The following is a 55,415-nucleotide window of genomic DNA, read 5'->3' as shown; positions in this document are numbered from 1 at the left end:
GCGAGCAGGGCGGCGCCGTCGCGCAGCTGGTTGATCTGGGAGACGGTGTCGGGGCCGATGCCCTGCGCGTTCAGCGTGTCGATGAGCTCACGCAGCTGCCGTGCCGCGTCGGTGGTGATCGGGTTGTTCAGCACCTCGATGCGGTTCGCGACGTCCGCGATGGACGAGGTGACCTGAGCCTGCTTCTCGCCGAGCGCCAGCAGGGGTGTCGTCAGCTGGTTCACGCCGCCGCTGATCTGCACGGCGCCGTCACCGAGCTGGCCCACTCCGCCCTGCAGCTGCACGAGTCCGCCTGCCAGCTGGGAGTTGCCGTCCGCGAGCTGCTGCGACCCGGAGCGCGCCTGCCCGAGGCCGTCGGAGAGCTGGGTGACTCCGTCGGTGAGCTGCGGCGCCGCGTCGGTCAGCTGAGTGAGTCCACCGCTGAGCAGGCTCAGGGGCAACTGCGTCTGGGTGAGAGCCGAGCGCGTCTTCGCCAGCGGGTCTCCCGCAGCGGGGGTGCCGCCGTCCGTGGCCTCGGAACCGTCTGCCGAGGTGGTGGTCTCGGAACTGCTCTGCGAGGCCAGGGGAACGACGTCGTTCCCGCTGAACGACGCGTAGAGGCCGGCCAGGAGCAGGGGGAGGGCGATCACGAGAACGACGATCACGGGCCGCGACAACGTGGCGACGAGACCCGAACGCGGGGCACCGTGTGATGAGGGAGAAGTCATGATACTGCTCAGGCTAACCGGTGCCGACGCGCTCGACGGACCGTGCCGAGCACCGATCGTGCCCGTAATGCCCGGTGACCTGCGCGATTAAGAAGTCGGTGAGGATCGCGCCCGGTTCCGGGGGAGCAGATCCCACACGTGCTGCGTCTCGTTCACCGACGCTACCGTACGTCTGCCGCTGCGCGAGAACAGTATTCGCGTGACCGAGACGTAGTCGATCGGGAAGGTCAGAGGCATGGCGGTGCCGAGCAGATCCTGCAGGTGGACGTTGATCACCCCGCCGTGGGCGAAGATCGCGACCGTGTCCTCCGGCTCCGCGTCCCGCACCACCGAGGCGATGTCGTCGAACACCCGTCGGCGGAAGGCGTCGGCGTCCACCGCGCTCGGCAGATGCCCGGCCTTGATGCGCTCGAACTCGGCGGGGAACTTCTCGCGCGCCTCCTCGATGGGGAGGTAACCCGGGAAGTCCCGGTCGTACTCGGCCAGACCGTCGAGCACGTCCACCGGGAGTCCGGTGTCCGCGGCGAGCGGTTCCGCGGTCTGCCGGGCGCGCAGTTGTGGACTGCTGACGATGCGCGCGAGCCGATGGGCGCGCAGCCCGTCGGGCACGCGCGCGGCCTGCTCGAGTCCCAGCGGTGCGAGTGCGGGATCGGCATCCGCGTCGGAACGCAGTGGCAGAGCATGGCGGATCAGCAGCAGTTGCACAGCGGCCACTGTCTCACGGCCACTGTCTCGCGGTCATGAGAGCGTTCGGAGTTCCGCGACCAGCCGGGCGGGCGCCGTCCGCCGGAACGACATGTCGAGCAGTTCGTCGACCTCGGCCCAGTCGGGGGTGCCGATCGTCAGGTCGAGTCCTACCCAGCCGCTCGCCGCGGTGTACGCGGGTTCGAAGAATCGCTCGTCGTCCAGCAACGCCGCTCGCTCGTCGGTGTCGGGCAGAACCTGCAGCGACCGATCCCAGCGGGTGGAGTGATGGTCCCCCTTCACCGTGGCGCCGTAGATCGCGAAGACCTTCGTGGTGCGGAAGTTCGGGCGGCCGTGGGAGACCTTCTCGGTGGCGCCCGGCAGGCGTAGGGCTCGTTCTCGCACCGTTGCCAACAACGGATCGTCGTCGCGGAATCGCACGGGATGCTCCATGACCAAGGAGACTAGGCCCTCGTCACCGAGCCGGGCGGTCGATGTGCGGAAGCAGGTGGACCGTCGATGGGCACTGTTGTCCGCGCCTCGCGTCGGTACGCCAAGACGTGGGTTCAGCGGCACCGACAGAACCTGCGTGCGTGGGGACGGTCAAAGGCGGACGCTCGCATCAAGGATGTGCGTTGGACACCAAGAGGGTCACCACCCGCTTTCCAGAACGGCCTGATGAATGGTCCTGCAAGTCGCGATCGAGGGGACTGTTAATTCGAAGTAGTCCATTTGGCTGACTGTGTAGTCGCTCCTGGCCCGGGACACTTCCCACAGTCGTATCACTCCGTCGAAACGGGCCATTCGTGAAGTACCACCTCCGGCGGACCGTCATCGCCTCGGTTGCAGTTGTAGCAGCGCTGCTCGTGCCTGTAGCCACATCTGAGCTGCATCCCGCATCAGCTGAACCTGCTGCTGAGCCCACGGCCGTCGACTCCAGCTCGAACACACCAATTTTGTCCCAGCCGCTCATCAGGACCGAGGAGCCCGCGCCGTCGATTGTGGGGAACCACACGGACGCGGCCACGACCGAGGGGCCCGCACCGTCGATTGCGGGGAACCACACGGACGCGGCCACGACCGAGGGGCCCGCACCGTCGATTGCGGCAGATCCCGCGGAAAGCGCCGGAACCATGACGGCTCAGACCGAAGTGGTCCCCACCGCAACAGGTTCCACGCCTGCGACATCGACGGCGTCCACGGCTACCGGACCCGACACTGCCTCTGACGCAGCCGGCGGCGCCGAACGGCAGGCGACACCGGGTCGACAAATCACGCCGACGACCGATCCTGTCGCCAGTGCCGCCGTCACCGTTGCTCTCGCTCCCCCCGCACCTGTCAACGCGCCGATCTCCGCCACCGGCGGCTTCACTCGATTCGGAACAGGAGTGAGATACGTCAACGACACAGGCGCAGAGATCATCGTGTTCACGATGATGGACGGCGACGTCGTTGCATCGCAGACCGTGGGCCCGGGCGATTCGGCCGACCTCCCGTTCTGTGCGGGCGCGTCGTCTGAATGCTCGTTCGGTGCCTCAGTGTCCGGACGTCCCTATTCTGACGATCTGGAGGCCGGCATCTCGATCGATGTGACCGGTCAGCCTTGGACAGGACGCGTCGAGACGACCGTGGAAGGTGTGTCACCGGGCTTCGCCGATGGATTCACTGGAGACCGAACATCTCCGGCCTATACGAACAGCTCGACCAGTGCAGTTACCGTCCACGTCACCACCGGTATCGGATCCACGAGTCATGAAGTGCTGCCCGGATCGACGGTGGTATTGCCGGGCTGCGAGGGTGACTGCACCTACGACGTCCTCGAAGGTTTCGACGGCCCGCACGTCTCGTCGACGTTCGTGACTGCCGACGGAGTCGAGAACCAGTTCAGCACCGGATATGGCTCCGTCATCGTGAAGACCGCAGAGGGTTTGAGTTACACCAACACGTCGTCGGAGACGATGGTGGTCGGGTACAGCTTCGCGGGCGATATCTCCGCTCAGGTGACGGTTCGACCGGGCTCTACTGTGGTCGTTCCGGCATGCCCCACAACGGTGACAGAGTGCCAGTACCTCTTCGGACCTGTCATCGGCAGTGTGGACAACTCCACCGCTTTCGTCGTCACCAATCAGTTCCTCGAGGACATCGATCCGACTCAGCCGACGGACCCGGGAAGTGAACCGGTGCCGAACGTGCCGGGTCAGCCCGCCGCGGGGCCGGCCCGATCCGGCCGATCGTCGACTGGATCGAGTCGCCCGACCACGGATCGCACCCGCCCCGGCGCACCCTCCATCAGCGTCGAGAACCAGCGGCCGAACCGTCGCCCGGCTCTTCCCAGCGACAATTCCAACGGATGGGCGGTGCCCATCGATCAGCTCGACATCTGCGGCAACATCGGTGGCCTCGCCAATCTGACGCGCTCAGGATCGGTATCGAATGTTGCATTACTATGTCCTGCAACAAAATTCGGCTATCAACTCGGCAATGGCGACATCGGTGGAGCATTCTCGACGGCATGGGGTATGGGGTGGGGACAAGTTTCCTCGGTTCTGAAGACCCAGGGTCCAGTTGGGTATCTGTCGAGTGTCGCGATCGATACCTGGACGTACACCATCTCCGAGGCGACCAAAACCGATTTCAGCCGTCAAAGCGTGTCCAACACCGTTGCGTATGCAGTCGCTAATCCGCGCGTCGTGGCGCAGGAGACTGTGAAGGCAGTCGGGGTGGTTGCAGCAAACCTCTGGGCAGCGTTCCTCCCCTGGTGACAGGGTGAGACCGTGCCACGGTAGATGGCCCGCGTCGTCACCTTCCGGGGCGGTCGATCGCCATCACCACGTGGTCGGTGGGGTCGATCGGATTGTCCGGGGTGAGGTGGGCCTCGGCGACACGTCGGTACCCGGCCTTCTCGAGCGCCCGCCACGACGCCACGTTGCCCGTGGCCACCGGCACGACGACGCACGTCGCGCTCGGGTACCGCCGCCACGTGTCGGCCGTGAACTCGATCAGCACGCGGGTGCCGAGGCCGTGCCCGACGAGGTGCGCCTCGCCGATGAGGTAGTCGATGGTGACGGCCTCCGCGGGCACCGCCCAGAACGGCGCCAGCTCGTCGACGTACTCCGGGTAGTCGTGCCACCGGGCGCGCTGGAGCAGGCCGACGGGGGTTCCGTCGTCGAGAGCCAGCACGTCCTCGGACGGCTCCTCGCCGCGGGCGGACGCCCCGAAGTCGCGGGCGACGGCCTCGGCGGTGACCTCGTGGTTCCACCACCGCGCCACGTGGGGGTGCGACAACCAGCGCGCGAGCAGCGGAAAGTCGTTCTCGGTGACCCGCCGGAAGGTGATCATGCTCAGCGCATGGACACGAGTTCGTGCACGTCGTCGTACGGGAGCATCCCGTCCACCGTGGCCATGACCTGCATGCGGTCCAGAACGATGTAGCCGTCGTGGTTGTCGAGGAACGCGGTGTCGGACGCGTCCCGCCCGGTCGCGATCCGCACCAGGCTCTGCCTCGGGGCCAGCCGCGTCGCGTCGACCACACACCAGACACCGTCGACGTAGGCCTCCGCGACGGCGTGGAAGTCCATCGGGTCGCAGCCGGGTGCGTAGACCGCGACGAGTCGGGCCGGCACGGTCATGGCGCGCAGCAGTGCGACGACGAGATGCGTGTAGTCGCGGCAGACTCCGCTGCCCGCGAGGAGCGTGTCGGTGGCGCCGTCGATGGGGTCGCTGCTGCCGGGTACGTAATGGAGACGGCGGCCGACCCAGGCGGACACGCGCTCGAGCACGTCGGCATCCGAGGTGTAGCGCCCGAACTCGGTCGCGGCGAAGCCCAGGAACTTGTCCGATTCGCTGTACCGGCTCGGCCGCAGGTAGACGGACAGGTCTCGCTCGACCACCGGGGCGGGATCCGCCTCGCCTTCCACGCGGGCGCGGTAGTCGACGACGAGTTGTCCACGCCCACAATCGAAACGGTGGATGCGCCCGCCGGTCTCCGCGCGGATCTCCGTGGGTGTGATCTCCTCGCCGTCGAGCCGGAACGACAACGATTCGGTGACCGTCGTCCCCGGTAGCTGCGCGACCGCGATCTGGAACTCGAGGTTGGTGGGGTCGACGACGGTCACGTCGAGGTGGGCAGATACGTCACGCGTCACTACCGCATGATGCCACCGGTCACGGGCGGAAGATCGCCCGGACCGCGTGTGGTCCGGAAGCCCCGCGCTTCGATGACTTTCGATCCGCCGCCATGTCTGTCCAGTGGCAGGCCTGTCCAGTGGCAGGTCTCGAACACGACGGAGGATGTGGAGTCGCATGTCGAACGAGTTGGACAGAGAGCGCGTCGCGGCACTGACCGCGACGCAGAGGCAAGCAACGGTCGCGGTACTCGAAGGACTGTCGAACACCGAGTGGCAACAACCGACTCTGTGCGAGGGTTGGACCGTTGCCGACCTGGCGGCGCATCTGTCGATGTCTTTTCGGGTGAGCTTGCCCAAGTTGTTGGTGACGATGATTCGAGAACGCGGCAGCTTCGACCGCGCGGCCGACCGTCTTGCCCGCCGTGACGCCGCGACGATGGGCCGAGTCGAACTGATTGCCGCGCTCCGAGACAACATCACCACCGAGTGGAGTCCACCGGGAGGTGACCTCGTCGATTCGTTGTGCCACGACGTCGTTCACGGACTCGATCTGACGGAGGGACTGGGACTGCCCGCGACCGCCACGACGCCGCAACTGGAGGTGGTGCTTCGCACGATCGAGTCCAGGAATCGGATGGCCTATTTCGGCGCCGACCTCGACGGGTGTGCACTTCAGGCGTCCGACATCGACTTCCGCATCGGAGACGGCGACACCTTGATCTTGCCGGCGAAAGCGGTTGTCCTGATCCTCACCGGCCGGGCGACCGTGCACGATCATCGTGGAGCGTGACAGATCGGCCCCCGACTCCGGCACGGCCGCACCTGTGATCCGATGCCCGGGAGGCCCGCCGCCCTCCTCAGCCCGCTTCGCGCCCATCCTGCGCCGTCGGGCCCGCGCCCAGTGCCCACCGGATGGCGGTGGTGACGGCGATGCCGCTCGCGCGCACGGCGGTGGCCTCGGTGATCGGAAGGTAGGGCAACCGGAGGGGGAAGCGGGTCCAGCGCGGCATCATCGACACCGCCACCGACGACAGCAACCCGTAGGCGGGGCGTACTGCCAACGCAATCGGTGGGTTGAGCAGGATGAAGCGGGCGGTGCGACGTGCTGCGGGAGTGCCGCGCAGTTCGGGCCGGTACATCGCCAGCATCTCGTTCAGCTCGTCGACCGTCTCGGGCACGTCCTCGGCGCCGAGCCCGCGTGCGACCCAGGCCGACTCCCGGACGTAGGCGTCGCGGCCGCTGGCATCGAGAGGTCGGGCACCGTAACGATCGTGCGCGCGCAGGAAGCTGTCGATCTCCGCGACGTGGACCCACCGCAGCAGGTGCGGATCCGACGCGGCGTACGGCCGCCCGTCCGGCGCGACACCCGTGATGCGCTTGTGCACGGCGCGCACGATCCGCACGGCGCGCTCCGCGTCCTCGATGGTGCCGAACGTGGTCTCGGCGAGGAACGTGCTGGTGCGTTGCAGACGGCCCCACGGGTCGCCGCGGTAGCCGGAGTGCTCGTCCACGGCAGCCATCGCCAGCGGGTGCAACGACTGCAGGAGCAGGGCGCGCATTCCGCCGACGAACATCGACGCATCGGCGTGGACGCGCTGGATCGCCGAATCGGGGCCGTACCGACGCGGCCCCTCGGCCAGGTGGATCCGGTCGCGTCGAGCGGGGCCCTCGTCGCCCGCGACCCGCGCGAAGATGGTCTCGCCCACTCGGGTCTGGACCGTGCGCAGAGGATTCATCTCTCCAGTGTGTGCTCGCGCGGCGTTCAGCCGGTGGAGACAGTTCTCACCAGCGCCGCGACTCGCCGGGGCTGATCGATCATGGCGTGGTGGTGCGACGGGGACACCACGGCGAAGCGGCCGCCGAGGTAGCGGGCCAGACGCTGCTGGCGCCGCAACCACTGCGCTCCCCACAGGGTCCGTCGTCCCGTGTGCGCGGCGGCCACGATGACGGGGACGGACGGAACGGGCGTCGCGCGGCGCAGGCGGTTCAACTCGAGGGCCATGTCGGCGTACACCGCGTACTCGATCGCGGCGGCCTCCAGATAGGAGGGATCGCGGTAGATGCGGCGGAGATCGTCGATTCGGTCGGGCGCGTACCCGTCCGGGGGAATGGCCTGCGTCAGGACGTGGCGCACCGGATCGGCGAGCAACCGTTGCAGACCGGCGGCCGAGACGATGCGGGCGATCACGCGAGTCACCGGAATGCGGATGCGCGGCGGCACCAGGGCCGACGGCGACTTCTCGACGCTCGAGTCGAGCAGCACGAGACCCGCCGTGCGCGCGGGGTACGACCGCGCGAAGCCCTCGACGTAGAAGCCGGCCATCGAGTGCCCCACCAGGACCACGGGGTCCGTCATCGCGAGGGCGTCCAGGACGGCGAGGATGCGATCGGCCTCCTCGTGCACCGTCGGCACCCGGTCCGGAGGCAGAGGTTCGCTGTCGCCGAAGCCTGGTCGATCGATGGCCACCGTCGTGTGGCCGGCCGCCACCAGCAGCGCGGACACGTCGATCCAGTCGTGCCACGTCGAGGCGAGCCCCCCGCACAGCACGACGACCGGGGCGGGCGCCGCCGCCGCGTCAGGACGGGAGACCACCACGTGCACGGCGGTCCCCAGTACGTCGACGACCACCTCGCCGTTCGGTTTCATGTGAAACATTCAGCTCCGCGGCTTGGCCAACGGGAACGCGAGGGTCTCGCGGATCGACCCGCCCGTGATGAGCATGACCACCCGGTCGACACCCATTCCGAGGCCACCGGTCGGCGGCATGCCGTGCTCGAGCGCCTGGAGGAAGTCCTCGTCCAGTTCCATCGCCTCGGGATCGCCGCCCGCGGCGAGCATCGACTGCGTGGTGAGACGAGCGCGTTGGTCGACGGGGTCGGTCAACTCGCTGTACGCGGTGCCCAACTCGACCCCCCACGCCACCAGATCCCACTTCTCGGCGACGCCTGCGATGCTGCGGTGGGGCCGAGTCAGCGGGGACATCGACGTGGGGAAGTTGGTGTAGAACGTCGGGAACTCGGTGAAGTCCTCGACGAGGTGCTCGTACATCTCCTGCGCCACGGCGCCCTCGTCCCAGGTCGACTGATACGGGACGTCGTGCAGATCGCACAGACGCTGCAGCTCCGCGAGCGGTGTGTCGGGCCGGACGTCGGCACCGATCTTCTCCGCGACGGCGCCGTGCATGGTCTTCACCGGCCACTCGCCGGAGATGTCGATCTCCGTCATGGTGCCGTCCTCGGCCGGCCGGTAGATCACCTCGCGGCCGTGCGCGGCCACGGCGGCGCGCTGGATCAGCTCCCGGCACAACACCATCGCGCGCTCGTAGTCGCTGTGCGCCTCGTAGGCCTCGAGGATCGTGAACTCCGGATTGTGCTTGAAGTCGGCGCCCTCGTTGCGGAACACGCGACCGATCTCGAAGACCCGCTCCATGCCGCCGACGCACAGCCGCTTGAGGTACAGCTCCGGCGCGATACGGAGGTAGAGATCGAGGTTGTAGGCATTGATGTGCGTGAGGAAGGGTGCCGCGTTCGCGCCGCCGTGAATCTGTTGCAGGATCGGCGTTTCCACCTCCATGTATCCGCGGTCGCCCAACGTGTCGCGCAGCGACTTCACCACCGCGCTGCGGGCACGCATGAGGGCGCGCGCCTGCGGATTGATCTCCATGTCGACGTAGCGCTGACGCACCCGCGCCTCGGGATCGGTGAGCCCGCGGAACTTGTCGGGCAGCGGGTGCAGCGATTTCGCGTTCATGCGCCAGTCGCTCACCAGCAGCGCGAGCGCTCCGGTGCGACTGCGACCGACCACTCCCGTGCAGGAGATCAGGTCGCCCAGGTCGAAATCGGACGTGAAGCGTCGCAACCGATCTCGATCGATGCGCTCGCTGTCGAGGAGGATCTGCAGGTCCCCGCTCCAGTCGCGCACGAGGCCGAAGACGACGCCGCCGTAGTCGCGGATGCGCAACAGGCGACCGGACACGCGCACGGTGGTGCGCTCCGGGGCGTTCGCCGCGGCGTCCACGGTGTGGGTGGGCGGATGCGCGACGGGGTAGGCGTCGACGCCGTCCGCGGAGAGCCTGTCCAGCTTGGACATCCGCACCCGGACCTGTTCCGGCCGTCGCCGGCCGGGCAGCGTGTCGACGGGTGTGTCGTCGGGCTCGCTCCCGTCGGCGTGCAGCGTGCCGTCGGCCAGCAGCGCGGCGGGAACAGCCTGTCGGGTGCCGGTGTGAGTGCGTGCACCGAGGCCCGGCAGCGTGAGGAAGCCCTCCGCGATGGCCGATGCGGTACCCACCTTCGGCAGATCGCGGTTGTCCTCGAAGCACAGGTACCGCGGTACCCACTCGGGCTGGTACTTGAGGTTCGATCGGTACAGCGCCTCGAGCTGCCACCATCGCGAGAAGAACACGAGCGTCGAACGCCACAGGCGCAGAACAGGTCCCGCACCGATGCGGCCGCCCTCCTCGAACACGGAGCGGAAGACGGCGAAGTTCAGGGACACCTTGGTGATGCCCACGGTGTCCGAGCGGGACGCGAGCTCGGAGACCATGAGCTCGACGGTGCCGTTGGGTGAGGCGGGATCACGGCGCATGAGGTCGAGCGATGCTCCGCTCGCGCCCCAGGGCACGAGGGAGAGGGTGCCGACGACGCGGTCGTCCGCATCGAGCACGGCCTCGACGAGCAGGCAGTCGCCGTCGAGAGGGTCGCCGAGGCGCCCGAGTGCCATGGAGAACCCGCGTTCGGTCTCGGTGTCACGCCAGCGGTCGGCACGCTCGACGATGCCCGGCCACTCGTCCTCGGGGATGTCGCGATGCCGTCGGATGCGCACCGTCACGCCCTTGCCGCGCGCCCGATTGACCGCCTGGCGCACCGGGCGCATGTCGGGTCCGTTCAGGCTGAACGAGCGGGTCTGCAGGATCGCCTCGTCGCCGAGTTCGAGCACGGCAAGTCCCGCCCGCCGGAACGCGGCGGCACCGGTCTCGCTCGCTCCCATCACCGCCGGGGCCCACCCGTACCGAGACGACATCTCGAGCCACGCCTCGATCGCGTGAGGCCAGGACTCCTCGAGGCCGATGGGATCGCCGCTGGCGAGGCACACTCCGACCTCGACGCGATAGGTGATGGCGGCCTTGCCGTTCGGTGCGAAGACCACCGCCTTGTCGCGGCGGGTGGCGAAGTAGGCCAACGAGTCGTCGTGGCCGGAGCGGGCGATGAGTCCGCGTAGCGCCGACTCGTCCGTGCCGGTGAGGGCGTTGCTCGCACGCTGCGAGCGGAACAGTGTCACCACCGCCGCGGCGAGGGCGACGAAGGCGAGCAGTCCCAGAAGAAAGTTGAGGAATCCGTGTGGTCGGCCGCTGAACTGCTCGTTGTCCACCAGTGCCAGGCCGGCCACTCGGTTGAGTGACCACAGGAAGGTCTCGTTCCGCGGCAGCGAACCCGGGAAGGCCTCGAGCAGCGCCCAGCCGGCGAGGATGCCGACGATCAGACCGGTGACGAGAACACCGAGTGCCTTCCATCCGGCGCCGCGTCGGACCTTGGTGTCGAACTCGGTGCGGGAGGCGAGCAGCAGTGCGAGCACCGCGACCTGCAGGACGAGTCCGATCCAGGACCCGATGCTGCCGGGATCGTCCACCAGGGTCGATACGTTCACCACCGCGGATCCGGCCGTGTAGAGAAGAGCGATCCACCACGCGACGCGTTTGCGCGTCGACAGCGCCGCGGCGACCAGCGCGACCACGAAGCCGTAGGACAGGCTCGTGTCGGGAGCGTCGATGACGTACGAGTCGAGCCACTCGCGGGGTACGTGGACGAGGGCTCGGAGCGCGGGTGACAGGCTCCACAGGAGGACCAGCGTCGCGTAGACACCGAGCACGAGGCCGACGTGGTGCGGCACCTGCCGCAGGCGGCCCTTGTGGCGCGACCGGCGATCGGCGCGGGCGACGCGGGACGCGTCGGACAGGCCCGACCGGGACGGTGATGCAGTGCCCGCGGCGGATGCCGCCGGCGTCGCCTGTGTGGCCATGATCGAGCGCCTCCTGCCGGGACCGTGGATGACGGGACGAGCCCGTGCTCCGCAGGACACAGGCTGTGACAGACAACTATGCAGCGTTCGATGCCGCCGCGCGCCCTGTGCTGCGCGGCGGGTCGTCACGAAGGGCCGGGAACCGGAACGACGTCGGGTTCGTTGGCCGGGCAGCACCGATCCGAATACGGATGAATCGGGCGAAACGAGAAGGGATCTCTCACATGGGCGTCAGCCTGACCAAGGGTGGCAACGTGTCTCTCACGAAGGCCGCACCGAATCTGACCGCGGTGTCCGTCGGACTCGGATGGGATCTGCGCACGACGACCGGAACGGATTTCGATCTCGACGCCAGCGCCATCGCGCTCGGCCCGGACAAGAAGGCGCCCGGCAACGAGTACTTCGTCTTCTTCAACAATCTGAAGACTCCGGACGGCTCGATCCAGCACACGGGTGACAACAAGACCGGTGAGGGCGACGGTGACGACGAGGTCATCGACGTCGATCTCGCAGCGGTCCCGTCCACCGTCGACATCGTCACGTTCCCCGTCTCGATCTACGAGGCCGACGCGCGCTCGCAGTCGTTCGGCCAGGTCCGCGGCGCCTACATCCGCGTGATCGACAAGTCGAACGGCACCGAGCTCGCCCGTTACGACCTCACCGAGGACGCCTCGACGGAGACCGCCATGGTCTTCGGCGAGCTGTACCGCAACGGTGCGGAGTGGAAGTTCCGCGCCGTCGGCCAGGGCTACGCCTCCGGACTCGCCGGCATCGCCCGCGACTTCGGCATCAGCGTCTGATCAGTCTCGACGCCTGATCTCGGGGCGGTCGGCTCGTCGCCTCGCGCGCACGACGCCGACCGCCCCGATGATCATGCCCACGATGGACAGCACGTCCGACTCGGTGAATCCGTGCTGGAGTGAGAACACCACCAGCACACGGCCCTCGAGCGGCGCGTTGAAGAGCAGCCAGCCGATCGACGCGAGCACCACCGCGGAGATCGACCAGGCGTTCGGCCGCGCCAGGCACCACGCCGACGCGGCGAACAGCGAGTTCATGACCACGAGTGCGTGGAAGATGTCGATCACGGGGTGGGTTTCCTCGTCTGGGTCCGGTGCAGGGCGGGTGTCACAGGAAGGTCGAGAGCAGCCGATGCCCGCCGGCGGCCTTGGCTCGGTACATCATCGAGTCCGCACCCCGCGTCGCGCGGTCGATCGCCCCGGGTCCGGAACTCCACAGCGACGAGTCGGGAGTCAACACGGCGACGCCGACGCTGGCGGTCACGGGAATGGTGTCCTGTCGATCGTGGACCGTCTCGGTGACACGGGCGACCACCGACTCGACGTCACCGTCCACATCGGTGAGGACCGCCACGAACTCCTCGCCGCCGGTTCGCGCGAGCACCCCGTGGCCGTCGAAGAGCTCGGCGAGCCGGGTCGCGACCAGGACGATCACGGTGTCGCCCTGATCGTGTCCGAAGCGGTCGTTGACGCTCTTGAAACGATCGATGTCGATCATCACGACCACCACGGGCGATGTGGTCGCGAGTGCCGTCTCCCACAGATCCTCGACCGAGTTCTGCAGACCGCGGCGGTTCCTGACGCCGGTCAGCGAATCGAGGTCCGAGGCTTTCGCGTCCGTCGAGACGAGTGACCACGCGATGGACGCGAAGACCGGCACCCCACTGCTCGCGCCGCTGGCCACCAGCACCGCGGCGATCGCGTCCCACGGCCCCCACAGGTTCTGGACGTACGCCAGGGTGCCGATGAGGACGATGACGGCATTGGTGAACGCGAGATGGGCGAGCAGCACTCGTGGGCTGAGGAAGAACGTGCAGAGAGCGCCGTTGATCGCGAACAGGAAGGTGCCGATCAGTGCCGACGTCGGGGTGTCCAGCAGGATCACGGACGTGATGCCGACGTCGCCGAAGATCAGGAACCCGAGGAACTGCGCCTTCGTGTCCGGCGTCGGTCCCGTGAGCACCCAGATCATCGCGGCGATCTGCAGTGCCAGCACGAGGAAGACGTAGACGATCGCCGGCGTGCCGGAGGGGCCGTTGGGCGAGGCGAGCATCAACATGGACACGGTCGCGTTGAGCAGCACCGCGCCGGCGAAGACCAGCCGGATGATGCCGTGGATGGACCGGGTGGAGTGATGGACGAAGATCCAGTCGAAATCGTGCGGCGTGGTCAGCCACCGACGCACGACGTCGAGTGCGTTGTCCCGAGGCCGGTGGGTGAGGGGTCTGCGTTGCGCGTTGCGGATGCGCCGGGATCCGCTGTGTCGACCCGGGCGAGCGCGATCGCGGGACGCGCGGACGCGCTGCGTGACCGGCGGACGGGTCGGGTGCGACATGCGTGGAGAATCCCTTCGAACTCGATGCGACCCCCGACGCGGCGTGTGTCCCTGCTGGTGACCAGTGAAGTGTACGTGTAGTCGGTTTGGTCGGCCCGAAACCGGTGAAACATCGGGTATTCGTGGTAGGTAGCCGAGATCATCCCTCGACGTACGATCGGCCGCATGACCGCTGTGTTCCCTGCCAGGCTTCCCGTCGTGTGCGCGCCGATGGCCGGAGGCCCGTCCACCCCCGCCCTGACCGCCGCCGTGAGCGATGCCGGTGGCCTGGGGTTCCTGGCCGGAGCGCTGCTGAGCCCGGAGGCGCTCGACGGCCGGCTCTCCGAGATCGAGTCCCTTACGTCGGCGCCGTACGGCGTCAATCTCTTCCTCCCGTCAGCGCACATCGCGGTCGCCGACGAGATGGAGTCGTACCGCGCCGCGCTGGCCCCGATCGCCGCCGAGTTCGGGGTCGAACCCGGCCCGGCGACACCCGGCCCCGACGACATCGACGCGGTGATCGACGTGGTGCTCGCCCACCGCCCGGCGGCCGTGTCGGTCACGTTCGGTCGACCCGGCGCCGAGCTCACCGCCCGCGTGCACGAGATCGGCGCCCTGATGATCGGGACGGTCACCTCCGTCGACGAGGCCCGCGAGGCCGTCGAGGACGGGGCCGACATGCTCGTCGTCCAGGGCAGCGAGGCCGGCGGACACCGGGGCGTCTTCACGGACGATGCGTCGTCTCCTCGAGGCGGTGACGCGATGTCGCTGCCGTCCCTGCTGCTCGCCGTCGGACTGTCGGTCGACGTGCCCTTGATCGCGGCCGGCGGGATCATGGACGGGTCCGGCGTGGTGGCCGCTCTCGGACTCGGCGCCGTCGCTGCGCAGATGGGCACCGCGTTCCTGTGCTCCGACGAGGCCGGTACATCGGCGGTGCACCGCGCCGCACTGCTGGACCGTCGCTACCGGCGCACCGTGGTGACGCGTGCGTTCTCGGGACGACCGGCTCGGGGACTCGAGAACGAGTTCGCGGCGCAGTTCACGGCCTCCGCACCGGCCGGCTATCCCGATGTCAACGCGATCACGGGCCCGATCCGCACCGCGGCGACGGCTGCCGGCCGAGCGGACGTGCCCAACCTGTGGGCCGGTACCGGGTGGCGTTCGGTGACCGCCGCGCCGGCCGCGGACATCGTCGCGCGGATCGTCGCCGAGATGGAGACCGCCTAGAACCTCAGGACGGGTCTGCGGTCGGGGACCGGTCCTGACTTCCCGCGAGGAGGATCGACGCGATCAGCTCGGGGTTGTCCGTCATCGGCACGTGGCCGACCCCGGGGACCGAGATGACGCGGGCGTGCGGGAAGCGGCGACGGACGCCCCGCACCTGGTAGTGCGGCAGGATCAGGTCTCGCGTGCCCCACGCCACCGTCACCGGCACCAGCGGTTCGGTGAGTGGCGGGAACTCGAACGGCGCGTCGATGCCCGCGTCGATCATCGCGTTGGTGGTGAGTGACGAGGCGTCGACGACGGCGGCCTCGTACGACACCCTGCTCGGATGCGCGAAGAACGGCAGCAGCGTGGGGTACCGCACCGCCCGCATCTTGAGCGCCGTCGGTGTGGCCTTGCCGAACGTGCGCGCGACGGTCCGCATCGCGCGGAACGTCACCATGGTTCGAGCCTGGTCGGTGTGGTTGAGAAAGAAGCCGGCGGGGGACAGCGCGGTGGCCGACGCCACCTCACCCTGCGCGGCGAGACACAGCGCGACGTAGCCGCCGAGCGAGTTGCCGGCGATGTGCACCTGGTGGTCCGGCTCCTCGATCTCGCGGACGAACTCGGTGACCTCGTTCTGGAGCGTGAGCAGCACGTTCTCACCGGACTCGTGCAGCGGCTCCGACTCCCCGTGCCCGGGCAGGTCCACGGTCACGACCCGCCGATAGGGCGTGAGCAGGTCCAGCACCGCGTCCCACGCCTGGCGGCGGTGAACGACTCCGTGCACCAGTACGAGGGTGGGACCGTGACCGTCGACGTCGTAGCGCAGTGTCATGGGCGGATGGTAGCGGAGCCCGGCGCAGTGCCTGTCACTCGGCGTACACAGACAATCCGGTCATGAGCTGAGAACCCGGTCGATCGCCGCGACGGCGTCGGCCAACGCCTCCTCCGTCACGGTCAGCGCGGGACGGAACCGGACGCTGCGCGAGCCGCACCCCAGCATGATCACCCGCTCGTCGACGAGGAGCCGCGTGATCAGTCGATCGCGAGTCGCGGTGTCCGGCAGTGAGAACGCCCGGAACAGGCCGCGTCCCCGCACGTCGGAGATCGACGGGTGACGCACCGCGAGTGCGTCGAGAGCGGCGCCGAGGATCGCGCCCCTCTCCGCGGCGCGGGCGATGAGGCCGTCGCGTTCGATCACCTCGAGGATCCGCCGTGCTCGCACCATGTCGGCGAGGCCGCCGCCCCACGTCGAGTTGATCCGGGATCCGACCTCGAAGACGTTGTCGCGCACCATGTCCAGGCGGCGGCCCGCCATGATGCCGCACACCTGGGTCTTCTTGCCGAAGGCGAGGACATCGGGTTCGACGCCCAGCTGCTGGTGCGCCCACGCGGTGCCGGTGATGCCCGCCCCGGACTGGACCTCGTCGACGACGAACAACGCGTCGAACTCGTGGCACAGAGCCTGCAGCCCGAGGAGGAACGACGGTCGGAAGTGATGGTCGCCGCCCTCGCCCTGGATCGGCTCGACGATGGCGGCGGCGATGTCGTCGGGGAACGACTCGAACGCGGCCCGCGCAGCGGCCAGTGAGCGCGCCTCGAGAGCGTCCATGTCCGCGCCCTCGCGCAGGTACGGCGACGGGATGCGGGGCCAGTCGAACTTCGGGAAACGCGCGACCTTGATCGGATCCGTGTTGGTGAGCGACATGGTGTAGCCCGACCGGCCGTGGAAGGCGTGCTCGAGGTGCAGGATCCGTCCGCCCAGTGCCGGGTCGAGACCGCGGGACTCGTTCAGCCGGCTCTTCCAGTCGAAGGCCACTTTGAGGGCGTTCTCGACGGCGAGCGCACCGCCCTCGACGAAGAAGAGGTGGGGTAGTTCGGGGATGCCGAGCACGCGCGCGAAGGTCGCGACGAAGCGGGCCATCGGCTCGGAGTAGAGGTCGGAGTTGCTCGGCTTGTGCAGCGCGGCCGTCAGCAGATCCGCCCGGAACTCGTCGTCGCGGGCGAGAGACGGATGGTTCATCCCGAGCGCGTTCGAGGCGAAGAACGTGAACATGTCGAGATAGGACGCACCGGTCCGCGCATCGACGAGTGTGGAGCCGTGCGACCGCTCGAGGTCGAGAACCATGTCGAAGCCGTCGGCCAGGATGTGGCGCGACAGCACGTCGTGGACCGACTCCGGCGCACCGGCGGGAACGGGGGTGGTGGGCCGCGATGGCAGTACCTGCGTCATGAAGGCGAAAGTACGCGATAAAATACTGTCAAACAACATCTGAGCCGGAATAAATCCTGTCACGACCATCGGAGACAATGAATCCATGACATCGACCGTCGACCTGTCCGCCCGTACGTCCGAGCTGCTCGCCGCAGTCGGGGCCGCGCCGCTCGACCACGACTCCGGCCTGGCCGCGACCAGCCCGATCACCGGTGCGGTGCTGGGCCACGTGCCGCTCACGAGCGACGTGGACGCGGTGATCGCCGCAGCCGCGGACGCCTACCGGTCGTGGTCTCTCGTTCCCGCGCCGGTACGCGGCGGTCTGGTGCGTGAGCTGGGTGAACTGCTCCGCGAACACAAGGACGCACTCGGTGAGCTGGTGTCCATCGAGGCCGGCAAGATCGTCAGCGAGGGCCTCGGCGAGGTCCAGGAGATGATCGACATCTGCGACTTCGGCGTCGGACTGTCCCGCCAGCTCTACGGCAACACCATCGCCACCGAGCGGCCCGGCCACCGGATGATGGAGCAGTGGCACCCACTCGGAGTCGTCGCCGTGATCACGGCCTTCAACTTCCCGGTCGCGGTGTGGTCGTGGAACACCGTGCTCGCCCTCGTCGCCGGCGACACGGTGGTGTGGAAGCCGTCGGAGAAGACGCCCGTCACCGCGGTGGCCGTGCAGGCGCTGTTCGAGGAAGCCGCACGCCGTGCCGGGGTGTCGCCGGCGGTGGCGCAACTCGTCGTCGGTGACCGTGCCGTCGGTGAGACCCTCGTCGACGATCCGCGCATCGCCCTGGTCTCCGCCACCGGATCGACCCGCATGGGCCGCGAGGTGGGCCCCCGCGTCGCGGCACGGTTCGGCCGCGTGCTCCTCGAACTCGGCGGCAACAACGCCGCGATCGTCTGTCCGAGCGCCGATCTCGACCTCACCGTCCGCGGCCTGGTGTTCTCCGCGGCCGGCACGGCCGGTCAACGGTGCACGTCCCTGCGCCGCGTCATCGTGCACGAGTCCGTCGCCGACACCCTCGTCGACCGACTGGGTACCGCGTACTCGTCGTTGCCCGTCGGGTCGCCGCTCGACTCGTCGACGCTGGTCGGACCGCTGATCGACGAGGCCGCGCACGACGGGTACGCCGACGCGTTGGAGCTCGCGCGGAAGGACGGCGGCACCGTCGTCGCGGGTGGTGAGCGGGTGCGAGTGGCGGGCGCCGAGGACGGTGTCTACGTCCAGCCGGCCATCGTGCGGATGCCCGCGCAGACCGACGTGGTGCGCCGTGAGACGTTCGCGCCCATTCTGTACGTCATGACCTACAGCGACCTGGACGAGGCCATCGCCCTCCACAACGACGTACCGCAGGGGCTGTCGTCGTCGATCTTCACGACCGACCTGCGCGAGGCGGAACGCTTCCTGTCGGCGGCAGGGTCGGACTGCGGCATCGCGAACGTGAACATCGGCCCGTCGGGCGCGGAGATCGGCGGCGCGTTCGGCGGCGAGAAGGAGACCGGTGGCGGGCGCGAATCGGGCAGTGACGCCTGGAAGTCCTACATGCGACGCACCACCAACACGGTCAACTACAGCTCGGAGCTGCCGCTCGCCCAGGGGGTGACGTTCCTGTGACTGCGGGAAGGCCGGAGGCCGGCCGGGATCATGCGGGAAGGCCGGAGGCCGGCCGGGATCATGCGGGAAGGCCGGAGGACGGCCGGGATCACAGCAGCGATCGAACGGTCGAGATCCGCGACGAGGTGATCAGGCTGGGGCAGTTCCTCAAGCTGGCCGACCTCATCGAGTCGGGGTCCGAGGCGAAGGCCGTCATCGCGGACGGTCTCGTCGAAGTCAACGGTGAGACCGAACTGCGCCGAGGACGTCAGCTCCGTGCGGGCGACACCGTCACCGTCGGTGGGGTGTCCGCCCGCGTCGCTCAGGCCTGAGCTGCCGGTCAGCCCTGAGGCGGGAGGGGTTGCGCCGCGACGACGACACCGTCGTCGTCGCTGTAGACGAACTCGCCGGGGATGAAGGCGACTCCGCCGAACTCGACTGTGACGTTCTTCTCACCCGACCCGGTCTGCGTGCTCTTGCGCGGGTTGGTTCCCAGCGCCTTCACCCCGATGGCGAGAGTCGTCAGGATCGCCGAGTCGCGCACGGCACCGTTGACGATGACGCCCGCCCACCCGTTGTCCACACCGCGCCCGGCGATGATGTCGCCGACGAGGGCGGTGTGGACACTCGCGTCGCCGTCCACCACCAGGACTCCGCCGTTGCCGGGCTCCGACAATGTCTGCTTGACCAGCAAGTTGTCCTGAAAGCAGCGAATGGTGGTGATGGGTCCGCAGAACTCCCGCACGGCCCCGAGCTGACGGAACTGCGTGTCGCAGCTCCGGATGTCCGGCCCGATGGTGTCGGCGAGATCGGCGGTCGCGATGAAGGTGCTCATGGCGTCACAGGCTAGCGGCAGTCCTGCGGCACGTCGGGTCACGCTGTCGGGGACACCCGCCGGGGCGGCGGTAGGTGCGTCGGCGGTTCGGTCCCTCGAGGTCGATTGGACGGTGCAGGTCGGGGGAACCCGCACGTCATGAGTACAAGTCACGACGGCAACGACGGTCACACCGGTGACGAGACTGCGCGCGACGCCACCCGAGAGGACCACCCCATGTCCGGCCAGAACCCCGATCCCGCAGAGACTGCAGGACTCGAACCCGGTGGCAGCATCGTGCCGGGTGACACGCCGCCGGACTCCACGTCGGCCGCGGGTCCCAATCATGAACCGCCCCAGCGCACTCGGACACCCGCGATCGTGTTCCTGGTCGCGGTCGGCGTCGTCGTGGTGCTGATCGTCCTCGGTGTCGTGGGCAGGATCGCGGGCCTCGTCTAGAGCCCCCGACAGAACTGACGACGGAGCACGTGGCCTCTCGGCCTCGTGCTCCGTCCGTGTGTCAGGCCCCGTTCTCGCGGGCGTTCGCTCCGACGACGGCGACGATCCACTCCGCCAGCCCGGCGGCCCGCCCGTCGTAGTGCGCGCGGAACCGCTCGTCGGCGGTGTACATCCCGGCCACGCAGACATGCATCGCGTGATCGCAGTCGTAGAAACGGTCGATCGACGCTCGGTGGCGTTCCGCGAGGACGTCGGCCTCGTCCGAACCGGGCTCCACGCCGCGGAGCATCGCTGCAGCGAGATCAGCCTCGAGTTGTTCGGTGTCGGCCTTGATCGCACGCCAGTCGTCGGCCGACATCGCGGCGGTGCGCTCCGTGCTCTGGGCCCACGCATCGGTGGTTCCCCAGCGCTCGCGGGCCTCGTCCTCGTACTTCTCGCCGGCCCAGTCGTCGCCCCAGATCTCACGCTGCTCGGCCGGGGTCAGGTTCGTACCCATCGTCTTCCTCTCGATCACGGTGTCCACGGCGTTCGCCATGGCTGTCAGGTGAGCGATGCGCCGGTCGAGCAGGGTGCGCTGCCGTCGGAGATGCTCGAGCGCGTCCGCGGCGGGATCGTCGAGTATCTCCTTGATCTCGGTCAGCGGGAACCCGAGTTCGCGATAGGTCAGCACGGAGTACAGGCGCTCCACGTCCTGCGAGGAGTAGGTGCGGTATCCCGCAGGAGACCTGCCGCCGGGCACCACCAGCCCCACCGCGTCGTAGTGGTGCAGGGTGCGCACGCTGACGTCTGCCAGCGCGGCGACCTGTCCCACGGTCAGTGCATCGTTCACACCGGTCACTGTCCTGCCTCCCGTTGCGTGAGGGTCAAGCACAATCTTGGCCCGATCCGCCGAGGCGTCCGGTCGGGGGCTGTGTCCGAACGCACTCCTGGCGTACCGTGTCGATACCGACGGTGTATCCGTCAACCGTCGTCACACTCATCCGCCACTGGGAGATACGCATGTCAGCGCCGACCGCAGACACGTTCACACGACTCGTCGCCCTCGCCTCGGTCGCACCGGGCCGGGAGACCAAGCCCGTCATCGAGGTGTTCACCGGCCGCGAGATGGCGACCATCCCCGTCGGCACCCGCGACGACGTGCTGGCGGCGAACGACAAGGTCCGCGCAGCCCAGAAGCGGTGGGCGACGACGTCCATCGCAGATCGAGCGAAGATCCTCCACAAGTATCGCGACCTCGTGTTGAAGCACCGGGCGTCGCTCATCGACCTGGCGCAGGCAGAGACCGGGAAGTCCCGGTCCGCCGCCCAGGAGGAGGTCCTCGACATCGCGATGACGGCGCGGCACTACGCGCGGGTCTCCGGCGAACTGCTGAAGAGCAAGCGCGTCAAGGGCATGCTTCCCGTGCTGACCAAGACGCAGGTCAACTACCAGCCCAAAGGCATCGTCGGCATCATCTCGCCGTGGAACTACCCGATGACCCTCGCGGTGTCCGATGCCATCCCGGCTCTGATGGCCGGCAACGGCATCGTGCTGAAGCCGGACAGCCAGACGCCGTACTGCGCGCTCGCATGTGTCGAACTGCTCTACCAGGCCGGTCTGCCCCGTGACCTCTTCGCCGTGGTTCCCGGCCCCGGATCGGTGGTGGGCACCGCCATCGTCGACACCTCCGACTACCTGATGTTCACGGGTTCCACCGCCACCGGCCAGCTTCTCGCCGAGCAGACCGGTCGGCGACTCATCGGGTTCTCCGCCGAGCTCGGCGGCAAGAACGCCATGATCGTCGCCGCCGGCGCCAAGATCCCCGAGGTGGTCGACGCGGCCGTCCGTGCCTGCTTCTCCAACTCCGGTCAGCTCTGCATCTCCATCGAGCGCATCTACGTCGAGAAGTCGATCGCCGACAAGTTCACCGCCGCGTTCGGTGAGCGGGTGCGCCGCATGACGCTGGCCGCCACGTACGAGTTCGGGGTCGAGATGGGCAGCCTCATCTCGGAGGACCAGGTCAAGGCCATCTCGAACCACGTGGACGATGCGAGGGTGAAGGGTGCGACCGTGGTCGCCGGCGGCAAGGCACGCCCCGACATCGGCCCGCTGTTCTACGAGCCCACCGTGCTCACCGGCGTGACCGACGACATGGAGTGCTGGGGAGCCGAGACGTTCGGTCCCCTCGTCTCCATCTACCCCGTCGCCAGTGTCGACGAGGCTGTCGAGCGGGCCAACGCCACCGAGTACGGACTGAACGCCAGCGTGTGGGCGAAGACGAAGGCGCAGGGTGAGGCCATCGCCGCGCGACTGCACGCCGGCACCGTGAACGTGGACGAGGGGTACGCGCCGACCTGGGGAAGCACCGGTGCGCCGATGGGCGGCATGGGTGTCTCGGGCGTCGGTCGTCGACACGGACCGGACGGCGTCCTGAAGTACACCGAGTCGCAGACCGTCTCCACGACGCGCCTGATCAACCTCGGCGGACGACGGCTGCCTCCGAAGCTCTGGGCGAAGACGTTGCCGATCTTCATCCGGGCGCTGAAGTACGTGCCGGGACGGTAGCGGCGCGCATCCCGTAGAATCGGGCGAAACACCCGCAGCGACTAGAGGACGAATGGACAGCGACAAACCCGGGCCGGTCATGGCCCCCCTCGTATCGACCGATGCGACCAGGGCGGTGACCGGCACATGAGCGAGTTGTTGACGCTTCTCCTCGGTATCGTCGTCGTCGTCGGAATCACCGCCGGCACAGGCTATTTCGTGGCCCAGGAATTCGCCTACATGACCGTGGACCGGTCGAGGCTCGAAGCGCGCTCGAAAGCGGGTGACACCGTCGCCGCGCGCACCCTGGCCGTCACGAAGCGCACGTCCTTCATGCTCTCGGGCGCTCAGTTGGGCATCACCGTCACCGGCCTGCTCGTCGGTAACTTCGCCGAGCCGCTCATCGGACAGTCCCTCGGGACTCTGCTCGGCGGCGTCGGCATTCCGAGCGGTGTCGGACTCGCCGTCGGTGCGGTGACGGCGCTGGTGGTGTCGACGTTCGTGCAGATGCTCTTCGGCGAGCTGTTCCCCAAGAACTTCGCCATCGCCCGCCCCGAACCCGTCGCGCGATGGCTCTCGCTGTCGACGACGATCTACCTCAAGCTGTTCGGCTGGCTCATCCGTATTTTCGACGCCTCGTCCAACGCGCTGCTGAAGGCGCTGAAGATCGAGCCGGTCCACGACGTCGAGCACTCGGCGACCCCGCGCGACCTCGAACACATCGTGGCCGAGAGCCGGGGCACCGGTGACCTGCCCGAGGAGCTGTCCACACTGCTCGACCGCATCCTCGACTTCCCCACCCAGACCACGGGTCACGCGATGATCCCCCGCGCGAAGGTGGCGACGGTGCGCTCCGACTCCACCATCGCCGAGGTGCGCGCCCTCATGAGCGTCGAGCACTCGCGGTATCCGGTGCTCCATGCCGACGACTCGATCGAGGGCGTCGTGCACCTGCGCGACGTGCTCGCCACCGACCTGCCCGGCGACACACCGGTCGCCGTGCTGTCCCGCGACGCACTGGTGCTCCCCGAGACCCAGATGCTCCCCGACGCCATGGGGGAGCTTCGCGCGTCGAAGAACCAACTCGCCTGCGTCATCGACGAATACGGCTCCTTCACCGGTGTCGTCACCATCGAGGACCTGGCCGAGGAGCTCGTCGGCGAGATCACCGACGAGCACGACGACGCCGACGGCGCGGAACCCGTGCCCGGCGACGACGGTGTGTGGACGGTGGCCGGCGACGTCCACCTCGACGAGGTGGAACGTGCTCTGGACCGCGAACTTCCGGAGGGTGACATCGAGACCATCGCCGGACTGGCCATAAGCGTCCACGGATCGCTTCCCGAGGTCGGCGACGTCATCGAACTGGAGCTGCCCATCGACCCCGGTGACCTCGCGACCGACGCCGAACCGCCCCGACGGTTCCTCGTCATGAGGATTCAGGAGATCGACAACCACGTGCCGTCGTCGGTCACGCTCGAGGTCGTCGAGCGTGGCGGGAAGGCCGGAGGCCGGCCTGAATCAGACACGGCCTCGAATGATTCGACCGCGGTCGAGACGGAGAGCGCGCTGTGAGCAACCCCCTGGTGTTCCTCGTCGTCACCGTCGGCCTGATCGCGCTCAGCGCCTTCTTCGTCGCCGTCGAGTTCGCGCTCCTCGCCGCCAAGCGGCACCGGCTCGAGGACGCGGCGGCCGATTCGCGGTCGGCGCGCGCCGCGCTCCGCAGTTCCACCGAGCTCACGGTGCTGCTCGCCGGCTCGCAGCTGGGTATCACGTTGTGCACGTTGGCACTCGGTGCGTTCACCAAGCCCGCCGTGCACTACTGGCTCCGGCCGCTGTTCGAGTCACTCGGTCTGCCCTACTGGGCATCCGACGTGCTCGGCTTCGTCCTGGCCCTGATCATCGTGACCTTCCTGCACCTGGTCGTCGGCGAGATGGCGCCGAAGTCGTGGGCCATCGCGCATCCCGAGAAGTCGGCGACGATGCTCGCGATCCCGATGCGTGTCTTCATGTTCTTCACCCGCCCGATCCTGGTGTCGCTCAACGGGATGGCGAATGCACTGCTGCGCCGGGCCGGTGTGGAGCCGGCCGATCAGGTGATGTCGGGCCAGAACCCGGACGATCTCGAGCAGCTGGTCGCGCACTCGGTGAGTGTCGGATCGCTGGACAAGGGCTACTCGGATCAGCTCTCGAGTGCGCTGGAACTGCAGAAGCTCACGGTGGCGGACCTCGTGCGCATCGATTCCGAGCCCACCGCGGTGGCGACGACGGCGACGGTCGCCGACGTGCGGGCGGCGTCGCTGCGCACGGGCCATCTGCGCATCCTGGTGCGAGACGGCGCCGACGTGATCGGTCTGGTCCACGTGCGGGACACGTTGCAGGCGGAGGACTCCCGCTCGGTGGACGACTTCGTGCGACCGGCCTTCGAGCTCGACGCCGCCGCGCCCGTGTACGTCGCGCTCGCGGAGATGCGGGAGACCCGCAACCATCTCGCGGTGGTGCGCGACGGCGGTGCGGTGGTCGGTGTCATCACCATGTCGGACGTGCTCGTCCGGTTGCTGCCCAGCGCGGACCCGCTGCTCGCGTGATCAGGCCGTGGTCGCCAGTGCGGCGGCCACGCCGAACGCCGCGGCCATCGCCGCGGTCTCGACGACGGCACGCCGCGTCGAGACCGTGGCGTGCGTGGTGTGGGCACCGATGACGCTCACCCACGTGCGCCGTCGCCACCACCCGCCGATCACCAGGGCGACCAGCAGGACCGACTTGAGCAGGATCAGCCGCCCGTAGTCGGTGTCGACCAGGGCGGTCACCGAGGTGAGCCGCACGGCGGCGTTGACGACACCGGTGACGGCGACGGCGACCACACACCACAGCGCGGCCGCCGAGTAGCGCGGGAGCAGATCCGCCCAGGCGGTCCGTGACCGCAGGGTCACCGCCATCGCGACCAGCAGCCCGAGCCACACCGATGCCGCCACCACGTGCACGGCGACGAGCAGCGCGCCGACGGCGTGCTGCGCCATGTGGCCGGTCATGGGGCGAGCGATGAGGGCGACGGCGGTGGGTACGACGACGACGATGCCGGAGACTTCCAGATCGGTGCGGAGGGCAGTGGCCGCCAGCACGGCCATCGCGAGCGCGACGACCACGACCGCGGAGCCGATCCGGCCGTTCGCGATGTTCTGGACGTAGTCGGTGAACGTGCCGAGCGACACCGCGGTGGCGCTGACGGCATCGGACCGCGCAGCCCCCAACACCAGCAGCGTGACCTCGGAGACTGCCCAGCACGCGGCCGCGACGAGGGCGCCGCGCCACGCGAGGTGGTCGTCGACGTGCCGGGAATCGCGGGCCCACAGGATCAGCAGACCGAACCCGAGCACCACGGCACCGGCGACGTCGGCACCGGTCCGCACGAGGGAGTCGAGCGGAAGGTCGGAGGGCGCCAGTACGAGGGCGGCGATCACTCCGAGCAGTGCGGCCGGAACGACGGCGAGCGGTGACCACCGCGCCGTCGTCGTTCCGGCCACGACTCAGTTCTTCTTCCGCAGAGCGAACGCGAGACCGCCGAGGAACACCACCGCGGCGGCGACCAGGAACGGCCAGAGCGGCACACCGCCCCCCGACTCGGTCGAGGACGCGCCGGCGTCGGCCGCGGGACCGGGGGTCCCGGTGCCGGCCGTCGTCAGCTCGAATGTCCGCGTACCGCTCACGGGGTGGCCGTCGGCTGACGTGACGCGGAACGCGATGGTGTACGTGCCCGTCGGCCCGAGCTCTCGGAGGTCCACCGCGACGGTGGAACCCGACACCCGCGGGTCACCGTCGGACCAGAGGTTGCCGTCGGGACCGACGACGGTCAGCGAGGCGAACTGCGACTGCACGGCCTCGTTGAACGTCACCGTCGCCTCCGCCGGACCCTGATCGACGGAACTCTCGTTCTCGGGGGAGCTGGACACCACCACCGAGTGCGCGGACGCCGTCGAGGTGCCGAGCAGCAGCGCCGCGGCGAGGGCGAGCAGCAGAGCGAGGAACCGGCTCACGAGCGTCGACTCCGCACCGTGGCGCCGATCCCGAGTGCGGCACCGAGTGCTCCGAGAACCAGGCCGATCCCGCCGAGCCACCGGGCCGTGGTGTCGGACGACGACGCGGCGGCCTCGGTGGTCGAGGACGCTGACGACACCGTGGGGCTGCTGTGATGATCGCCGCTGCTCGCCGCGAGTTCCAGTGTGGGAGCCGGCAGTTCCGGCTCGGTACCGTCCTCCGGTGTCGGCTGGTCCCAGTTCACGACCTCGCCGTCACTGTAGGTCTGGCGGGCCGGGAAGGACACGCTCTCCTCCTCCGGCAGGGGGCCGGCCGAGAGCTGGAACTGCTCGAACTGTCCGGGCCCGACACCGGGGTTGCCGGGATCCGCCGTCCAGGTGACCGAGGTGGCCAGTTCGTCCGCCGAGCGTTCGACGACGGCCGTCCATCCGGGCATGGGCTGCGTGCGGGCCGAGGTGAGGCCGGGCAGCTGGACGGTGACGGAGGTGGTGGACGCCGCCTCCGACTCGGTCGGCACCCGGAAGGTGAGAACGCCGTATCCGCCCTGTGCCGCGTCCGGAGCGGACACGACGACGTGGGCGGACGCCAGTCCTGCGGAGGCGAGGAGGGCGGCGGCGGTGAGGACACTCGTGCCCAGGGCACGCGTGGAGAAGCTGGTCATGACAGATGTCTTCCGTTCAGGTGAGGGAGTACCGCGGTGTGAGTGGCTGCACGAGCACCTGCGGTGGTCCTCTCCTGGAGACGGCGGACAGAACGGGTACGGGAACCGGCCGATCGAGCGGCGCGGTGGCGGTGACGGATCGGGGGCGACGCGGCGGCGAGAACGTGAGCCGCGGTGCGCGCAGCACCGACGTGATCGCGGCGAACAGCCGCTCCGACGAGGCGACCAGGACTGCGCCGACACCGACGGCGACGGCGTGCGCCGCGAGCATCGACGCGTCGAGCGGGTGGGCGTGTTCCGCGACGGCGGCCAGTGCTTCGTGCGCGACGACCTGTCCTCCCACGAGCCACAGGAGGATCGGGAGGGGGCCGGTCCGGGCGGTCCCGACACCGGCGGCGAGCACGCCCGCACCGATCGCGACGGCGAGCAGCAGGGAGAGAGCGGACGAGGTGGGCACGCCACCACCGCCGACACCGTGCGCGGCGACGGCGAGCGTGGCCGTGAGTGCTCCCACGGCACCACCACGCCACACGCGCGTGCGCTCGGTCCCCATCGTCGACTCAGGCAGGGATCAGCGCACGCCGAGGCGCGCGAGGATGTCGGCCTCGATGCCGTCGAGCTCGTCGGAGATGGCGCCGTGAGCCAGCTTGCGGCGCGACGGCGGCATCTGCTCGGCGGCGTGCACCGCGGTGGTGAGCTCGGTCAGGCGCGACCGGATCGCGTCGGCGAAGGCGCCCGTCTCGGCGTCCTGGTGCGACGCGGCGACCTCGGCGACGGAACGCTCGGCACCGACGATGCGAGCGCTGAGCTTCGCACCGTGTCCGGTGTACTGGCCGAGCTCCTTCACGTCGACGCCGATGCGGCCGGCCCGGTACTGGTCGAGCTGACCCCGCAGGAGGGTCGCCGCGCGGTACGCGATCGGCACGAGGACGGGGGCCAGGACGCGACCGATGCCGACGTACTTGCGCACCTTCGCCGCGTTGATCTTGCCTTCGCGCGCGGCCTTCTCCCGTGCGGCCAGGGTCCTGATGTGCGCCTGATCCACCTTCTGTTGGCTGGTCAGCGCCTTGGCGTCGTTCTTCGCCAGCTTCTTCAGATGCTTGCGCTCGTTCCGGGCGGTGTACTTCGCCTCGAGGCCCGCCTTGTGGCGCAGGGCCTTGGCCTCGGCCTTCCGGGTCGCACGGCGAGAACGCTTCTTGCGCAGAGCCATGGTGTACGTGCCCCTATCGTGTCCGACTACGTCGCCAGAACGCTCCGACCGGATGACCGACGAGCGCCTGAATGCCTGCCGCCAGCCTATCGGTCCGCTCCGGGTGCGCTGCATCCGCGTGAGGTGTCGGCCCGTGGATCTACGCTGCGAGAATGTCCCACGTCGTGCCGCCCCCCGCTCCGGCGTCCGGCCCCTCCGTGCTGATCGACGCGTCGTCGCTCACCCGGTGCCGCCACCGCGTGTATCTCGACACCGCCTACCGCTCTCTGCTCGTCGACACCGCGGAGGACGCGGGGGTGCAGATGCGCCGGGAGGCGGCCGCCGCGTACCGAGCCGAGATCCGGGACACCCTGGTCGCCGCGGATCCGCAGTCGTGGGTGGTGGTCTCCCCGTCGATGTCCCGCTCGATGCAGGTCCGCGCCACCCGCGCGGCGTGCGAGTCCGGTGTCGAGCGCATCTGGAACGCGACCTTCGCCGACGACGAGGACGCCGGTCGGCGTGGCCGGTGCGACATGCTGGTGCGCGATCCGGACGGCGGGTACATCCCGGTACTGGTGGTCAACCACAAGGTCACCGATCCGGGAAGCGGCGCGGTGACCACGCCGTTCACGTCGTGGGCCCCCGCTCTCGATCCCACGCGCAAGGTGCGACCGCAGTTACGGGACCAGTTGGCGGCCGTGCACGTGCATCGGCTCCTGGGCCGCATCGGTCAGGCCGGTGTGTCGGCGCGAGCCGGTGTCATCGGCTTCGGTGCCGAGGTGATGCTCGTGCACGATCTGACGGCGGTCGAGGCGGAGTACGACACGCGCTTCGGTGACCGACTGGCCATCGCGTCGGGCTCGGTCGTCACGTCGCCGTCGAAGGTGTCGGAATGTCGGTCCTGTCCGTGGTGGTCCGAGTGCGGGGAGACCCTGCGCCGCACGCGGGACGTCTCGCTGGTGGCGGCGGGGTCGCGAGCGGACGCCCTGCGGTCCGCGGGCATCGTCACCATCGACGACCTGGCGGACTGGACGGGCGGCGTGCCCGACGAGTGGCCGCACGGCGACTTCGACGAGACGGTCGTCATCGCCCGTGCATGGATCGCCGACCTGCCTCTCGTCCGGCGCCGCGACACCGTGACGGTCCAGCGGGCGGACGTAGAGGTGGACGTCGACATGGAGAGCTACCAGGAGCACGGCGCCTACATGTGGGGAACGCTCCTCGACCGGCGGGACGGTGCCGAGCCGCAGTACCGCGCCTTCGTGACGTGGGAACCGGTTCCCACGATGGACGAGGCGCGCTCGTTCGGCGAGTTCTGGTCCTGGATGCAGGGCGTGCGTGCGGACGCGCATGCGGAGGGCCTGACGTTCGCGGCCTACTGCTACTCGCGCGCCGCCGAGGACAAGTGGCTGCTGGGATCCGCGCGCCGGTTCGCCGGCATGCCCGGTGTCCCCACCGAGGCCGAGGTGCGGGAGTTCATCGACGGGCCGGACTGGGTCGACATCTACATCGCGGTGTCCCAGAACTTCGTGTGTCCGTCGGGAAAGGGCCTCAAGAAGGTCGCACCGGTCGCGGGCTTCCACTGGCGGGACGACGAGGCGGGCGGCGAGGCGTCGATGGCTTGGTACCGCCGCGCGGTGGGATACGACGGAGACGTCGACGCGTCGCAACGCACGCGGTTGCTCGAGTACAACGAGGACGACGTGCAGGCCACCCGCGCGCTGCGGGTCTGGATGGACGGGGCGGCCGCGCGGGAGATTCCGACTGCGGACGAGCTCAGCGGGAGTTCCTCTGTGACGAAGTGACACGCTCGCCCCGTCGTGTAACGAAGTGAAACGCTCGCCATCGCTACCAGTCGGGGGTTGGCAGCGACGACGAGCGTCTCGAGATGTGATTCGTCCCAGTACCCGGTGTGGATGGGTGGTGACGAAGAACTTTTTTCGAGCAGTTACCGCGGTGCCATCCGGAGTGCGCCGTCCATGCGGATGGTCTCGCCGTTGAGGTAGTCGTGCTCGACGATCATCTGTGCGAGCTGCGCGTACTCGGTGGGCTGAGCGAGTCGGGACGGGAACGGGACGCCCGCCTCGAGGCCGGCGCGGTACTCCGGGGTGACGCCGGCGAGCATCGGGGTGTCGACGATGCCGGGGGCGATGGTGTTGACGCGGATGCCCACCTGGGCGAGGTCGCGCGCCGCGGGGACGGTCATGCCGTGCACGCCGCCCTTGGAGGCGGAGTAGGCGATCTGACCGATCTGGCCTTCGAACGCGGCCACCGACGCGGTGTTGATGATGACGCCGCGCTGTCCGGCCTCGTCGACGGTCGGCAGCGTCTGCATGTGATCGGCCGCCAGACGCATGACGTTGAAGGTGCCGAGCAGGTTGATGGTGATGACCGTGCGGAAGAGCTCGAGATCGTGCACGCCCTTCTTGGACAGGATGCGTCCCGCCCAGCCCACGCCGGCGCAGTTCACGACGATGCGCAGCGGGACGCCGGCCTCGCCGATCTGTGCGAGGGCGGCCCGTACCTCCTCGTCGCTGGTGACGTCGGCGGCGATGAGCGTCACGCCGTCCGGTACGGAGTCACCGGCCTTGTCGATGGACTGCTGCAGGTCGAGGCCGAAGACGGTGACGCCGTTGTCGGCGAACCGCTTCGCCGTGGCCGCGCCGAGCCCCGATGCGCCGCCGGTGACCAATGCCGCTGTTCCCGCGATCTCCACTGCCGTGTCCTCTCGTCGGACGGCCGACTCGGTTACCGGCCGCTCACTGAAACGAACCCTAGTCGGTGGGTGCAGACTCGGGACATGACGTTCCCCGGTTCGGCAGACGAGGTCCATGTCCGGCGTTGTGTCGCGCTCGCGCGCGAGGCACTCGACGCCGGTGACGAGCCGTTCGGGTCGGTGTTGGTCGACGCGGACGGTCAGGTGCTCTTCGAGGACCGCAATCGCGTGGGCGGCGGGGACTCGACGCGCCATCCCGAGTTCGCGATCGTGGAGTGGGCCGTGCGGAACCTGACGGCCGACGAGCGCGCCCGGACCACGGTGTACACATCGGGGGAGCACTGCCCGATGTGTTCGGCGGCGCACGCGTGGGTGGGGCTCGGCGACATCGTCGTCGCGGTGACGAGTGCTCAGCTCACCGCGTGGCGGTCGGAGTGGGGTCTGGAGCCGGGCCCTGTCGCCGCGCTGCCCATCGGCGACGTGGCGCCGCGGATCCGGGTGCGGGGGCCCGTACCGGAGGTCAGCGCGGAGATGCGGTCACTTCATCGTCGGAATGCCGGTCTGCCGTCGGACGAGTGAGAGTCCAGCTCGTCGCCGCGATACCGAGGGCGAGGACCACGGCTGCGGCGATCAGTCCGACGGGTGTGCCGGGAAGCAGCCCCTCGAGGATCAGCCACACGCCGAAGACGAAGAACAGGGTCGCGGCACCGAGGGTGATGAGCCGCTCGGGCAGGTGCTTGCCCAGGGTCGCGCCGATGACGATGGCCAGAGCGTCGGCGGCGACCATGCCCAGCGTCGAGCCGATCCACACGCCGACCCAGTCGTTGTCGGAGGCGAGCGTGACGGTGGCCAACATCGTCTTGTCGCCGAGCTCGGCGAGGAAGAAGGCGGACGCGACGGCGATGAAGGCGGACTTCGTCACCCGGTCGGCCTTCGTCTTCTCCTCGTCGTCGAGCGAATCGCCGCGCAGCGTCCACAGGCCGAAGACCAGGAACGCGACGCCGCCGACGATGCCGATCAGGTGCGTGGGCAGCGCGACACCGAGGTAGTGGCCCACGGCGACGGAGACGAGGTGGACGAGCGTCGTGGCGACCGTGATGCCGCCGATGACGACCCACCAGCGGTACTTCAGGGCGAACGTCATGGCCATCAGCTGGGATTTGTCACCGAGTTCGGCGACGAAGATGACTCCGAAGCTGAGCAGCAGGGCGGCGAGCACGTCGAACCTCCAGGACAGGGCGCGTCGGCCGACACGAGGGGAGAACCTGGCCGACGCTCGGTGCAGCGCACCGTGCGGTCATCGGGACCGGTGCGGGAAGGCCGGAGGCCGGCCGGTCGACGAAAGGTCTCGCCCACCCGCTGCCACGTGGGTGGCAGCTCGGTTCACCGAGCCGGGAGCGCTCCGGCGAACCGGTGCGCGCCAGTATGTCGACTGGATGATCGGGGGCTACTCCCCTTCGCTGATCTCCACGCTAAAGCCCTGGTCAGGCTTCTGCAACTTCGACAAACCTGTTCGGCTACCCGAAATTTGTCGTGTCATGCAGCGAGCAACATCGCGAGGACGGCCGTATCGGGATGGCTGATGGGATCGAGGCCCACACGGCTGATCATCGACGTCACGGTGCCGTCCGCCTCGGCCTCGACCCAGGCGGCACGATGGTCCAGCCCGAGGTGCGGCAGACCCGGCAACAGCACGCACCCCGACGCGGCCCCCGCGCACTCCGGCAGCGTCGGCATCGTCTCCGACGGCGGATGCAGCATCATCAGCGCGGCCGGCTGATGCAGCGCGAATCGCTCGGGGGTCACCGCGTGGTCCCCGATGACGGGGCCCTCGGACAACACGATGCCCACGGTCCCCTCGTGTGGGTCGTCGGGCAGTTCCTCGCGGACACAGAAGACGGTGCTGGTGTCCAGCAGGCCGGGGGTCGACGCGACCCGCACCGTGAAGGCGAGAAGCTGCGCCCATTCCTTCGTCGTGTCGGGCCACCGGCCGGAGATGACGAAGCCGCGGAGGGTTCCCGAGGCGTGGAACGGGGCCACACCGATGATGCGACGATCGGGACTGGTCATGACGTTCTCCTCGCACTGGCCGGCATCGAGCGGGACGGCCTGCGCGGAACGTGCGCGGACCATCGGCACACAACGTCGGGTAGAGGAAGAGAACACCACCATCGCGCTGGCACACAAGTGCTCACGAGTGCCAGATGTGGCGGGTGAGACGACGAATGCCGCGCCCTCGTGGGACGCGGCATTCGCGGTACGACTGTGCGGCGGGACTACGGGAAGATGAGACCCGAGGTCTGCGACGTGGCTGCGGCGAAGCGCTGCTGCACGTCGGCCCAGTTGACGACGTTCCAGAACGCCTTCACGTAGTCGGCCTTGACGTTCTTGTACTGCAGGTAGAAGGCGTGCTCCCACATGTCGACCTGCAGCAGGGGAATGATGCCGAGCGGCACGTTCGCCTGCTGGTCGTACAGCTGGAACGTGAGGAGCTTCTTGCCCAGCGTGTCGTAGCCGAGCACTGCCCAGCCGGAGCCCTGCAGACCGTTGGCCGCGGCGGTGAACTGCGCGCGGAACTTGTCGAACGAGCCGAAGTGGTCGTCCAGTGCGGCCGCGAGCTCGCCCTCGGGCTTGTCTCCACCGTTGGGGGAGAGGTTCTTCCACCAGATGGAGTGGTTCACGTGGCCACCGAGGTGGAACGCGAGGTTCTTCTCCTGCAGGAAGATCGAGCCGTGATCGTCCTTGTCACGGGCGTCGGCCAGCTTCTCCAGTGCGGTGTTCACGCCGGCGACGTAGGTGGCGTGGTGCTTGGAGTGATGCAGCTCGTTGATCTCCCCGGAGATGTGGGGCTCGAGAGCTGCATAGTCGTAGTCGAGGTCGGGCAGTGTGTACTCGGACACGTGTTTCCCTTCTCTTGCATCTGTTGTAGCTGACTGCTGGCGTTACCCAGCCAACGTCATTCGTACACCTCGCGCAAGAGTTCGACGCAGTCGGAGTGCAGCGCAGACGCACCGATGCGGACCGTGGTCCCCTTGCCCGCGCGCAGCGATGACGTGGGCGAACTCGACCGACAGGTGAACGGAACCTTAAGATCGAGGGTGATGACCTCCTCGACGCCCGACTCGGACGGTGGGGTGGTCTCCGTCCGTACGGCGGCCGATCCGCCGCGGATCCGGTTCGGCGGAGTCGACATCCTGCGTGCGCTGGCGGTCCTGACCGTCGTGTACTCGCACATCTCGTACTTCCTGGTCGATGATCTCGGAACACCGTGGTGGCTCATCGACGTCGTCACCCTCGTGTTCGTCGAGCACGGCGGTCTGAACCACCATCTCTCGTTCGTGGGCGTCGCGTTCTTCATGATCCTCACCGGACTGGTCGCGACCGCGTCCGTCGTCCGCAACTCGCCGCGCGCCTTCCTCGTGGGGCGGGCAGCGCGGTTGCTCCCGGTGTTCTGGCTGTCGGTCCTCGCCGCGATCGTGCTGGTTCGCCTCGGGGTGAACGGGATGTTCTCGCAGACCGTGGGCATCAGCAACGCCGAGGCCGCCATGAGCTTCGTGCTCGGCGGCTTCTTCGTGCGCCCGGAGGTCGTGGTCCTCGGGGTCACCTGGACGCTCGTGGTCCAGGGGGTCTTCTACGTGTACGCGGTGAGCATGCGCCGGGTGCTCGCGTCCCGCCCCGTGCTGGTTCCGATCGTCGGTGCGGCCGTGTGCTGGCTGATCCTGCTCTACACCGATCTGGTGCCGTACGAGTACACGATCCCCATGGTCGACAAGGTCGCGGCGACGTTGCCCACCGTCTTCCTGGGCCAGATCGTGTACCTCGCGTTCGCCCGGCTGGCGTCGTGGCGGGCCCTTCTTCTCGCGGGTCTCGCCCAGTTCGCCGTCATCCGGTACGCGACGACGGTGGACGCCTTCCACGTCGGTCAACAGGGTCACCTGTGGACGGTGCTGGTGCTCGTCGTCGCGGTGGTGCTGGTGGCTCCCACCGACACCGCGTTCGGCCGCTCGCGCGTGATCCACTGGCTCGCGACGCGCAGCTACACGATCTACCTGGTCCACACTCTGGTGCTCTACCGCATCTACTCGCTCGTCGAGCCGCATCTCGGTGCGACCGTCGCGGTGCTCGTCTTCGCGCTGATCACCGGTGTGCTCTCGGATCTGGTGTATCGCTACGTCGAGACGCCGGCGGCACGGTGGATCGCCCGCCACTGGTCGGGGCATCCGCGGACGCCTGCCCCGACCGCGAACGAGCCGACCTCGAGTGACCCGACCTCCGGCCCTCAGGCCAGCTGACGCATCACCTCGGCGGCGACCAGCTCGATGTGGTCGAGATCGGACAGGTCCAGCATCTGCAGGTAGAACCGGGTGGATCCGAGCTCGGCGTACGTTCCGAGCTTGTCGACGATCTCGGCAGGCGTCCCTGCCGCGCCGTTTGCCCGGAGCTCCTCCACGTCCCGTCCGATCGCGGCGGCGCGGCGGGCGATCTCGTCCTCGGTGGTGCCGCAGCACAGCACCAGCGCGTTGGAGAACGTCATCGACGACGGATCACGGCCGATGTCGGAGCACGCTGCGCGCACCCGGTCGAACTGTGTCGCCGTCGCGTCGGTGTCCGCGAACGGGAGATTGAACTCCGTCGCGTGACGCGCGGCGAGTTCCGGCGTCCGCTTCTTCCCCATGCCGCCGATGATGATGGGCGGCGGACTCTGCACCGGCTTCGGCAGAGCGGGTGAGTCGGTCACGGTGAAGTGGTCGCCCTGGTACGAGAACGTCTCACCCGCGGGAGTGCCCCACAGACCGGTGACGATCGCGAGGGTCTCCTCGAAGCGATCGAAGCGCGTGCCCACCGACGGGAACGGGATCGCGTACGCCGCGTGCTCCTCTGCGTACCAGCCTGCTCCGAGCCCCAGTTCGACGCGGCCGGCGCTCATCGCGTCGACCTGCGCGACCGAGATCGCCAGGGGACCCGGGTACCGGAAGGTGGCCGAGGTGACGAGGGTGCCGAGGCGGATCGTGGAGGTCTCCCGGGCGATGCCGGCCAGGGTGATCCAGGCGTCCGTGGGTCCGGGGAGACCGTCCGTGCTCATCGCCAGGTAGTGGTCGGAGCGGAAGAAGGCGTCGTACCCGAAGTCCTCGGCGGCGCGCGCCACGCGGACCAGGTCGTCGTAGGTCGCGCCCTGCTGCGGTTCGGTGAAGATTCTGAGGTCCATGGTTCGACAGTAGAAGGGCGTGCCGGAGTCGGGGAGCGACCGTGGGTGCGACACACGCGGAGAAAACGGGATCGAGTCCCGTTTCTGTGGATGTTTCTGTGGATGATGGGGATGGTGATTGTCGATCAGCAACCTCCGTAGGAAGTCGAAGATGCCGATCGACAATACTGCTCCCCATGGACTTCACCGCCGAGGCCGAACTGTCCGCCGCGCTCGACGACCTGCACGCAGCGGAGATCGACTCCCTGGCCTCGGCGGTCGCGCCGTTTCGCGGACGCCTCACCCGGAGCCATCTCGGCCGCGCGCGCCTGGTGGTCACACTCTCGGCAGACGGCCTGCCGCAGGCCGTCACCCTCGCCTCGGCTCTGCTGCGAGATCTCGCCGGTGGTCGCGACCTCGTGTCGCTGTCCGTCCGCTCGGCACGAGACCACGAGTCGGTGTCCGGACTGCCGCCCACCGACGGGTGGTCGTCGGTGTCCGAGGTGGCGGCGGAGCGGGCGATCTCCCGACAGGCCGTGCTCGCGCAGATCGCGGCGGGCACCCTGCCCGCGGCGAAGGTGGGGACCACGTGGGTGGTGGCCCGCGGCGCACGACGGTTCGAGAGCGGGCGGTTCGAGAGCGGCTGGTGATCGACGGTGGCACCGGGGCGAGGGGCGTGACAGGATCGAGTGCGTGAGCTTCGGATCCGTACCGTCCGTGTCCGTCTCCGACGTCCCGGAGCCCGGTCCCAGCGCCGCCCTGCTCGACGTCCGTGAGGACGACGAGTGGACCGCCGGGCACGCTCCCGGCGCGCTGCACGTCCCGATGGGCGACGTCCCGTCGCGGATGGCCGACATCAGCGTGGACGGCACCCTCTACGTGGTGTGCCGCCAGGGTGGGCGTTCGGCCCGCGTCGTCGAGTACCTGCAGCACGCGGGAGTCGACGCGGTGAACGTGGACGGCGGCATGGTGGCGTGGCAGCAGGCCGGCCTCCCGGTCGTCGACGACGCCGGTCGCCCGGCCACCGTGTACTGACGCCGTGACCGCTCCTCGGCCGGTGGCCTGGTTCCAGATCTGTGCGCGCTGCACACGGCGCATCGACGTGGGGCCGTCGCCGCGGCAGTGGTGTCCCGTCTGCCACGGGGTCCTGCTCTCCCCGGTGCCGGTCGGGCAGTCGACTGCCCCGGTCGGGCAGTGGCCCATGGCCGTCCGTCGTAACTTCCGCTGGGTGGCCTCCGCGCCCGGATCCGCGCCGCGGCGCCGTGCCCGCCGGGTGCCGACCCCCACCCCCCGTTACGACGTCATGCCCACCTGGGGTCTGCCGATCGCGCCGCGCCCGCACCCGAGTGCGCCGGAGAGCGCCACGGACCGGCTGGCCCGGCGCTCGACCTCCCTGCTCACGGCGACCGTCGCCCTGTTCGTCGCGGCGGCCGTCGCCGAGCTGGCCCGGTACGTCGTGCTGCTCGTCAGTCGCGACCGACTGATGCCCGCCGCGGTCCTCGCACTGTCGGACGCCGCCGTGTGGTGCCTGTCGTTCCTGTCCCTCGGAGTCGGTCTGGTCGCCGCGGTGGCGACGGTCGCCCGCGTGGTCCGGTTGCGCCGGAGCGCCTACGCCCGTCACGGACTCACCGATCCGCGGCGCACGCGGACCCTGTACCTCGGATCGCTGCTGCCGATCGTCACCCTGCTGTTGCCCGGGGTCTTCCTCACGGAGCTGGTCTGCACGAGCGAGCACCGGCTCCGACTCGAGCGTCTGGTGCCGTGGTGGTGGGCGGCCTGGGTCGGCAACTGGCTGCTGATCGCGGCAACTGTCGCGTGGCGCACCGTCGACGGCATCCAGGCGCAGGCGAACGGTGTGGTCCTCACCGCGATCACCGACCTGGTCGCCGCGGGGGTGGCCGCCCTCACGCTCACCGTGATCCGCCGAGCCGACGGCCGCACCGTGCGCGGCGACACCCGCACCCTCACGCGATGGACGGTCCTGCCGACCACCCCCGTGTCCGACACGACCCCGGCCCCGGAGGACACCGCACCCGACCAGCTCGCCGACGTCCGATGATCTACTCCGCACACGAGGCCACACCCCTCGTCGTCGCGCATCGTGGCTCGTCGGGAACGCGGCCGGAACACACACTGGTGGCGTACGAACAGGCACTGCGCGAGGGGGCCGACGGCGTCGAGTGCGACGTGCGGCTCACGCGCGACGGCCGGGTGGTGTGCGTCCACGACCGACGGATCGACCGGACGTCGTCGGGAACCGGGATCGTCAGTGCCCTCACCTACGAGGCACTGTCCGGCCACGACTACGGGACAGCCGACGATCCGGCGAACGTGCTGCTGCTGAGCGACCTCATCGACATGGTCTTGGCGTGGAAGGCGAAGCCCGCCAAGATCTTCATCGAGACCAAGCACCCGGTGCGCTACGGAGGCCTGATCGAGAACGCCGTGCTGGCGGAACTGCACCGCTTCGGCATCGGCCGACCCGGGTCGGCGTCCCTGTCCCGCGCCGTCGTGATGTCGTTCGCGCCCTCGGCGGTGTGGCGGGTGCGGCGATCGGCTCCGATGCTGCCGACCGTGCTGCTCGGCACCGCGTCGCGCTACATCGGCGGCGGCGCCGCGACCACGGTGGGCGCCACGGCGGTCGGGCCCTCGATCAAGACGTTGCGTGATCATCCGAACCTGGTCGATCACGCCGCGGCGGCCGGTCGAGCGACGTACTGCTGGACCGTGAACACCGAGGAGGACGTGCATCTGTGCCACGACCTCGGGGTGCGCTGGCTCGCCACCGATCATCCGGGTCGGGCGCTCGCGTGGTTGGACGACAGCATCACCCGGTAGGTTCGACGCTCGTGGGTAAGAAGAGCAAGAGAAACAGCGGACCGAAGCCCGACAGTCGACGCGCGGAGCTGCTGGAGCAGCGCAGAGCCGAGCGTGAGGCGCTGTCGTCCGCGCCGGTGCGGCCGTTCGAGGGCCTCGCCTTCGAGTGCGACATCGTGGCGATGCGCGAGTTCGTCGCCTCCGCGTCGGCATCCCTCCCGGTGACGGGAAGCGACCGTCCCTTCACCCTCGCGACCGTGCTCCCCGGTGCCGTCGCCGCACTCGTGCGTGACGACGAGCAGAAGAACGCGTTCGTCGCGATGCAGGTCCAGACCTTCTCGGAGGATCTGTCGGCCGACCTCGCCGCCTCCGTCGTGTGGGCCTCCTCGGCGACGCCCGGAACCTCGACGGCGGCGTCGAACCCGTCCGCCGAGACGCCCGCACTCAAGGAACTCGTGGACGCGACGTCGCCCCTGGACATCACCGTCCACAAGGACTTCTCGTGGTGGATCCCGGAGGGCGCGGGAGCGGACCCGGAGGTCGACGCCACCATCGAGCGCGCCAACGGTGCGATCCTCCCGTCCGCCCGCATCACGGCCGACGGTGTGTCCGCGGCCTGGTGGGTCGACGCCGGCGACAAGGCGCACATCCGCTGGGTCCGCCCCGAGGACGAGGATCAGTTGATGATCGCGCTGGCTCGCCTGCAGTCGGTGGGTGAACTGCATGTGGGGGAGGGATCGCGCTTCGCCGGCTCGTTCCGTACCCACGGCCTGCTCGTGCCCGTCTTCGACCTCGATCCCGAGGTTCATCCCGACGAATGGGCAACGGGCACAGCGGCTCTCGGCCGCAGGCTCGACGAGACCCTGGCCGACACCAGCGAGCTCACCTCCGAGCAGCGGCGCGCCCGTGACGGCCTGCGCAGCCGCCAGGTCACCCTGCGCTGACGATCAGGCGAGTCCCCCGGCGGCCCTCGGCGCGTTGCCGCCGCCGCGGGACTCGCTCGTCATCTCGCGGGCGATGAAGTCCTCGATGTGGAAGAGGTTCTCGCCGGCACGGTCGACGATGGTGAGCAGCGTCGTCATCGACGCCACCTCTTCGATCTGCTCGGCGAGGAACCACTGCATGAACTGCTCGCCCAGGTAGTCGCCGGTGTCGCGGGCGGTGCGTGCCAGCGTCGTGATCTGCTCGGTGACCTTCTTCTCCTGCCGCAGCGCCAGCTCGACCGGCTCGCGCACCGACCCGAACGCGTTCACGACGTCGTCGACCCCGGGCACCCGGACCTCGAGGTCGTTGTCCAGCAGGTACTGGATCATCATCATGGCGTGGCCGCGTTCCTCGTCGGCCTGGGCGTAGAACCGTGCGGCGAGCTGCGGCAGATCCGCCCCGTCGAAGTGGACCGCGATCGCGATGTACTGCTGCGAGGCGGTGAACTCGTGTCGCACCTGCTCACGGAGGAGAAGGTGGAACGCGCTGGACTCCCTGTCGTGGAACACCCCGGAATCCCGGGCGTCGGAGGCAGCGGACACGTCGTCGAGGCTCATGACGACACACGGTACTGGGTCGAGCGTGTCCGTCGGGACGCGTCATCCGCCCCCGACGAGGTCAGGGGGCAGCTGCTGATCGGTGGCAAGGAGCTCGAAGAACCGGGACGCCCGCTCGCGGTCGGACAGCAGGACGTTGCCCGAGCCGTCGACGTCCTCGAACCCGGAGACGGGAATGGTGGTGGTGACCATCTCCCCGCGCAGCGCCCAGCCGAGGGAGGCCAGGTTCCAGATGTGGTCGCCGTCGTCGACCTGCAGCGACTTCACGACCCCCCGTACCAGCGGCACCGCTCGGAACGGGTTCAGGAAGGTGGTCGGGCTGGTCGCCTTCGAGAGCAACGACGACAGGAAAAGTCGTTGGTTGTTCATCCGATCGATGTCGGCGAGTGCCGTCGCGCGGCTGCGGACGAAGCCGAGCGCCTGCGGACCCGAGAGCTCCTGGCAGCCCGCACGCAGATCGATTCCTGCCAGGGGGTCGACGATGTCGTAGGGCACGCAGATGTCCACCCCGCCGATCGCGTCGACCATGTCGGCGAACCCGCCGAAGCCCACCTCGGCGTAGTGGTCGATGCGCAGGCCCGTCACACCCTCCACGGTCTGCACCAGCAGCGGCGCGCCGCCGAGGGAGAACGAGGCGTTGAGCTTGTCGGTGCCGTTGCCGGGAATCGGCACGTACCAGTCGCGCGGGAGGCTGACCATCGTGGTCGGGCCGCTCGCCGGCACGTGAATCAGCAGGATCGTGTCGGTCCGGCCCGCACCGATGTCCCCACCGGTCGCGAGTTCGGCCTCCTGCTCGGGAGTGAGTCCGGTACGACTGTCCGATCCGACGAGCAGCCAGTTGGTCCCCGGGGTGTCTCCCGGGCGACCCTCGTAGTTCCCGAGCGCGTCGACTCGGGACAGCGACGTGTCCGCCCAGACGGCGCCCCCGACGACGAGCAGGAGCAACACCACCAGGGCGATGCCTATGCGGCGACCCCACCGTGGCCGCCTGCGTCGACGCGTCGGCTCGGGCGGCACCTGGCGCGGCGGAACCGGGGCGGGAGCAGGGGCGCGGCCTCGATCGGCCGGCCCACGCCCGTCGTCGTACGGTCGCCGGTCGTCCCGGTACCGATCGTCACGCCGTGGCGCGTCCCGCGCCGGGGGAACCGCCGACCACGCCCGCGGATCCTGCCGGGGTGGTGGCTGCTGAGGACCCCGCTGCACACGGGTCTGGTCGGCCCACCCCGGAGGGCTGCCCGCCCGTCGCCGCACCACCGGCGGTTCCTCCGAACCCGGACGGCGAGGGGGTGGCGGTCGCCGCCGCGGGTCGTACGGAGGTTGCTGGCTCATCCGGCGACTCTAACCGGCCGACCTGTCAGCCCGGCAGCCACGAAACGTGATCCCGCAGGGCGGCGAACCCCACGAACGCCACGATGTCGATGAGGGCGTGGGCGATCACGAGGGGCCACAGTCGACCGGTGCGCTGGAAGTACCGGCCGAAGATCAGACCCATGACGAGGTTGCCGACGCCGGCCCCGAAGCCCTGGTAGAGGTGGTAGCTCCCGCGCAACACGGCCGACGCGAGCAGCGATCGGTTGTCGGTCCACCCGAGGGCGCGCAGCCGCGAGATCAGCCACGCCACCACCAGGACCTCCTCGGCGACCGAGTTGGCCACCGCGGAGAGCGTCAGCGTGATCGGGCGCCACCACACGTCGTTCAAGGTGCTCGGCAGCACCGTGACGTTGAGATCCAGTGCGACGGCGACGAGGTAGAACAGCAGGCCCGGGATGCCGATGATCGCGGCGAGCCCCACGCCGTGCAGCACGTGCGGGCGCAGGCGGGGACGTGCGAAGCCGATGGCGCGTGGCCCGATTCCGCTGCGCCACAACAGGTACAGACCGAGTGCCCCCCATGCGCAGAGCCGGACGACGCCGATCAGTTGACGGAGGAAGTCGATCGGTCCGAGAGTCGACTGCGGCACGTTGATCGCCACGGTCTGGTCCGACAGGGCGCCCTGCTCGAGCGCGCTCTCGACGAGAGAGAGAATGCTCGACAGTCCGCTGAGCCCGAACGTGAACAGCAGGACGACGACGATCTCGATCCGGATCGACCGTGGCGACTCGGTGGTGGGTGTCTTCTCCGGATGCACCCGGTCGATTGTGCCCGTGACCCGTCTCGAGGGTCGTGGTCAGTGGTGGTCGCGCGCCCGCAGGCCGTTCATGAACGGGCATCCGGCGAGCACGCGCAGCGCGCGACCGAGCTCGGTCACGTCGGACACGGGGTTCGCGAACGGCACCCGCACATCGTGGTCCTGGCCCTGCCCCTCCACCCGGATCCCGACGCCGTAGCGGTCGATGCTCAGCGGCCGGGCGCGACCGATGCGCAACGACGGTGGGAGTCGCCGCGCGATCTGCTCGACCATGTCCGAGTGCTCGCTGTCGAGGTGCTGCAGCCAGCCTCCCTCGACCTCCCAGAACGGATCGGGATCGGCGTTCATGAGGTCGCGCACCGGCACCGGCTCCGCCCCCGTTGCATCGGCCACGACGACGGACTCGAGCAGCAGACGCAGCAGGATGCCGCTGTGTCCGATGTCGAGCAGTCCGGCGTGCGGGTACTGGGAGGCGACCGCCGCGGCGACCGCGCGCTCGGCGGTGTCCGGGACGCGGCGCAGCTCACCGCTGAGCCAGACCAGCGAGCGCACGGGTTCGCGCAGGTCCAGGGGAGTGTGGTCGGTCAGTTCGAGCACGGCGGGGATCCCCGCGGAGCCGGCCTGGAAGGACACGGCCCCCACGGTGCTGTCCGCGGGCACCACCATGACGATCTCGCCTGGCGAGCGCAGGAAGTGCATGGTCGTGGCGACGGGTGCGCTGCCCTCCACCGCCAGGACGGTGTGCTCGGCACGCAGACACACGCTGCGCACCCGCTCGGCGGTGGACGGCGCGGTGGTGGTGACGACACCGTTCATGACGGCCCCCTCGGGTGGAAGTAATTAGGTAAGGGTTAGCTAACCAGCCCTCGCGCCGGTGCGCAAGACGTCGAACTAGACTCGGAGCGTGCCCACGATGCTGACCCTGGGCGTGCGCCCCCGCCGAGATCCCGAGGCCCTGTTCGCCGACCTGCTCGTCGCGACCGTCGACGACGTGGCGACGGCGGAGGCCCTCGAACCGCACCCACTCGTCGGAACGGCCTGTGTCCCACTGAGTGCGGTGGACGACTCGGCCGCCCTCGAACGGTTCCTCGTACGACTGGACGTGGCTCCGCCCGACGAGCCGCCCTCGGTGCGCGCCTACGTGGTCGAGGCGACCGCCGAGCAGCTGGGCGACGCGGTGGCGATCACGCCGGGCTCGTCCGTCGTCGTGCTCTGTCCGGACGGCGACGTCGTGGAGACGACGGCGCTCGTCGATCGGGCCGGTCGGCATCCCGGCCTGGACGCGGGGTGGTCCGAGGATCGGGTCGCCGACTTCCTCGCGGTCGTCGCGCACGCGGAACACGGGTTCTTCGCCGTCGCGACCGACACGTCCTCGGTGCTCGCCGTGCTCGCCGGAACGGTGGCCGCACTGCGCGGCGACGACGTCCGCAGGGCGCTCCGCTCCCCGGATCTGGCCACGCTGGTGGCCCTCCATCCCGACGCCGCGGCCGCGACCCGAGAGGTCCTTCTCGGTGTCCTGGTGCCGAACGCCGGGAACATCGCACACGAACTTCGCCGTCGGATCGACGAGATCACCGGCGACGCGGCGGGGGACGCGTAGCGTGACCGGGGTGCGCATCGCCTACTTCGGACCCTCGGGAACGTTCACCGAGATGGCCCTGGGGAAGCTCGAGGCGGACGGGGCGTTCGGCGCTCCCGTCGAGCGCGTGAGTGCGTCGAGCCCGCCCGCCACCCTCGAACTGGTGCGCTCCGGTGCGGCCGACGGCGCGGTGGTGCCCATCGAGAACTCGGTGCAGGGCTCGGTCCCGCCCACCCTCGACGCGCTCGCGATCGGGGACCGGCTGCAGATCCTCGCGGAGACCGAACTCGACGTGGCCTTCACCATCGTCGCTCGTCCGGGCACCGCCATGGCGGACGTCCGCACGATCCGGGCCTACCCCCACGCCGCCGCCCAGGTCCAGCAGTGGATCGCCGCCACCATGCCCGATGCTCAGGTGGAGTTCGCGTCGTCCAATGCCGGTGCGGCCGAGGACGTCGCGGCCGGACTCGCCGACGCCGCGGTGTCCACCGGTCTGGCGGGCCGACGGCACGGACTCGACGTACTGGCCGACGGCGTGGCCGACGTGGAGAACGCACGGACCCGCTTCGTGTACGTCACGCGCCCGTGCCCGCCGCCCGCGCCCACGGGTGCGGATCGCACTGCCGTGGTGCTCACTCCCGCCAACCGGCCCGGCACATTGGTGTCCGCGCTGGCCGAGTTCAGCACGCGCGACATCGATCTGACGTTCATCGAGTCTCGCCCTCTCCGTACCCATCTGGGCACCTATCGCTTCTACATCGACTGCGTCGGCCACATCGACGACGTCGCGGTGGCGGACGCCCTGCGGGTCCTGCACTCGCGAACCGACGTGCGGTTCCTCGGCTCCTGGCCCAGCGCGCACGTCGCCGCCGGCGGTCCTCGCCCCACCGACGACCGCGGCCGGGACTGGTTGGACGCGTTGCGACGGGGAGATCGGTGAGCGGCCGACTCGTCCTGGTGCGGCACGGTCAGACCCACTCGAACGTCGCTCGTCGTCTCGACACCCTGCCGCCCGGCGCGGAGCTGACCGAGCTCGGACACCGACAGGCGCAGGAGTACGCCCGGACGGTCACGCAGACGCCGGCCGCCGTGGTGTCATCCATCGCCGTCCGCGCACGTCAGACCGCGCAGTACCTGGCCGACGCGACCGGCACGCCGCTGACGGTGCGCGACGGTCTGCAGGAGACGTTCGTCGGCGACCTCGAGGACCGCAGCGCCGAGGAGGACCACGCCCGCTTCACCTCGGTGTATCGCGCCTGGCTGGACGGTGACCTCGATGCCCGCCTGCCCGGGGGCGAGTCCGGCGCCGAGGTGCTCGCCCGCTACGTGCCTGTACTGGACGAGCTCCGCGCCACCCACCTCGGCGACGATTCCGCCACCGTCCACGTGGTGAGTCACGGTGCTGCGATTCGGCTCGTCGCCGCGGTGCTGTCCGGGATCGATCGCGACTTCGCCGCCGACAACCATCTCGACAACACGGGGACCGTCGAACTGGTTCCCGCCGAGGGTGTCTCGGCCTGGGACTGCGTGCGCTGGGGCGACTACACGCCCCCGTTCGAGACGAAGGGCAGCCGCACTCCCGACGATCCGATGGGCTGAGCGGACACACGGACCAGGTGGTCGTCGAGTATCGAGCGCCGTTCCAGCGAGGTGATCAGCGAGCGGAGTGCTCCGACGGTGCGTACCGGTGTCGCGGATCGCACGGATGTGCTCGATCGTCCGGCCGGATCCTGGACCGTGGTCGCGACGACACGGCCGGAGTCGCTGTCGTACACCGCGATCGACGGGTCGACCGTGGTGGTGACACCGTGATCGTGTCGGAGTCCGACGATCTCGGTGTGGCGGGTGCAGTGCGGGACGACGTCCTCGATACCGGCCGTGAGGACGTCGGTGTACTCGGTCAGCGGATCGATCGGCGCTCCTGCGGCGTCGCCGAGCCAGGCCGCGATCAGGGCGGCCACGTCGGTGTCGACCCGCGTGATCGTCACCGATCCCTCGCTCGCGGTCATCCACACCGGATCGTCGATGTCGTTGCCGCACAGACACCCACGCCCGTTCTCGATTCCGGTGGAGTGGCCGACGATGCGGACGTCGACACTCCAGCGAGGCGCCGCCGCCGCGCGGAGCATCGCGGCCAGGGCACGGTGCGGGCGGCCGTCGGCCGCGACCAGGAGTCGATCGGCGAGGCGTCGGGCGGCACTCGCGAGCACGGTCGCGCGATCGGAGACGGTCGCGCCGGCCGGGTGCCATCCGAGAACGGCAGGGAGAGAACGTCCTCCGATCGCCCCCAGTAGGTACGTCAGTTCGTCCGTGTCGAGCGTGAGCGAACCCTCGAGCGGGACGTCCCCGCCCAGCACCGGCGCCGCGCTCATCGCCGCGCCCCGATGACGGCGGGCACGACCGGAACTCCCGCCTCCTCCTCGACGACGGCAGGTGTCCTGCGGGCGTGCACGACATCGTCGGAGCCGAGCCTGCTGTGGCCCATGGGAAGTCCCGCGCCGAACGGCGACCGGGCGTGCGCGGCGCCGGACACGGACGCGTCCTGTCCCGCTGACACCGCCGTGTCCGATCCGACGCCCGCACCGAGGAACGGTGACGGCGTCCGTGCGAACGAGCCACCGGCGGCGTGCACGGAGCCACCCTGTCCGCTGCCACCTCGCCCGCCGCCGCCACCCCACCCGGTGGCGACCATCGGAACCTGCTGCGGCACAGCGTGGGTGATCGTCGGTGCCGCACCGGCCTGCGGTGCCGACGACAGAACGGAGGACAGCGTCGACCCGGCCTGCGCGGGCATCTGCTGGATCAGCGACGCCGCCCTCGTGACGGCGGCATCGTGTCCGATGCTGTCCGTGGTGAGGGGCGACCGGTGACCCTGGTGCGCCGCCCCGTCCGAGAATCCATGCTTCTGCCGGTCGGATCCGCTGTCGTCCGACGGCGGTGTCCCGGCCTCGCCCGGCACCGGCCCGTGACCGGGGACAGCAGAGATGACCGTGGAGGTGACCGCGGTGACCGCCGTGGTGATCTGCGGGGGCATCTGCAGACCGTCGACGAGCGCGAGCGGCGCCGTCGCCGCTTCGTACGCCCCCATGACCAGGGCGGCGCGGAGATCGAGCGCGGCGTCGGCGGCATCGGCAGCCTGCGCCGCGCCGGTGAGGGCGCCGCCGGTGGCGTACGCGGTGGTGCGTCCGGCCTTCACCGCGGCGATCTCCGGCAGTGTCGGCATGACGGCGAGCGCGGTCACCACCGTCGCGGACTGGGCGGCGGCCCGAGCGGACACGGCCGCGGCGTGCTGCGCCGCTCCCGTGCCCCACGTCGCGAACGCCGTCATCCCCGCTCCGGCGGCGTCGGCGGCATCCCCGTCCCACGTGGCTGCCAGTGCGGACGCGACACCGCTGACCGTCGCGGTGGCCGCGGCGAGTGCCGTGGCCACCGCGGCCCACGCCGTGCCGGCGGCGGCCAGCGGAGCGGGGCCGGCACCCGCGAGCAGTGCGGCCGAGTTCACCGCCGCGGTACGCGGGAGCCAGAACACCCCGGTGGGCCCGGCCGTCACGCGGTGCCCGCGGTCAGGGCCGTGGAGAACGACGCGTCGACCTCGCGGTAGGCCGCCGCCTGGACTCGCAGGGCAGCCGCCGTCTCGCGGAGCTCGGTCACCGCCGCGGACGTCGAGGTGTCGAGAGACTGCGCGGTCGACCAGAAGTAGCGTGCAGCCAGCGCGGACACCTCGTCGCTGCCCGCGGGAGGAGGACGGAGCGCGACGGACGCGGAGGCGAGAGACGATGCCAGGCGCATCGCCGCGGCATCGAGTTCCGACGCGGCCGCGAGCAGCGCCTCGGGATCGACGAGTACGTGGCCGGGCATGGGGTCTCCGTTCGAGCGTCCGGTCGGATCTCGAGACTTGGACGCGCGACGGCGGGAATCGGTTCCGCGGGTGGAGAACGGAGCTCAGCCGAAGCCGAGTTCGTGCAGGCGATCGTCGTCGATGCCGAAGTGGTGCCCGATCTCGTGGGCGACGGTCACCGCGATCTCGCGTCGCGCGTCGTCCTCGTCACGGGCGATGTCGAGGATCGGCAGTCGGTAGATCGTGATGACGTCCGGCAGGTGCCCGCTGTACTCGAACCGTTCGGTCAGAGCGACGCCCTCGTACAGACCCAGGAGATCCTCGGTCGGGTGCTCGTCCTCGACCAGCACGACGACGTTGTTCATGTATGCGGCCAGCTCGTCCGGGAGAGTGTCCAGCGCATCGCCGACCGCGTTCTCGAACTCCGCTTCGGACATGCTGACCGACACGTCACGCACCGGGCAGGGGAGACGCTCCGGGGAGCGGGATCGGCAGGCTGCGGCCGTCCGGAACGGGAGGCGGCGGAACCGGCGCGGCGCCGTCGATGGTGATGTCGCCCTTCGCCGAGCCGACGATGGACGCGAACCCGCCCGACTCGACCTCCTTGCCGATGGAGCAGCTCACCTTCTTGCTGCCCGCCAACCAGCTCGAGGCGTCGACGTTGTCCCAGAACAGCGTCAACGTCTTCTCCCGGAGAACGTCCGGACCGCCCAGGTAGGCGTCCGACGCCTGGGTGCACGTGGGTTCGAGATAGCGGTCCTGGTCCTCGACGGACGGTAGTCCGCCGGGAAACTGCGCGGCGAGATCCACCACCGACACCACCTCGAAGGCGTGCGGAGCGGTGCAGTCGATCGGGTCTGTCGGCACGCCCGACTCGACGCCGACGCAACTACCGGTCTCCCAGACCATCGACTGGTCCTGGTCGGCGACGCTGCCGGTCATCACCTGCAGCGCGCTGGTCGCGCCGGTCTGTTGGATGCCGCACCGGATCGCGCGCTCGCCCGCGGCCCACCCGGCCTGGCTGGGGAACATGAGGCCGACCGAGTACTTGCCCGTGGGGTCGAAGCGGCCCCCGGTGTAGTCCTGCACCGCGGTCTCACAGTGTTCGTCGCGCAGGGAGGCGAAGCGGGCCGCGTCGGGATACGGCGATCCCGTCGCGAACTCGGCGACCGGGTACACCCCGAGGTCCACCGTCTCGGCGACCTCGAAGCGGTGCGGCTCCGCGCAACTCACCTCGGCGAGGTCCTGGCGGTCGGTGTCGGGGTCGTCGGTGGGGGTCCACTGCAGGCAGTCGCCCGCGTCGGACGAGCCGAAGGACGTCGTCGACGCGGTTCCGACGGTTCCTGCCGTGGACGGTGTGGCGAGCTTCTCGCTCCGGTCGAACCCACCGGACACACCGATGGTGACGGCGGCGGCTCCGATGGCGCCGATCGCGACCAGGGCGAGCAGCCGACGGGCGTTCGAGGCCTGGACGGTGCGGGGACCACTCTTCTCGTCCGTCGCGGTGTCGGTCTCGTCGGCCGTCGATGCCTCGGGTACCACCGCGTCGGGCGCGGACGTGTCGGATGTGGACGCGTCGGGTGTCGCGATCTCGGACGTCGGGGCGTCGTCGACCACCGGGCCGTCCTCGCCGGACGGGCTCGGGGTGGGATCTTCGGGCTTCGGAGACATCGGCTCCATCATGCCTGCCGGTAGGTTCGGACGGTATGAGTGGTGCTGATACCGAGGACACCGGGCTCGAGGCCGGGATCGAGGACCTCGCGACGCGCGTGTTCGACATGGCACGCAGCGGCGACACCGCCGCACTCACCGCGTACGTCGACGCGGGCGTGCCCGTGGATCTGACGAACGGATCCGGGGACACCCTGGTGATGCTGGCGGCCTATCACGGTCACGCCGAGAGCGTCGTGGCCCTCGCGCACCGCGGAGCCGACGTGAACCGCGCGAACGACAAGGGTCAGACCCCGCTCGCCGGTGCCGTGTTCAAGGGGGAGGACGAGGTCGTCCGGGCACTGGTCGACGCCGGAGCCGACGCCGATGCGGGGCATCCGACCGCGGTCGACGCCGCGCGCATGTTCGGCCGAGAGGACTACCTGGACGTCCTCGGACGAGGGTGACCACATCGCCCCAGTAGGCTGACGTCCCGTGATCGACCTCAGAGTTGTCCGCGAGGACCCCGACGCCGTCCGTCAGTCGCAGCGCACCCGTGGTGAGGATCCGTCCCTGGTGGACGCGTTGCTCGAGGCGGACACCGCGCGCCGGGCCGCCGTGTCGGCTGCCGACAACCTCCGTGCCGAGCACAAGGCGTTCGGTAAGAAGATCGGTAAGGCCACTCCCGACGAGCGCCCGGAACTTCTCGCGACGGCGTCCGCGCTCGCCGCACGGGTGAAGGAGGCGGAGGCCGAGCAGAATGCCGCCGACGCGGCTCTCGACACCGCACACCGTGCGATCTCCAACATCGTGCAGGAGGGCGCGCCGGCCGGCGGCGAGGACGACTTCGTCACCCTCGAGACGATCGGTGAGATCCCGACCATCGAGAATCCGAAGGACCACCTCGAGCTCGGCGAGGCTCTCGGGATCATCGACATGGAGCGCGGCGCCAAGGTGTCGGGCGCTCGGTTCTACTTTCTGACCGGCTACGGCGCACTGCTGCAGCTCGGTCTGCTGCAGCTCGCCGCCCAGAAGGCAGTGTCGAACGGGTTCACGATGGTCATCCCACCGGTGCTCGTGCGGCCGGAGATCATGGCCGGGACCGGCTTCCTGGGCGCGCACTCGTCGGAGATCTACCACTTGGGCGACGACGACCTCTACCTCGTCGGCACGTCGGAGGTGCCCCTCGCCGGCTACCACTCGGGCGAGATCCTCGATCTGAACGGCGGCCCGAAGCGCTATGCGGGATGGTCGTCGTGCTTCCGCCGCGAGGCCGGCAGCTACGGCAAGGACACCCGCGGCATCATCCGTGTCCACCAGTTCGACAAGGTGGAGATGTTCGTCTACACCCGTCCCGAGGACGCGGACGCGGAACACCAGCGGCTCCTCGGCTGGGAGAAGGAGATGCTCGCCGCGGTCGAGTTGCCGTACCGCGTCATCGACACCGCCGGCGGCGACCTGGGATCGTCGGCTGCGCGCAAGTTCGACTGCGAGGCATGGCTTCCCACGCAGAACACCTACCGTGAACTCACGTCCACCTCGAACTGCACCACGTTCCAGGCGCGTCGACTCGGTGTCCGGTACCGGGACGAGAACGGCAAGCCGCAGACGGCCGCGACGCTCAACGGGACTCTGGCGACGACTCGGTGGATCTCCGCGATCCTCGAGAACCACCAGCAGCCCGACGGCAGCGTCAAGATCCCGGCTGCGCTCGTCCCGTTCGTCGGCACCGACGTCCTGCGTCCGCCGACCTCATAGCCATATTGCACGTGAACGCACCCGATCGTGACTGGATCTGCCGTGTCGCAGGTTTCCGATCGATCGGGTGCGCTCACGTGCATCTGTGAGGCCGAGAATCAGCAGTGCGGGTTCGCTACTCGTCCCGTGTCGGCGGTTCGGTGACCAGGACGTCGTCCGCCGGCAGCGGGACGGCGAGTTCCACCATCCGCTCCGGATACGACGGGTAGGCGGGACGGATCCACACCTTGGTGTCGTCCAACTGCGTCATGACCATCCGACGCCACTGCCATTCCGGTGTCGCACGCCGGAGATCCAGCTCGCTGACCAGCGGTAACGGCGCACGCGCCCAGTAGGGAACGGACAGCGAACTCAGCCCGCGCGTTTCGAGAACGTCGATCGCCGCCTCGAGCTGCACATCTTGGGCGATCACGTGGCCGACAGGGTTGACGGCGTCCACGAGTTCGCCGTCGTCGCGAGCCATGTCGGAGACGGTCCACCCCACGAGCTCACCGTCCGATGCTCTGGTCACGGGGAGTCGGCTACGCCACCGGTCGATATCCACTTACTCGACGGTACCGATGTCCGCGTCGGCTCACGATTCCCAGGACCGCGCCAACTTCCGTGCCGAGGCGATGATCGCGCGTGCCTCGTTCCGGTCGACGCGTGCCTGCAGAAGTGCGCCCGAGCTCATCGTCACCAGGATGCGAGCCCGATTCTCGGAATCGTCGTCACCCCGGTTCACCAGGGCGTCCGTGACGGCATCGGTCAGTCGCCGACGGTAGGCGTCGACGACGGCAGCGAGGGTGTCGTCGTGCGCGGCGGATCCCGCAGCAGTGTTGACCAGAAGGCAGCCGCGACGTGGTGCGTCGGCATCGAGGGCGTCGAGTTCGACGTCCATCGACGCGAAGTAGGCGTCCAGACCGTCGTCGGTACGCAACAAGGCGAGCCGCGGTGCCACCACCGTGTCGAGATAGTCCTGCACCGCTGCGTCGAACAGGCCGCGCTTGCTGGTGAACGCGTGATAGATGCTCGATCGGGACAGCCCTGTCGCCGCCTCGAGTTCGGGCAGAGACGCGCCTTCGAAGCCTCTGTTCCAGAACACGTCTCGCGCAGCAGTGACAACTTGCGCGGCATCGAACGTCGCTCTCCTACCCATCTGTCACCCTTCGTCGGTGAGGCGTACGGTATTTACTGTACCGAACGATCCACAAAAGGAGTATTTCGTGAAGAGCACCCAGATCCAGCTCGTGTCCCGCCCCACCGGGTGGCCCACCGCAGACAACTTCTCCACTGTCACCGTCGACCTTCCCGACCTCGAACCGGGGCAGGTGCGCGTCGCGAACGACTTCATGTCGGTGGATCCGTACATGCGCGGTCGCATGAACGACGTCAAGTCGTACGTGCCGCCCTTCGCTCTCCACGAGACGATGACCGGTGGCGCCGTCGGCCGAGTTCTCGAGAGCCGTTCGGACGACGTCGCTGTGGGGAGTGTCGTGGTGCATCAGCTGGGATGGCGTGACATCGCGCAGGGAGAGGCCTCGGCTTTCCGTACGGTCCGTGAGATCGACGGCGTTCCGATCTCGGCCTACCTGGGAATTCTCGGTATGACGGCCCTGACCGCGTACGTCGGCTTGCAGGACATCGCCCAGATGAAGCAGGGCGACACGGTGTTCGTGTCGGGCGCTGCCGGAGCAGTAGGAAGCGCGGTGGGTCAGATCGCCCGCATTCTCGGCGCCGGACGGGTCATCGGCTCTGCGGGCTCGGCGGAGAAGGTCGACCTTCTGACCGGCAAGTACGGCTTCGACGCGGCGTTCGACTACAAGCAGGCTCCGGTTCGCGACCAGCTGCGCACAGCGGCTCCGGACGGCATCGACGTGTACTTCGACAACGTGGGTGGCGACCACCTCGAGGCCGCACTGGACTCGTTCAAGGACGGCGGACGCGCTGCACTGTGCGGTGCGATCTCTGCCTACAACACGGTAGGGACGACTCCCGGTCCGGACAACATGTCGAACATCGTGACCCGAGGCCTCACGCTGCGCGGCTTCACGGTGGGCAACTTCTTCGACCGGTTCCCCGCGTTCGCCGTGGACATGACCGCATGGCTCACCGACGGCAGGATCAGCTACGACGAGACGGTCGTCGACGGGATCGACCGTTCGGTCGACGCCTTCCTCGGCATGCTCCGAGGAGAGAACACCGGAAAGATGGTCGTACGGATCTCCGCTGCGCGGTAGCGCTACCGCTACGCTGCTGTTTGTGGAACCTGTCTATCGCACCATCATCGGCATCGCCCGCACGGTCTTCGCTGCTCAGGGCCTGAAGTTCGCCGTGACCGGCGCGGAGAACATTCCCGCGCAGGGCGGTGCGGTGATAGCGGTGAACCACACCGGATATCTGGACTTCACCTACGCCGGCCTTCCCGCGCGTAAGCACAAGCGGTACATCCGGTTCATGGCGAAGAAAGAGGTCTTCGACAACTCGAAGTCGGGCCCGATCATGCGGGCGCTCAAGCACATTCCCGTGGATCGCGGCGCCGGCGCCGAGTCGTACAGGTCGGCAGTGGACGCACTCGCGCGCGGTGAACTGGTCGGCGTGTATCCCGAGGCGACCATCAGTCGTAGCTTCGAGATCAAGGACTTCAAGTCCGGGGCAGCCCGGATGGCGATCGAAGCCGGGGTTCCGATCATCCCCATGGTCATCTGGGGTGCTCAGCGTGTGTGGACCAAGGGGTTCCCGAAGCGTCTCGGCCGCACGAACACCCCGATCACCATCAGGGTGGGTGAGCCGATCGCAGCGAATACCTCCGCCGACGAGCTGACCACACACCTGCGCACGACGATGCAGTCGATGCTTGCCGAGATCCAGAAGAACTACGAGCACCCCGCCGGTGAGTACTGGGTACCTGCCCGTCTCGGGGGGACGGCCCCGACCCTCGAGGAAGCCGACAAGTTGGATGCCGTCGACCTCGAGGCCCGGATGGCAGCGAGAGACGAGCGAAAGCGCGCCTCGGACTGACTAGCTGTTGGGACCGGCGATCTCCAGGGCGATGTTGTCGGGATCCCGGAACTCGAGGATCGCCATGCCGGCGTCACCGAGATCCTTCACCGGCTCGTGCTCGATGCCCAGGGTGTCCAGCAGTGCGGCGGCGTCGTGCAGATCCTGCAACGACGCGACACTGAAGCTGAGATGGTCCAGGCCGGCGCGGTCCTCGGCGAACGTGTCGTCACCCGGAGCCACGGGGCGCAGACCGAGCAGCCCGCCGCCGAACTTGTAGATGACTCCGCCGAAGAGGAACCCCAGCGCTTCCTTCGTCGCCTCGTCCGGGTTCGGCGGGAGCTCGAAGGCCACCTCGAAACCGAAGACGTCGTCGTAGAACTTCCGCGAGGTCGCGATGTCACTGACAGTGAGTCGCACATGGTTGTAGTCGACTGCTGCGATGGGCACGAGCTACTCCGTTCCGGTACGCCTGCCGACACGACCATCGGGCCGGCTCGGGCGCACTCTGGAGGTATTCGTGGCCGTGCATGGAAGCGATGTGCCGGCCTTTCGCACTGTTCGACACGCCGTGACCAGGCGATTTGCATCTCGCGAATCACTCACGTAACTTTCTTCGAGTCAGAGCGACACGGACACCGACCGAAGGCCTTCAGGGGC

General features: G+C 69.1%; 61 protein-coding genes (1 of these 61 running past the window's edge). 25 read left to right on the top strand and 36 right to left on the bottom strand.

Annotated features, from left to right (window positions below):
* The 3 genes from QRN16_RS10120 to QRN16_RS10110 all read right to left on the bottom strand — a co-directional run.
* Positions 1-707, bottom strand: the beginning of a protein-coding gene (locus tag QRN16_RS10120) for a methyl-accepting chemotaxis protein (RefSeq protein ID WP_285186324.1). It extends 886 nt beyond the left edge of the window; only the first 707 of its 1,593 coding nucleotides appear in the window; its start codon is at positions 705-707; its stop codon lies beyond the left edge, outside the window.
* Positions 708-794: 87 nt separating this feature from the next.
* Positions 795-1,412, bottom strand: coding sequence for a histidine phosphatase family protein (locus tag QRN16_RS10115; protein ID WP_027505916.1), 618 nt, complete (start codon positions 1,410-1,412; stop codon positions 795-797).
* 33 nt (positions 1,413-1,445) lie between these two features.
* Complete coding sequence (locus QRN16_RS10110; protein WP_285186322.1) at positions 1,446-1,844, bottom strand: MmcQ/YjbR family DNA-binding protein; 399 nt, start codon at positions 1,842-1,844, stop codon at positions 1,446-1,448.
* Positions 1,845-2,524: 680 nt separating this feature from the next.
* Here QRN16_RS10110 and QRN16_RS10105 point away from each other — a divergent pair.
* Positions 2,525-4,153 (top strand): hypothetical protein, encoded by a 1,629-nt coding sequence (locus QRN16_RS10105; RefSeq protein ID WP_222629350.1) that lies wholly within the window; start codon positions 2,525-2,527, stop codon positions 4,151-4,153.
* Between the two features lie 37 nt (positions 4,154-4,190).
* Here QRN16_RS10105 and QRN16_RS10100 read toward each other — a convergent pair whose 3' ends face one another.
* Complete coding sequence (locus QRN16_RS10100) at positions 4,191-4,730, bottom strand: GNAT family N-acetyltransferase (protein WP_285186318.1); 540 nt, start codon at positions 4,728-4,730, stop codon at positions 4,191-4,193.
* A gap of 2 nt (positions 4,731-4,732) precedes the next feature.
* The gene (locus QRN16_RS10095; RefSeq protein WP_285186316.1) at positions 4,733-5,536 is read right to left on the bottom strand and encodes a transglutaminase-like domain-containing protein; all 804 of its coding nucleotides are present in this window, start codon (positions 5,534-5,536) and stop codon (positions 4,733-4,735) included.
* 157 nt (positions 5,537-5,693) lie between these two features.
* Here QRN16_RS10095 and QRN16_RS10090 point away from each other — a divergent pair, with 157 nt between their 5' ends.
* On the top strand, positions 5,694-6,308 hold the full coding sequence (locus QRN16_RS10090; RefSeq protein WP_051613396.1) for a maleylpyruvate isomerase family mycothiol-dependent enzyme: 615 nt from the start codon (positions 5,694-5,696) through the stop codon (positions 6,306-6,308).
* Positions 6,309-6,375: 67 nt separating this feature from the next.
* On the opposite strand, the gene QRN16_RS10085 is transcribed toward QRN16_RS10090, so the two are convergent.
* The 3 genes from QRN16_RS10085 to lysX are packed head-to-tail and all read right to left on the bottom strand — an operon-like array spanning position 6,376 to position 11,534.
* Positions 6,376-7,254: an oxygenase MpaB family protein gene (locus QRN16_RS10085; RefSeq protein WP_285186314.1), complete on the bottom strand. Its 879-nt coding sequence runs from the start codon at positions 7,252-7,254 to the stop codon at positions 6,376-6,378.
* Positions 7,255-7,280: 26 nt separating this feature from the next.
* Positions 7,281-8,165: an alpha/beta fold hydrolase gene (locus tag QRN16_RS10080; protein WP_285186312.1), complete on the bottom strand. Its 885-nt coding sequence runs from the start codon at positions 8,163-8,165 to the stop codon at positions 7,281-7,283.
* 9 nt (positions 8,166-8,174) lie between these two features.
* Positions 8,175-11,534 (bottom strand): bifunctional lysylphosphatidylglycerol synthetase/lysine--tRNA ligase LysX, encoded by a 3,360-nt coding sequence (gene lysX / locus QRN16_RS10075; protein ID WP_285186310.1) that lies wholly within the window; start codon positions 11,532-11,534, stop codon positions 8,175-8,177.
* 224 nt (positions 11,535-11,758) lie between these two features.
* On the opposite strand from lysX, the gene QRN16_RS10070 reads away from it, so the two are divergent.
* Entirely contained in the window at positions 11,759-12,334 is a 576-nt protein-coding gene (locus QRN16_RS10070; RefSeq protein ID WP_027505908.1) for a TerD family protein, read from the top strand.
* On the opposite strand, the gene QRN16_RS10065 is transcribed toward QRN16_RS10070, so the two are convergent.
* Both QRN16_RS10065 and QRN16_RS10060 read right to left on the bottom strand, forming a co-directional pair.
* The gene (locus tag QRN16_RS10065) at positions 12,335-12,622 is read right to left on the bottom strand and encodes a hypothetical protein (protein ID WP_285186306.1); all 288 of its coding nucleotides are present in this window, start codon (positions 12,620-12,622) and stop codon (positions 12,335-12,337) included.
* A 40-nt stretch (positions 12,623-12,662) separates the two neighbouring features.
* Positions 12,663-13,889 (bottom strand): GGDEF domain-containing protein, encoded by a 1,227-nt coding sequence (locus QRN16_RS10060; RefSeq protein WP_222647789.1) that lies wholly within the window; start codon positions 13,887-13,889, stop codon positions 12,663-12,665.
* A gap of 165 nt (positions 13,890-14,054) precedes the next feature.
* Here QRN16_RS10060 and QRN16_RS10055 point away from each other — a divergent pair, with 165 nt between their 5' ends.
* Complete coding sequence (locus QRN16_RS10055; RefSeq protein ID WP_222647791.1) at positions 14,055-15,095, top strand: NAD(P)H-dependent flavin oxidoreductase; 1,041 nt, start codon at positions 14,055-14,057, stop codon at positions 15,093-15,095.
* Between the two features lie 4 nt (positions 15,096-15,099).
* Here QRN16_RS10055 and QRN16_RS10050 read toward each other — a convergent pair whose 3' ends face one another.
* Both QRN16_RS10050 and lat read right to left on the bottom strand, forming a co-directional pair.
* On the bottom strand, positions 15,100-15,909 hold the full coding sequence (locus QRN16_RS10050) for an alpha/beta fold hydrolase (RefSeq protein ID WP_027505905.1): 810 nt from the start codon (positions 15,907-15,909) through the stop codon (positions 15,100-15,102).
* 60 nt (positions 15,910-15,969) lie between these two features.
* Positions 15,970-17,307 carry an L-lysine 6-transaminase gene (lat, locus tag QRN16_RS10045; RefSeq protein WP_285186300.1) on the bottom strand — a complete coding sequence of 446 codons (1,338 nt, stop codon included), beginning with the start codon at positions 17,305-17,307 and terminating at the stop codon, positions 15,970-15,972.
* Positions 17,308-17,392: 85 nt separating this feature from the next.
* On the opposite strand from lat, the gene amaB reads away from it, so the two are divergent.
* Together amaB and QRN16_RS10035 are read left to right on the top strand one after the other, a co-directional pair.
* Entirely contained in the window at positions 17,393-18,904 is a 1,512-nt protein-coding gene (amaB, locus tag QRN16_RS10040; RefSeq protein ID WP_222632527.1) for an L-piperidine-6-carboxylate dehydrogenase, read from the top strand.
* Positions 18,905-19,017: 113 nt separating this feature from the next.
* Positions 19,018-19,215, top strand: a complete 198-nt coding sequence (locus QRN16_RS10035; RefSeq protein WP_027505902.1) for an RNA-binding S4 domain-containing protein — start codon at positions 19,018-19,020, stop codon at positions 19,213-19,215.
* A gap of 8 nt (positions 19,216-19,223) precedes the next feature.
* Here QRN16_RS10035 and rraA read toward each other — a convergent pair whose 3' ends face one another.
* Positions 19,224-19,718, bottom strand: coding sequence for a ribonuclease E activity regulator RraA (rraA, locus tag QRN16_RS10030; RefSeq protein WP_285186296.1), 495 nt, complete (start codon positions 19,716-19,718; stop codon positions 19,224-19,226).
* 138 nt (positions 19,719-19,856) lie between these two features.
* On the opposite strand from rraA, the gene QRN16_RS10025 reads away from it, so the two are divergent.
* Positions 19,857-20,156 (top strand): DUF6480 family protein, encoded by a 300-nt coding sequence (locus QRN16_RS10025; protein ID WP_231476342.1) that lies wholly within the window; start codon positions 19,857-19,859, stop codon positions 20,154-20,156.
* Positions 20,157-20,217: 61 nt separating this feature from the next.
* On the opposite strand, the gene QRN16_RS10020 is transcribed toward QRN16_RS10025, so the two are convergent.
* The gene (locus tag QRN16_RS10020; protein WP_027505899.1) at positions 20,218-20,985 is read right to left on the bottom strand and encodes a MerR family transcriptional regulator; all 768 of its coding nucleotides are present in this window, start codon (positions 20,983-20,985) and stop codon (positions 20,218-20,220) included.
* 170 nt (positions 20,986-21,155) lie between these two features.
* On the opposite strand from QRN16_RS10020, the gene QRN16_RS10015 reads away from it, so the two are divergent.
* The 3 genes from QRN16_RS10015 to QRN16_RS10005 all read left to right on the top strand — a co-directional run bounded on the left by QRN16_RS10015 (position 21,156) and on the right by QRN16_RS10005 (position 25,267).
* Positions 21,156-22,700, top strand: coding sequence for a succinic semialdehyde dehydrogenase (locus QRN16_RS10015; RefSeq protein WP_056442105.1), 1,545 nt, complete (start codon positions 21,156-21,158; stop codon positions 22,698-22,700).
* 126 nt (positions 22,701-22,826) lie between these two features.
* Positions 22,827-24,254 carry a hemolysin family protein gene (locus QRN16_RS10010; RefSeq protein WP_027505897.1) on the top strand — a complete coding sequence of 476 codons (1,428 nt, stop codon included), beginning with the start codon at positions 22,827-22,829 and terminating at the stop codon, positions 24,252-24,254.
* The gene (locus QRN16_RS10005; protein ID WP_285186289.1) at positions 24,251-25,267 is read left to right on the top strand and encodes a CNNM domain-containing protein; all 1,017 of its coding nucleotides are present in this window, start codon (positions 24,251-24,253) and stop codon (positions 25,265-25,267) included. The genes QRN16_RS10010 and QRN16_RS10005 overlap by 4 nt, the downstream gene beginning before the upstream one ends.
* Here the strand turns inward: QRN16_RS10005 and QRN16_RS10000 are convergent, their stop codons facing one another.
* From QRN16_RS10000 to QRN16_RS09980, 5 genes are read right to left on the bottom strand one after another with little or no spacing between them, the layout of a single operon-like run.
* Complete coding sequence (locus tag QRN16_RS10000; RefSeq protein ID WP_285186286.1) at positions 25,268-26,203, bottom strand: CopD family protein; 936 nt, start codon at positions 26,201-26,203, stop codon at positions 25,268-25,270. It abuts the gene before it with no gap.
* A 3-nt stretch (positions 26,204-26,206) separates the two neighbouring features.
* On the bottom strand, positions 26,207-26,713 hold the full coding sequence (locus QRN16_RS09995) for a copper resistance CopC family protein (protein WP_056440779.1): 507 nt from the start codon (positions 26,711-26,713) through the stop codon (positions 26,207-26,209).
* The gene (locus tag QRN16_RS09990) at positions 26,710-27,375 is read right to left on the bottom strand and encodes a YcnI family copper-binding membrane protein (protein ID WP_027505893.1); all 666 of its coding nucleotides are present in this window, start codon (positions 27,373-27,375) and stop codon (positions 26,710-26,712) included. The genes QRN16_RS09995 and QRN16_RS09990 overlap by 4 nt, the downstream gene beginning before the upstream one ends.
* Positions 27,376-27,391: 16 nt before the next feature.
* Complete coding sequence (locus QRN16_RS09985) at positions 27,392-27,889, bottom strand: hypothetical protein (RefSeq protein WP_222650012.1); 498 nt, start codon at positions 27,887-27,889, stop codon at positions 27,392-27,394.
* A gap of 57 nt (positions 27,890-27,946) precedes the next feature.
* Positions 27,947-28,585 (bottom strand): DUF6474 family protein, encoded by a 639-nt coding sequence (locus tag QRN16_RS09980; protein ID WP_027505892.1) that lies wholly within the window; start codon positions 28,583-28,585, stop codon positions 27,947-27,949.
* A gap of 152 nt (positions 28,586-28,737) precedes the next feature.
* Here QRN16_RS09980 and QRN16_RS09975 point away from each other — a divergent pair, with 152 nt between their 5' ends.
* Positions 28,738-30,369, top strand: a complete 1,632-nt coding sequence (locus QRN16_RS09975) for a TM0106 family RecB-like putative nuclease (RefSeq protein ID WP_285186279.1) — start codon at positions 28,738-28,740, stop codon at positions 30,367-30,369.
* A gap of 143 nt (positions 30,370-30,512) precedes the next feature.
* On the opposite strand, the gene QRN16_RS09970 is transcribed toward QRN16_RS09975, so the two are convergent.
* Positions 30,513-31,280 (bottom strand): SDR family NAD(P)-dependent oxidoreductase, encoded by a 768-nt coding sequence (locus QRN16_RS09970; RefSeq protein ID WP_222629296.1) that lies wholly within the window; start codon positions 31,278-31,280, stop codon positions 30,513-30,515.
* Between the two features lie 84 nt (positions 31,281-31,364).
* Between QRN16_RS09970 and QRN16_RS09965 the strand changes: the two genes are divergently transcribed.
* The gene (locus QRN16_RS09965) at positions 31,365-31,859 is read left to right on the top strand and encodes a nucleoside deaminase (RefSeq protein WP_285186274.1); all 495 of its coding nucleotides are present in this window, start codon (positions 31,365-31,367) and stop codon (positions 31,857-31,859) included.
* On the opposite strand, the gene QRN16_RS09960 is transcribed toward QRN16_RS09965, so the two are convergent.
* The 3 genes from QRN16_RS09960 to QRN16_RS09950 all read right to left on the bottom strand — a co-directional run bounded on the left by QRN16_RS09960 (position 31,801) and on the right by QRN16_RS09950 (position 34,180).
* The gene (locus QRN16_RS09960) at positions 31,801-32,499 is read right to left on the bottom strand and encodes a TMEM165/GDT1 family protein (RefSeq protein ID WP_222632541.1); all 699 of its coding nucleotides are present in this window, start codon (positions 32,497-32,499) and stop codon (positions 31,801-31,803) included. The two genes, QRN16_RS09965 and QRN16_RS09960, sit on opposite strands and share 59 nt — an antisense overlap.
* A 317-nt stretch (positions 32,500-32,816) precedes the next feature.
* Positions 32,817-33,350, bottom strand: a complete 534-nt coding sequence (locus QRN16_RS09955) for a peptidase (RefSeq protein ID WP_285186271.1) — start codon at positions 33,348-33,350, stop codon at positions 32,817-32,819.
* 206 nt (positions 33,351-33,556) lie between these two features.
* Positions 33,557-34,180 carry a superoxide dismutase gene (locus QRN16_RS09950; protein WP_027507329.1) on the bottom strand — a complete coding sequence of 208 codons (624 nt, stop codon included), beginning with the start codon at positions 34,178-34,180 and terminating at the stop codon, positions 33,557-33,559.
* A gap of 201 nt (positions 34,181-34,381) precedes the next feature.
* Here QRN16_RS09950 and QRN16_RS09945 point away from each other — a divergent pair, with 201 nt between their 5' ends.
* Positions 34,382-35,572, top strand: a complete 1,191-nt coding sequence (locus tag QRN16_RS09945; protein ID WP_082544258.1) for an acyltransferase family protein — start codon at positions 34,382-34,384, stop codon at positions 35,570-35,572.
* Here the strand turns inward: QRN16_RS09945 and QRN16_RS09940 are convergent.
* A complete protein-coding gene (locus tag QRN16_RS09940) occupies positions 35,560-36,486 on the bottom strand; it encodes an LLM class F420-dependent oxidoreductase (RefSeq protein WP_222650014.1) in 927 nt (308 codons plus the stop codon). The two genes, QRN16_RS09945 and QRN16_RS09940, sit on opposite strands and share 13 nt — an antisense overlap.
* A 176-nt stretch (positions 36,487-36,662) precedes the next feature.
* Between QRN16_RS09940 and QRN16_RS09935 the strand changes: the two genes are divergently transcribed.
* From QRN16_RS09935 to QRN16_RS09915, 5 genes are read left to right on the top strand one after another with little or no spacing between them, the layout of a single operon-like run.
* Entirely contained in the window at positions 36,663-37,115 is a 453-nt protein-coding gene (locus tag QRN16_RS09935; protein WP_285186258.1) for a hypothetical protein, read from the top strand.
* 43 nt (positions 37,116-37,158) lie between these two features.
* The gene (locus tag QRN16_RS09930; RefSeq protein WP_204869490.1) at positions 37,159-37,500 is read left to right on the top strand and encodes a rhodanese-like domain-containing protein; all 342 of its coding nucleotides are present in this window, start codon (positions 37,159-37,161) and stop codon (positions 37,498-37,500) included.
* 4 nt (positions 37,501-37,504) lie between these two features.
* A complete protein-coding gene (locus QRN16_RS09925) occupies positions 37,505-38,524 on the top strand; it encodes a DUF4328 domain-containing protein (RefSeq protein WP_285186254.1) in 1,020 nt (339 codons plus the stop codon).
* The gene (locus QRN16_RS09920; protein WP_056440745.1) at positions 38,521-39,303 is read left to right on the top strand and encodes a glycerophosphodiester phosphodiesterase family protein; all 783 of its coding nucleotides are present in this window, start codon (positions 38,521-38,523) and stop codon (positions 39,301-39,303) included. Before QRN16_RS09925 ends, QRN16_RS09920 begins: the two co-directional genes overlap by 4 nt.
* 11 nt (positions 39,304-39,314) lie before the next feature.
* Positions 39,315-40,226 (top strand): DUF5926 family protein, encoded by a 912-nt coding sequence (locus tag QRN16_RS09915; protein ID WP_285186248.1) that lies wholly within the window; start codon positions 39,315-39,317, stop codon positions 40,224-40,226.
* Positions 40,227-40,229: 3 nt separating this feature from the next.
* Here the strand turns inward: QRN16_RS09915 and QRN16_RS09910 are convergent, their stop codons facing one another.
* From QRN16_RS09910 to QRN16_RS09895, 4 genes are read right to left on the bottom strand one after another with little or no spacing between them, the layout of a single operon-like run.
* Positions 40,230-40,823, bottom strand: a complete 594-nt coding sequence (locus tag QRN16_RS09910; RefSeq protein ID WP_081821499.1) for a ferritin — start codon at positions 40,821-40,823, stop codon at positions 40,230-40,232.
* A 42-nt stretch (positions 40,824-40,865) separates the two neighbouring features.
* Complete coding sequence (locus QRN16_RS09905; protein ID WP_285186243.1) at positions 40,866-42,152, bottom strand: LCP family protein; 1,287 nt, start codon at positions 42,150-42,152, stop codon at positions 40,866-40,868.
* A gap of 25 nt (positions 42,153-42,177) precedes the next feature.
* On the bottom strand, positions 42,178-42,960 hold the full coding sequence (locus tag QRN16_RS09900; RefSeq protein WP_051613717.1) for a CPBP family intramembrane glutamic endopeptidase: 783 nt from the start codon (positions 42,958-42,960) through the stop codon (positions 42,178-42,180).
* Positions 42,961-42,990: 30 nt separating this feature from the next.
* Positions 42,991-43,767: a DUF2470 domain-containing protein gene (locus QRN16_RS09895; RefSeq protein ID WP_285186238.1), complete on the bottom strand. Its 777-nt coding sequence runs from the start codon at positions 43,765-43,767 to the stop codon at positions 42,991-42,993.
* 88 nt (positions 43,768-43,855) lie between these two features.
* Here QRN16_RS09895 and QRN16_RS09890 point away from each other — a divergent pair, with 88 nt between their 5' ends.
* Genes QRN16_RS09890 through QRN16_RS09880 form a run of 3 tightly spaced genes read left to right on the top strand, consistent with a single transcriptional unit; the run spans position 43,856 to position 46,129 of the window.
* Positions 43,856-44,551: a hypothetical protein gene (locus tag QRN16_RS09890; RefSeq protein WP_285186236.1), complete on the top strand. Its 696-nt coding sequence runs from the start codon at positions 43,856-43,858 to the stop codon at positions 44,549-44,551.
* Between the two features lies 1 nt (position 44,552).
* Positions 44,553-45,470, top strand: a complete 918-nt coding sequence (pheA, locus tag QRN16_RS09885) for a prephenate dehydratase (RefSeq protein WP_268788538.1) — start codon at positions 44,553-44,555, stop codon at positions 45,468-45,470.
* Positions 45,467-46,129 carry a histidine phosphatase family protein gene (locus tag QRN16_RS09880; protein ID WP_285186229.1) on the top strand — a complete coding sequence of 221 codons (663 nt, stop codon included), beginning with the start codon at positions 45,467-45,469 and terminating at the stop codon, positions 46,127-46,129. Before pheA ends, QRN16_RS09880 begins: the two co-directional genes overlap by 4 nt.
* Here the strand turns inward: QRN16_RS09880 and QRN16_RS09875 are convergent.
* The 5 genes from QRN16_RS09875 to QRN16_RS09855 form a co-directional block, all read right to left on the bottom strand.
* Positions 46,072-46,902 (bottom strand): ESX secretion-associated protein EspG, encoded by an 831-nt coding sequence (locus QRN16_RS09875; protein WP_285186228.1) that lies wholly within the window; start codon positions 46,900-46,902, stop codon positions 46,072-46,074. The two genes, QRN16_RS09880 and QRN16_RS09875, sit on opposite strands and share 58 nt — an antisense overlap.
* Positions 46,899-48,080, bottom strand: a complete 1,182-nt coding sequence (locus tag QRN16_RS09870) for a PPE domain-containing protein (RefSeq protein ID WP_285186226.1) — start codon at positions 48,078-48,080, stop codon at positions 46,899-46,901. Before QRN16_RS09870 ends, QRN16_RS09875 begins: the two co-directional genes overlap by 4 nt.
* Positions 48,077-48,388, bottom strand: coding sequence for a PE domain-containing protein (locus QRN16_RS09865; RefSeq protein WP_027507316.1), 312 nt, complete (start codon positions 48,386-48,388; stop codon positions 48,077-48,079). The genes QRN16_RS09870 and QRN16_RS09865 overlap by 4 nt, the downstream gene beginning before the upstream one ends.
* An 84-nt stretch (positions 48,389-48,472) precedes the next feature.
* Positions 48,473-48,805, bottom strand: a complete 333-nt coding sequence (locus QRN16_RS09860; protein WP_081821502.1) for a metallopeptidase family protein — start codon at positions 48,803-48,805, stop codon at positions 48,473-48,475.
* A 13-nt stretch (positions 48,806-48,818) separates the two neighbouring features.
* Entirely contained in the window at positions 48,819-50,039 is a 1,221-nt protein-coding gene (locus tag QRN16_RS09855; protein WP_081821501.1) for a septum formation family protein, read from the bottom strand.
* A gap of 35 nt (positions 50,040-50,074) precedes the next feature.
* On the opposite strand from QRN16_RS09855, the gene QRN16_RS09850 reads away from it, so the two are divergent.
* Complete coding sequence (locus tag QRN16_RS09850) at positions 50,075-50,485, top strand: ankyrin repeat domain-containing protein (RefSeq protein WP_027507313.1); 411 nt, start codon at positions 50,075-50,077, stop codon at positions 50,483-50,485.
* Between the two features lie 28 nt (positions 50,486-50,513).
* Entirely contained in the window at positions 50,514-51,776 is a 1,263-nt protein-coding gene (gene serS / locus QRN16_RS09845; protein ID WP_222632571.1) for a serine--tRNA ligase, read from the top strand.
* 115 nt (positions 51,777-51,891) lie between these two features.
* Here serS and QRN16_RS09840 read toward each other — a convergent pair whose 3' ends face one another.
* Both QRN16_RS09840 and QRN16_RS09835 read right to left on the bottom strand, forming a co-directional pair.
* Positions 51,892-52,287, bottom strand: a complete 396-nt coding sequence (locus QRN16_RS09840) for a hypothetical protein (protein ID WP_285186213.1) — start codon at positions 52,285-52,287, stop codon at positions 51,892-51,894.
* 63 nt (positions 52,288-52,350) lie between these two features.
* Positions 52,351-52,914, bottom strand: a complete 564-nt coding sequence (locus tag QRN16_RS09835) for a TetR/AcrR family transcriptional regulator (protein ID WP_285186211.1) — start codon at positions 52,912-52,914, stop codon at positions 52,351-52,353.
* 67 nt (positions 52,915-52,981) lie between these two features.
* On the opposite strand from QRN16_RS09835, the gene QRN16_RS09830 reads away from it, so the two are divergent.
* Together QRN16_RS09830 and QRN16_RS09825 are read left to right on the top strand one after the other, a co-directional pair.
* Positions 52,982-53,995 (top strand): NADP-dependent oxidoreductase, encoded by a 1,014-nt coding sequence (locus QRN16_RS09830; protein WP_285186209.1) that lies wholly within the window; start codon positions 52,982-52,984, stop codon positions 53,993-53,995.
* A gap of 22 nt (positions 53,996-54,017) precedes the next feature.
* The gene (locus QRN16_RS09825; protein ID WP_285186207.1) at positions 54,018-54,776 is read left to right on the top strand and encodes a lysophospholipid acyltransferase family protein; all 759 of its coding nucleotides are present in this window, start codon (positions 54,018-54,020) and stop codon (positions 54,774-54,776) included.
* Here the strand turns inward: QRN16_RS09825 and QRN16_RS09820 are convergent, their stop codons facing one another.
* Positions 54,777-55,205, bottom strand: coding sequence for a VOC family protein (locus tag QRN16_RS09820; protein WP_027507307.1), 429 nt, complete (start codon positions 55,203-55,205; stop codon positions 54,777-54,779). It lies immediately after the preceding gene.
* Positions 55,206-55,415 lie beyond the last annotated feature (210 nt).

This window comes from Rhodococcus sp. MEB041 (assembly GCF_030208955.1).
In the GTDB taxonomy this organism is placed as follows: domain Bacteria; phylum Actinomycetota; class Actinomycetes; order Mycobacteriales; family Mycobacteriaceae; genus Rhodococcoides.
The sequence above is the reverse complement of the archived record's forward strand: the minus strand, read 5'-3'. Positions and strand labels throughout refer to the sequence as shown.

What these genes read in the sequence shown, in the direction of transcription:
- QRN16_RS10025 (WP_231476342.1), top strand. Translation starts at nt 19,857, where the DNA reads ATGAGTACAAGTCACGACGGCAACGACGGTCACACCGGTGACGAGACT.
- amaB (WP_222632527.1), top strand. Translation starts at nt 17,393, where the DNA reads ATGACATCGACCGTCGACCTGTCCGCCCGTACGTCCGAGCTGCTCGCC.
- QRN16_RS10105 (WP_222629350.1), top strand. Translation starts at nt 2,525, where the DNA reads ATGACGGCTCAGACCGAAGTGGTCCCCACCGCAACAGGTTCCACGCCT.
- QRN16_RS09980 (WP_027505892.1), bottom strand. Translation starts at nt 28,585, where the DNA reads ATGGCTCTGCGCAAGAAGCGTTCTCGCCGTGCGACCCGGAAGGCCGAG.
- QRN16_RS10010 (WP_027505897.1), top strand. Translation starts at nt 22,827, where the DNA reads ATGAGCGAGTTGTTGACGCTTCTCCTCGGTATCGTCGTCGTCGTCGGA.
- QRN16_RS09945 (WP_082544258.1), top strand. Translation starts at nt 34,382, where the DNA reads ATGACCTCCTCGACGCCCGACTCGGACGGTGGGGTGGTCTCCGTCCGT.
- QRN16_RS10070 (WP_027505908.1), top strand. Translation starts at nt 11,759, where the DNA reads ATGGGCGTCAGCCTGACCAAGGGTGGCAACGTGTCTCTCACGAAGGCC.
- QRN16_RS09895 (WP_285186238.1), bottom strand. Translation starts at nt 43,767, where the DNA reads ATGAACGGTGTCGTCACCACCACCGCGCCGTCCACCGCCGAGCGGGTG.
- QRN16_RS09955 (WP_285186271.1), bottom strand. Translation starts at nt 33,350, where the DNA reads ATGACCAGTCCCGATCGTCGCATCATCGGTGTGGCCCCGTTCCACGCC.
- QRN16_RS09965 (WP_285186274.1), top strand. Translation starts at nt 31,365, where the DNA reads ATGACGTTCCCCGGTTCGGCAGACGAGGTCCATGTCCGGCGTTGTGTC.
- QRN16_RS09940 (WP_222650014.1), bottom strand. Translation starts at nt 36,486, where the DNA reads ATGGACCTCAGAATCTTCACCGAACCGCAGCAGGGCGCGACCTACGAC.
- rraA (WP_285186296.1), bottom strand. Translation starts at nt 19,718, where the DNA reads ATGAGCACCTTCATCGCGACCGCCGATCTCGCCGACACCATCGGGCCG.
- QRN16_RS10060 (WP_222647789.1), bottom strand. Translation starts at nt 13,889, where the DNA reads ATGTCGCACCCGACCCGTCCGCCGGTCACGCAGCGCGTCCGCGCGTCC.
- QRN16_RS09865 (WP_027507316.1), bottom strand. Translation starts at nt 48,388, where the DNA reads ATGCCCGGCCACGTACTCGTCGATCCCGAGGCGCTGCTCGCGGCCGCG.
- QRN16_RS10100 (WP_285186318.1), bottom strand. Translation starts at nt 4,730, where the DNA reads ATGATCACCTTCCGGCGGGTCACCGAGAACGACTTTCCGCTGCTCGCG.
- QRN16_RS09975 (WP_285186279.1), top strand. Translation starts at nt 28,738, where the DNA reads ATGTCCCACGTCGTGCCGCCCCCCGCTCCGGCGTCCGGCCCCTCCGTG.
- QRN16_RS09990 (WP_027505893.1), bottom strand. Translation starts at nt 27,375, where the DNA reads ATGACCAGCTTCTCCACGCGTGCCCTGGGCACGAGTGTCCTCACCGCC.
- QRN16_RS09850 (WP_027507313.1), top strand. Translation starts at nt 50,075, where the DNA reads ATGAGTGGTGCTGATACCGAGGACACCGGGCTCGAGGCCGGGATCGAG.
- QRN16_RS10085 (WP_285186314.1), bottom strand. Translation starts at nt 7,254, where the DNA reads ATGAATCCTCTGCGCACGGTCCAGACCCGAGTGGGCGAGACCATCTTC.
- QRN16_RS10110 (WP_285186322.1), bottom strand. Translation starts at nt 1,844, where the DNA reads ATGGAGCATCCCGTGCGATTCCGCGACGACGATCCGTTGTTGGCAACG.
- QRN16_RS09855 (WP_081821501.1), bottom strand. Translation starts at nt 50,039, where the DNA reads ATGTCTCCGAAGCCCGAAGATCCCACCCCGAGCCCGTCCGGCGAGGAC.
- QRN16_RS10055 (WP_222647791.1), top strand. Translation starts at nt 14,055, where the DNA reads ATGACCGCTGTGTTCCCTGCCAGGCTTCCCGTCGTGTGCGCGCCGATG.
- QRN16_RS09910 (WP_081821499.1), bottom strand. Translation starts at nt 40,823, where the DNA reads ATGAGCCTCGACGACGTGTCCGCTGCCTCCGACGCCCGGGATTCCGGG.
- QRN16_RS09935 (WP_285186258.1), top strand. Translation starts at nt 36,663, where the DNA reads ATGGACTTCACCGCCGAGGCCGAACTGTCCGCCGCGCTCGACGACCTG.
- QRN16_RS10090 (WP_051613396.1), top strand. Translation starts at nt 5,694, where the DNA reads ATGTCGAACGAGTTGGACAGAGAGCGCGTCGCGGCACTGACCGCGACG.
- lysX (WP_285186310.1), bottom strand. Translation starts at nt 11,534, where the DNA reads ATGGCCACACAGGCGACGCCGGCGGCATCCGCCGCGGGCACTGCATCA.
- QRN16_RS09920 (WP_056440745.1), top strand. Translation starts at nt 38,521, where the DNA reads ATGATCTACTCCGCACACGAGGCCACACCCCTCGTCGTCGCGCATCGT.
- QRN16_RS09905 (WP_285186243.1), bottom strand. Translation starts at nt 42,152, where the DNA reads ATGAGCCAGCAACCTCCGTACGACCCGCGGCGGCGACCGCCACCCCCT.
- QRN16_RS09835 (WP_285186211.1), bottom strand. Translation starts at nt 52,914, where the DNA reads ATGGGTAGGAGAGCGACGTTCGATGCCGCGCAAGTTGTCACTGCTGCG.
- QRN16_RS09875 (WP_285186228.1), bottom strand. Translation starts at nt 46,902, where the DNA reads ATGAGCGCGGCGCCGGTGCTGGGCGGGGACGTCCCGCTCGAGGGTTCG.
- QRN16_RS09860 (WP_081821502.1), bottom strand. Translation starts at nt 48,805, where the DNA reads ATGTCCGAAGCGGAGTTCGAGAACGCGGTCGGCGATGCGCTGGACACT.
- QRN16_RS10015 (WP_056442105.1), top strand. Translation starts at nt 21,156, where the DNA reads ATGTCAGCGCCGACCGCAGACACGTTCACACGACTCGTCGCCCTCGCC.
- QRN16_RS10080 (WP_285186312.1), bottom strand. Translation starts at nt 8,165, where the DNA reads ATGAAACCGAACGGCGAGGTGGTCGTCGACGTACTGGGGACCGCCGTG.
- QRN16_RS10050 (WP_027505905.1), bottom strand. Translation starts at nt 15,909, where the DNA reads ATGACACTGCGCTACGACGTCGACGGTCACGGTCCCACCCTCGTACTG.
- lat (WP_285186300.1), bottom strand. Translation starts at nt 17,307, where the DNA reads ATGACGCAGGTACTGCCATCGCGGCCCACCACCCCCGTTCCCGCCGGT.